51 protein-coding genes (2 of these 51 running past the window's edge) are annotated in these 56790 nt (G+C 63.6%); 32 read left to right on the forward strand and 19 right to left on the reverse strand.

Annotated elements, in window-relative coordinates:
* Positions 1 to 485 carry the 5' portion of an oxygen-dependent coproporphyrinogen oxidase gene (gene hemF, locus B9N93_RS01970; RefSeq protein ID WP_085210408.1) on the reverse strand. The gene continues 427 nt to the left of window position 1, outside the view, so 485 of the gene's 912 nt are visible here — the first part of the coding sequence; it begins with the start codon at positions 483 to 485; its stop codon lies beyond the left edge, outside the window.
* A 123-nt stretch (positions 486 to 608) separates the two neighbouring features.
* Between hemF and cmoB the strand changes: the two genes are divergently transcribed.
* The 7 genes from cmoB (at position 609) to B9N93_RS02005 (ending at position 5903) form a co-directional block, all read left to right on the forward strand.
* Positions 609 to 1598 carry a tRNA 5-methoxyuridine(34)/uridine 5-oxyacetic acid(34) synthase CmoB gene (cmoB, locus tag B9N93_RS01975; protein ID WP_085210410.1) on the forward strand — a complete coding sequence of 330 codons (990 nt, stop codon included), beginning with the start codon at positions 609 to 611 and terminating at the stop codon, positions 1596 to 1598.
* A gap of 85 nt (positions 1599 to 1683) precedes the next feature.
* The gene (locus B9N93_RS01980; RefSeq protein WP_085210412.1) at positions 1684 to 2316 is read left to right on the forward strand and encodes a DUF47 domain-containing protein; all 633 of its coding nucleotides are present in this window, start codon (positions 1684 to 1686) and stop codon (positions 2314 to 2316) included.
* A 69-nt stretch (positions 2317 to 2385) separates the two neighbouring features.
* Positions 2386 to 3111, forward strand: a complete 726-nt coding sequence (cmoA, locus tag B9N93_RS01985) for a carboxy-S-adenosyl-L-methionine synthase CmoA (protein ID WP_085210413.1) — start codon at positions 2386 to 2388, stop codon at positions 3109 to 3111.
* A gap of 88 nt (positions 3112 to 3199) precedes the next feature.
* Entirely contained in the window at positions 3200 to 3859 is a 660-nt protein-coding gene (locus B9N93_RS01990; protein ID WP_176225094.1) for a DUF1294 domain-containing protein, read from the forward strand.
* 541 nt (positions 3860 to 4400) lie between these two features.
* Positions 4401 to 4799, forward strand: coding sequence for a hypothetical protein (locus B9N93_RS01995; protein WP_085210415.1), 399 nt, complete (start codon positions 4401 to 4403; stop codon positions 4797 to 4799).
* A 36-nt stretch (positions 4800 to 4835) separates the two neighbouring features.
* Positions 4836 to 5600: a sulfite exporter TauE/SafE family protein gene (locus B9N93_RS02000; RefSeq protein WP_085210417.1), complete on the forward strand. Its 765-nt coding sequence runs from the start codon at positions 4836 to 4838 to the stop codon at positions 5598 to 5600.
* A 27-nt stretch (positions 5601 to 5627) separates the two neighbouring features.
* Positions 5628 to 5903: a cupin domain-containing protein gene (locus B9N93_RS02005; RefSeq protein ID WP_085210419.1), complete on the forward strand. Its 276-nt coding sequence runs from the start codon at positions 5628 to 5630 to the stop codon at positions 5901 to 5903.
* Between the two features lie 100 nt (positions 5904 to 6003).
* Here B9N93_RS02005 and B9N93_RS02010 read toward each other — a convergent pair whose 3' ends face one another.
* Complete coding sequence (locus B9N93_RS02010) at positions 6004 to 7419, reverse strand: L-serine ammonia-lyase (RefSeq protein WP_085210420.1); 1416 nt, start codon at positions 7417 to 7419, stop codon at positions 6004 to 6006.
* A 165-nt stretch (positions 7420 to 7584) separates the two neighbouring features.
* Positions 7585 to 9348, reverse strand: coding sequence for a putative bifunctional diguanylate cyclase/phosphodiesterase (locus tag B9N93_RS02015; RefSeq protein WP_085210421.1), 1764 nt, complete (start codon positions 9346 to 9348; stop codon positions 7585 to 7587).
* 249 nt (positions 9349 to 9597) lie between these two features.
* Here B9N93_RS02015 and B9N93_RS02020 point away from each other — a divergent pair, with 249 nt between their 5' ends.
* From B9N93_RS02020 to mazG, 3 genes are read left to right on the forward strand one after another with little or no spacing between them, the layout of a single operon-like run.
* Positions 9598 to 10950: an HDOD domain-containing protein gene (locus B9N93_RS02020; protein WP_176225095.1), complete on the forward strand. Its 1353-nt coding sequence runs from the start codon at positions 9598 to 9600 to the stop codon at positions 10948 to 10950.
* Positions 10951 to 11007: 57 nt separating this feature from the next.
* The gene (prlC, locus tag B9N93_RS02025) at positions 11008 to 13053 is read left to right on the forward strand and encodes an oligopeptidase A (protein WP_085210424.1); all 2046 of its coding nucleotides are present in this window, start codon (positions 11008 to 11010) and stop codon (positions 13051 to 13053) included.
* 55 nt (positions 13054 to 13108) lie between these two features.
* Positions 13109 to 13906 carry a nucleoside triphosphate pyrophosphohydrolase gene (gene mazG / locus B9N93_RS02030; protein ID WP_085210426.1) on the forward strand — a complete coding sequence of 266 codons (798 nt, stop codon included), beginning with the start codon at positions 13109 to 13111 and terminating at the stop codon, positions 13904 to 13906.
* A gap of 123 nt (positions 13907 to 14029) precedes the next feature.
* Here mazG and B9N93_RS02035 read toward each other — a convergent pair whose 3' ends face one another.
* Positions 14030 to 14626, reverse strand: a complete 597-nt coding sequence (locus tag B9N93_RS02035) for a PEP-CTERM sorting domain-containing protein (protein ID WP_085210428.1) — start codon at positions 14624 to 14626, stop codon at positions 14030 to 14032.
* 324 nt (positions 14627 to 14950) lie between these two features.
* Between B9N93_RS02035 and nfi the strand changes: the two genes are divergently transcribed.
* Positions 14951 to 15646 (forward strand): deoxyribonuclease V, encoded by a 696-nt coding sequence (nfi, locus tag B9N93_RS02040; protein ID WP_085210430.1) that lies wholly within the window; start codon positions 14951 to 14953, stop codon positions 15644 to 15646.
* Positions 15647 to 15649: 3 nt separating this feature from the next.
* Here nfi and B9N93_RS02045 read toward each other — a convergent pair whose 3' ends face one another.
* Positions 15650 to 15871 carry an acetyltransferase gene (locus B9N93_RS02045; protein WP_085210432.1) on the reverse strand — a complete coding sequence of 74 codons (222 nt, stop codon included), beginning with the start codon at positions 15869 to 15871 and terminating at the stop codon, positions 15650 to 15652.
* 289 nt (positions 15872 to 16160) lie between these two features.
* Between B9N93_RS02045 and B9N93_RS02050 the strand changes: the two genes are divergently transcribed.
* The 8 genes from B9N93_RS02050 to B9N93_RS02085 all read left to right on the forward strand — a co-directional run bounded on the left by B9N93_RS02050 (position 16161) and on the right by B9N93_RS02085 (position 28056).
* Positions 16161 to 17627, forward strand: a complete 1467-nt coding sequence (locus B9N93_RS02050) for a Ni/Fe hydrogenase subunit alpha (protein ID WP_085210434.1) — start codon at positions 16161 to 16163, stop codon at positions 17625 to 17627.
* A 134-nt stretch (positions 17628 to 17761) separates the two neighbouring features.
* On the forward strand, positions 17762 to 19045 hold the full coding sequence (locus tag B9N93_RS02055; RefSeq protein WP_085210436.1) for a PilT/PilU family type 4a pilus ATPase: 1284 nt from the start codon (positions 17762 to 17764) through the stop codon (positions 19043 to 19045).
* Between the two features lie 78 nt (positions 19046 to 19123).
* The gene (locus B9N93_RS02060) at positions 19124 to 19621 is read left to right on the forward strand and encodes a hydrogenase maturation protease (protein ID WP_085210438.1); all 498 of its coding nucleotides are present in this window, start codon (positions 19124 to 19126) and stop codon (positions 19619 to 19621) included.
* A 128-nt stretch (positions 19622 to 19749) separates the two neighbouring features.
* Positions 19750 to 21876 (forward strand): PP2C family protein-serine/threonine phosphatase, encoded by a 2127-nt coding sequence (locus B9N93_RS02065; RefSeq protein WP_085210439.1) that lies wholly within the window; start codon positions 19750 to 19752, stop codon positions 21874 to 21876.
* Complete coding sequence (locus tag B9N93_RS02070) at positions 21833 to 23353, forward strand: PhnD/SsuA/transferrin family substrate-binding protein (protein WP_085210441.1); 1521 nt, start codon at positions 21833 to 21835, stop codon at positions 23351 to 23353. The genes B9N93_RS02065 and B9N93_RS02070 overlap by 44 nt, the downstream gene beginning before the upstream one ends.
* A gap of 169 nt (positions 23354 to 23522) precedes the next feature.
* Entirely contained in the window at positions 23523 to 26042 is a 2520-nt protein-coding gene (locus B9N93_RS02075; RefSeq protein ID WP_085210443.1) for a DUF3604 domain-containing protein, read from the forward strand.
* Between the two features lie 12 nt (positions 26043 to 26054).
* Positions 26055 to 27053 carry a peptidyl-prolyl cis-trans isomerase gene (locus B9N93_RS02080; protein WP_085210445.1) on the forward strand — a complete coding sequence of 333 codons (999 nt, stop codon included), beginning with the start codon at positions 26055 to 26057 and terminating at the stop codon, positions 27051 to 27053.
* Position 27054: 1 nt separating this feature from the next.
* Positions 27055 to 28056: a HupE/UreJ family protein gene (locus tag B9N93_RS02085; RefSeq protein WP_176225096.1), complete on the forward strand. Its 1002-nt coding sequence runs from the start codon at positions 27055 to 27057 to the stop codon at positions 28054 to 28056.
* 72 nt (positions 28057 to 28128) lie between these two features.
* On the opposite strand, the gene B9N93_RS02090 is transcribed toward B9N93_RS02085, so the two are convergent.
* Both B9N93_RS02090 and B9N93_RS02095 read right to left on the reverse strand, forming a co-directional pair.
* A complete protein-coding gene (locus B9N93_RS02090; protein WP_085210448.1) occupies positions 28129 to 28788 on the reverse strand; it encodes an LON peptidase substrate-binding domain-containing protein in 660 nt (219 codons plus the stop codon).
* 26 nt (positions 28789 to 28814) lie between these two features.
* A complete protein-coding gene (locus B9N93_RS02095; protein WP_125468799.1) occupies positions 28815 to 29603 on the reverse strand; it encodes a hypothetical protein in 789 nt (262 codons plus the stop codon).
* A gap of 255 nt (positions 29604 to 29858) precedes the next feature.
* On the opposite strand from B9N93_RS02095, the gene B9N93_RS02100 reads away from it, so the two are divergent.
* Positions 29859 to 30284, forward strand: coding sequence for a hypothetical protein (locus tag B9N93_RS02100; RefSeq protein ID WP_085210452.1), 426 nt, complete (start codon positions 29859 to 29861; stop codon positions 30282 to 30284).
* Between the two features lie 96 nt (positions 30285 to 30380).
* Here the strand turns inward: B9N93_RS02100 and B9N93_RS02105 are convergent, their stop codons facing one another.
* Complete coding sequence (locus B9N93_RS02105; RefSeq protein WP_085210454.1) at positions 30381 to 30764, reverse strand: GIY-YIG nuclease family protein; 384 nt, start codon at positions 30762 to 30764, stop codon at positions 30381 to 30383.
* On the reverse strand, positions 30761 to 31528 hold the full coding sequence (locus B9N93_RS02110) for a Nif3-like dinuclear metal center hexameric protein (RefSeq protein ID WP_085210456.1): 768 nt from the start codon (positions 31526 to 31528) through the stop codon (positions 30761 to 30763). The genes B9N93_RS02105 and B9N93_RS02110 overlap by 4 nt, the downstream gene beginning before the upstream one ends.
* Positions 31529 to 31643: 115 nt before the next feature.
* On the opposite strand from B9N93_RS02110, the gene B9N93_RS02115 reads away from it, so the two are divergent.
* Both B9N93_RS02115 and B9N93_RS02120 read left to right on the forward strand, forming a co-directional pair.
* Positions 31644 to 33203, forward strand: a complete 1560-nt coding sequence (locus B9N93_RS02115) for an OpgD/OpgG family glucan biosynthesis protein (protein WP_085210458.1) — start codon at positions 31644 to 31646, stop codon at positions 33201 to 33203.
* Between the two features lie 221 nt (positions 33204 to 33424).
* Positions 33425 to 34357 (forward strand): hypothetical protein, encoded by a 933-nt coding sequence (locus B9N93_RS02120; RefSeq protein WP_085210460.1) that lies wholly within the window; start codon positions 33425 to 33427, stop codon positions 34355 to 34357.
* A 23-nt stretch (positions 34358 to 34380) separates the two neighbouring features.
* Here B9N93_RS02120 and gcvT read toward each other — a convergent pair whose 3' ends face one another.
* Positions 34381 to 35469, reverse strand: coding sequence for a glycine cleavage system aminomethyltransferase GcvT (gene gcvT, locus B9N93_RS02125; RefSeq protein ID WP_085210461.1), 1089 nt, complete (start codon positions 35467 to 35469; stop codon positions 34381 to 34383).
* Between the two features lie 144 nt (positions 35470 to 35613).
* Here gcvT and B9N93_RS02130 point away from each other — a divergent pair, with 144 nt between their 5' ends.
* Positions 35614 to 37230, forward strand: a complete 1617-nt coding sequence (locus B9N93_RS02130) for an NAD+ synthase (protein WP_085210463.1) — start codon at positions 35614 to 35616, stop codon at positions 37228 to 37230.
* A 2-nt stretch (positions 37231 to 37232) separates the two neighbouring features.
* Positions 37233 to 37649 carry a gamma-glutamylcyclotransferase family protein gene (locus B9N93_RS02135; RefSeq protein WP_085210465.1) on the forward strand — a complete coding sequence of 139 codons (417 nt, stop codon included), beginning with the start codon at positions 37233 to 37235 and terminating at the stop codon, positions 37647 to 37649.
* Between the two features lie 37 nt (positions 37650 to 37686).
* Here B9N93_RS02135 and B9N93_RS02140 read toward each other — a convergent pair whose 3' ends face one another.
* The gene (locus tag B9N93_RS02140; RefSeq protein ID WP_085210467.1) at positions 37687 to 38130 is read right to left on the reverse strand and encodes a hypothetical protein; all 444 of its coding nucleotides are present in this window, start codon (positions 38128 to 38130) and stop codon (positions 37687 to 37689) included.
* A gap of 574 nt (positions 38131 to 38704) precedes the next feature.
* On the opposite strand from B9N93_RS02140, the gene B9N93_RS02145 reads away from it, so the two are divergent.
* The 3 genes from B9N93_RS02145 to B9N93_RS25275 all read left to right on the forward strand — a co-directional run bounded on the left by B9N93_RS02145 (position 38705) and on the right by B9N93_RS25275 (position 41541).
* A complete protein-coding gene (locus B9N93_RS02145) occupies positions 38705 to 39286 on the forward strand; it encodes a response regulator (RefSeq protein ID WP_085210469.1) in 582 nt (193 codons plus the stop codon).
* A 30-nt stretch (positions 39287 to 39316) separates the two neighbouring features.
* Complete coding sequence (locus B9N93_RS02150) at positions 39317 to 41275, forward strand: PAS domain S-box protein (protein WP_176225097.1); 1959 nt, start codon at positions 39317 to 39319, stop codon at positions 41273 to 41275.
* A 98-nt stretch (positions 41276 to 41373) separates the two neighbouring features.
* On the forward strand, positions 41374 to 41541 hold the full coding sequence (locus tag B9N93_RS25275; RefSeq protein ID WP_176225098.1) for a hypothetical protein: 168 nt from the start codon (positions 41374 to 41376) through the stop codon (positions 41539 to 41541).
* Positions 41542 to 41642: 101 nt separating this feature from the next.
* Here the strand turns inward: B9N93_RS25275 and B9N93_RS02155 are convergent, their stop codons facing one another.
* The gene (locus B9N93_RS02155; protein WP_085210473.1) at positions 41643 to 42011 is read right to left on the reverse strand and encodes a translation initiation factor Sui1; all 369 of its coding nucleotides are present in this window, start codon (positions 42009 to 42011) and stop codon (positions 41643 to 41645) included.
* 127 nt (positions 42012 to 42138) lie between these two features.
* Between B9N93_RS02155 and B9N93_RS02160 the strand changes: the two genes are divergently transcribed.
* Positions 42139 to 42801, forward strand: a complete 663-nt coding sequence (locus B9N93_RS02160; protein ID WP_085210475.1) for a hypothetical protein — start codon at positions 42139 to 42141, stop codon at positions 42799 to 42801.
* 74 nt (positions 42802 to 42875) lie between these two features.
* Here the strand turns inward: B9N93_RS02160 and B9N93_RS02165 are convergent, their stop codons facing one another.
* Positions 42876 to 44198, reverse strand: a complete 1323-nt coding sequence (locus tag B9N93_RS02165; protein ID WP_085210477.1) for an L-lactate MFS transporter — start codon at positions 44196 to 44198, stop codon at positions 42876 to 42878.
* Positions 44199 to 44481: 283 nt separating this feature from the next.
* Here B9N93_RS02165 and B9N93_RS02175 point away from each other — a divergent pair, with 283 nt between their 5' ends.
* The 4 genes from B9N93_RS02175 (at position 44482) to B9N93_RS02190 (ending at position 50106) form a co-directional block, all read left to right on the forward strand.
* On the forward strand, positions 44482 to 46074 hold the full coding sequence (locus B9N93_RS02175; protein ID WP_085210481.1) for an ABC-F family ATPase: 1593 nt from the start codon (positions 44482 to 44484) through the stop codon (positions 46072 to 46074).
* 166 nt (positions 46075 to 46240) lie between these two features.
* Entirely contained in the window at positions 46241 to 47257 is a 1017-nt protein-coding gene (locus B9N93_RS02180; RefSeq protein WP_085210482.1) for an NAD-dependent epimerase/dehydratase family protein, read from the forward strand.
* A 31-nt stretch (positions 47258 to 47288) separates the two neighbouring features.
* Positions 47289 to 48422 (forward strand): Rieske 2Fe-2S domain-containing protein, encoded by a 1134-nt coding sequence (locus B9N93_RS02185; protein ID WP_085210484.1) that lies wholly within the window; start codon positions 47289 to 47291, stop codon positions 48420 to 48422.
* 109 nt (positions 48423 to 48531) lie between these two features.
* Complete coding sequence (locus B9N93_RS02190) at positions 48532 to 50106, forward strand: FAD-binding protein (RefSeq protein WP_085210486.1); 1575 nt, start codon at positions 48532 to 48534, stop codon at positions 50104 to 50106.
* Between the two features lie 64 nt (positions 50107 to 50170).
* Here B9N93_RS02190 and B9N93_RS02195 read toward each other — a convergent pair whose 3' ends face one another.
* The 6 genes from B9N93_RS02195 to recF form a co-directional block, all read right to left on the reverse strand.
* Positions 50171 to 50419, reverse strand: coding sequence for a hypothetical protein (locus tag B9N93_RS02195; RefSeq protein ID WP_085210488.1), 249 nt, complete (start codon positions 50417 to 50419; stop codon positions 50171 to 50173).
* A gap of 109 nt (positions 50420 to 50528) precedes the next feature.
* Positions 50529 to 51893 (reverse strand): alkaline phosphatase family protein, encoded by a 1365-nt coding sequence (locus B9N93_RS02200; protein ID WP_085210489.1) that lies wholly within the window; start codon positions 51891 to 51893, stop codon positions 50529 to 50531.
* 2 nt (positions 51894 to 51895) lie between these two features.
* Entirely contained in the window at positions 51896 to 52456 is a 561-nt protein-coding gene (locus tag B9N93_RS02205) for a protoglobin domain-containing protein (RefSeq protein WP_085210491.1), read from the reverse strand.
* A gap of 244 nt (positions 52457 to 52700) precedes the next feature.
* Positions 52701 to 55121, reverse strand: coding sequence for a DNA topoisomerase (ATP-hydrolyzing) subunit B (gyrB, locus tag B9N93_RS02210; protein WP_085210492.1), 2421 nt, complete (start codon positions 55119 to 55121; stop codon positions 52701 to 52703).
* 19 nt (positions 55122 to 55140) lie between these two features.
* Entirely contained in the window at positions 55141 to 55983 is an 843-nt protein-coding gene (locus B9N93_RS02215) for a KilA-N domain-containing protein (RefSeq protein ID WP_085210494.1), read from the reverse strand.
* A 5-nt stretch (positions 55984 to 55988) separates the two neighbouring features.
* On the reverse strand, positions 55989 to 56790 hold the 3' portion of the coding sequence (recF, locus tag B9N93_RS02220; RefSeq protein WP_085210495.1) for a DNA replication/repair protein RecF. It continues 293 nt past the right edge of the window; the window shows 802 of its 1095 coding nt (coding positions 294-1095); the start codon falls outside the window, past its right edge; it ends in the stop codon at positions 55989 to 55991.

Raw genomic sequence — 56790 nt, forward strand, 5'->3', positions numbered from 1 at the left:
ACCTCCGGGCCGAAGGGTTCACAAGCGGTCCGCGCTGTCTTGTGCCAATGCACGGCGTCCTCCTCGAACGGGTAATACGGCGTCAGGTCGAAGCCGCCACCGAACCACCAAACCGGGGCTTCGCCCTCTTTCTCGGCGATGAAGAAACGCACATTCGCGTGCGAGGTCGGCACATAAGGATTCAGGGGATGCACCACCAGGGACACGCCCACGGCCTGGAAACCGCGCCCGGCCAGTTCCGGCCTGTGCGCGGTGGCGGAGGGCGGCAGGGTTTGGCCGGAGACATGGGAGAAATTGACCCCGGCTTGCTCGAACGTCCGGCCACCCGCCATGACGCGGGTCCGGCCTCCGCCGAGGCCGCTGGCATAGGTCCAATTATCCTCTTGGAAACGGGCTTCGGGTTCTTCCGTTGCCAGCGCGGCGCAAATCCGGTCTTGTAGATCGAGCAAATAGGCTTTGACGGCGGCGAGGTCCGGGGTATTCATGCGATAGGCTCCTGGCTGTGATGCGATAGGGTACGCGCCGCGTACCGCCCGGCGCATGGTACGCGGCGGCGGGTCGAATGGCTATGATGTTGCTTTCCGCTCTTGGATGATGCCCACGCCGCGATGATCGATATTCCCGAACTTTCCGTTTACGCCACCCTGGCCGAGACCTTCCCCGAACCCGTGTTCCGGCCCTGGCTGGAGCTTTTGCCCGCCCAACTCGCCCGCGCCTTCGCCGCCGACCGCCATGGCGATTGGCCGCGCTGGCGCGAAGTCCTGCGCCGCCTGCCGCCCATCCAGCCCGCCTGGGTCAATTTGAACGTCGACGCCGTGCAACTCAAGGGCCGGGCCGACGCGGCGGCGGAATTGGCCTTGATCGAAACCCTGCTGCGGGAGCTGCATCCCTGGCGCAAAGGGCCGTATGACGTGCTGGGCATCCCTATCGACACCGAATGGCGTTCCGACCTGAAATGGCGGCGGTTGGAATCCGCTATCCAGCCCTTGGCCGGGCGCACTGTGCTGGATGTGGGCTGCGGCAATGGTTATCACGCCTGGCGCATGATCGGGGCCGGGGCCGAGCGGGTCGTCGGTATCGACCCCACTTTGCTGAGCGTGGTGCAATTCCTGGCGATCCGCCATTTCGCGGGGGATTTCCCGGTGTATGTGCTGCCGGTGGGCATCGACGATGTGCCGCCCAACCTCGGGGCGTTCGACACGGTGTTCTCGATGGGCGTGCTTTATCACCGCCGCTCGCCCTTGGATCATTTGCTGGAACTCAAGGGCTGTTTGCGCGAGGGCGGGGAACTGGTGCTGGAAACCCTGGTGATCGAAGGTGGGGCGGGACAGGTGTTGGTGCCGGAGGACCGCTATGCCCGGATGCGCAATGTCTGGTTCATCCCGTCCTGCCCGACGCTGGAAAGCTGGTTGAAGCGCTGTGGTTACCGCAATATCCGCTTGATCGACGTGACCCCGACCACGGCGGAGGAACAGCGCTCCACCGATTGGATGCGGTTCCAGTCCTTGCCGGATTGCCTCGATCCCGCGAATCCGGGTTTGACGGTCGAGGGCTTGCCCGCGCCAAGGCGGGCGGTGTTTTTGGCGGAGGGGTCGTAGCGGCGGGGTTTGGGGGGGATTCACACGCCAGCAACATAAGCCGGTTAGCGTGCCCCTCCCACCGGCTTGGCCCGCACAGGTTCCCATGTCCCCCGATCCCCGCTTCCGCCCGCTCGAAAGCCTGCTCCGGCAACATCTCGACAATTCCATCGCCTGCGGCCAGGAACTCAAGCGCTTGTTCGGCCACCTCGACACGCCCCAAGCCCACATCGCCGAAATCAAGCGTATGGAGGAATTCGGCGACCGGCTGACCGCCGAGGCCCACCGCGCCCTGGAAGACCCCCCCTATTCGGAACTCATCCACCTGACCCAGCTTTGGGTCAAGCACCTCGACGATATCATCGACGGACTCAATAACACGGCGCGGGTCATCGATATCTTCACGCCGGAACGGGCCGAGCCGGACGCCCAGCGCATCCTCGCGATCATCCTGGAGATGGCGGCGCGGCTCGCGGTCGAGGTGCGGCGCTATCCCGGCAACGCCTTGGACGAAGTGCGGGACTGCCGGGAAGCGCTCAAGCGCTGGGAGGAGGAAGCCGACACCATCTATCACGAATGGCGCAAATCGCACCGGCGGCATAGTTCGCTGTCGCTGATTTCGGAGCTGGATTGGACCGAAATCCTGGGACTCCTGGAAGCCACCACCGACGCCTGCTATCACTCGGCGGTGCTGTTGGAGCGGATCACCCGCCACCACTTGCGGCAAGCCGCGTTCTGAGTCCGGCGAGCGCCCACCCGGCGGCGGCTGGTATGCTTGCGGGTATCGAGTCGCCACCCGCCGCCCGCCATGAGTAAAGACCAACTGTTCCGCGCGCCCCAGCCCATCGCCGGGGATTTCAATTTCGGCCAGGAAACCGCCCTGGTGTTCGACGATATGCTGGACCGCTCCGTGCCCTTCTACGCCGAGCTACAGCGCATGATCGGCGAAATCGCCGCCGACTTCGCCGCCGAGGGCAGCCGTTTGTACGATCTCGGCTGTTCCACCGGCACCACCTTGTTGTGCCTGGACCGGGTGGTGCCGCCGGGCGTGGCCTTCGTCGGGGTGGATGCTTCGCCCGAGATGCTGGAACAGGCCCGCCAAAAATTGGCCCGCCATGGTCTGGCCCGGTCTTGCGAACTGGTCCGGCAGAACCTCGATCAAGGCGTCGCCCTGGTCGATGCCTCCGTGGTCGTCATGAACCTGACCCTGCAATTCGTCCGGCCCCTGCACCGCGACCGCCTGATCGCCGCCATCGCCCAGGGTACCCGCGCCAACGGTTGCTTGATCCTGGTGGAAAAGGTGCTGGGCCAGGATTCGACCGTGAACCGGCTGTTCATCAAGTACCACTACGATTTCAAAAAGCGCAACGGCTATTCCGAATTGGAAATCGCCCAGAAGCGGGAGGCGCTGGAAAACGTGCTGATCCCCTACCATTTCGAGGAAAACCGCGAACTCCTGCTCCGCAACGGCTTCAGGACTTGCGATGTGTTTTTCCGCTGGTATAACTTCTGCGGGATGCTGGCGATCAAATAGGCCAACCCCGGCCCCGGTTGATAAAAACAACACCATGGATGGCCCGCCACGCGGTCCCGAACCCTCCACCCCACCCACGCGAACGCCTATGTCCACCGCCGAGAAATCCGCCTCGCGCAAAACCCCCTTGCTCAAGGGTACCCTGGTCATGTGGAACGACCTGAAAGGTTTCGGGTTCGTGCGCCCGGAACCCGCGGACGGCGACCAAGACGACCATTTCATCCATATCACCGCCTTCAAGAAGGGCATGGGCCGCCGCCCGGAAATCGGCGACGGGGTACGCTTCCGGCCCGACGATAGCGCCGAGGCCGGGGACAAGAAGCGGGTGGTCTTCGCCCTCATCGAAGGCATGGACTACGAACACCAGGAACCCAAGCCGTTCTCCCTGGTGCCCAAGCCCCGCTCCTGGCTGACCAACCTGTTGATCCTGACGCCCTTGGTGTTGTCGTCCTATGCGCTGTGGGTGGTCCGGAACCCGCTGCCGTTCTTTTCCTACTGTATCTTCAGCTTGATCACCATCATGATCTACGGGGCCGACAAAACCCATGCCGCCACCCGTCGCTGGCGTGTCCCGGAAAACTACCTCCTGATCCTGGAACTCATGGGCGGCTGGCCGGGCGCTTTGGTGGCCCAGAACCAATTGCGCCATAAAACCCGGAAATCGACCTATAAGATTCTGCTGCATATCATCATCGCCGCGCATTTGCTGGGCTGGGCGGTCTATCTATATTGGAAGCTCCGCCTCTAAACCGCTTGATTCGGCCCGCGGTCTCGCCGTTTTATTGTTCGGTTATTCCCAAGCGGCGCTTGGGAACCAGTGAAATATCCCTTTATGGAAAACGCCCCGCCGAAGGTTCCCTCTGGCCTGTGGATATTCGTGGGGTGGATTATCCCGGCGAACGGTGCCACAAGCGCTAAACTCCGGGGGCAACGGGTTTTTTGCTTTATAAATCAGTTGGCTATAAAGGGTAGGGGTTATGGGGAAACCCAGGCCGGACCTGCCCAAACCTGTGGATAACTCGGTGGATGGATTCCGCCCCGGACTATCGGACCGCTTGACGCCACCTTCCCCGGCAGAACCTTCCGTCCTCCCTGCCTGTCGCTGTCGGCCCCTGGAATTCGACTTGCGTTGACAGATTGCTCCGTGGCGATAAGCGATTCCCTTATGCCGGGTCGGCCCAGGGGCCGCTATTATTGTTTCACTCCATACACCCGTTATTGCTTCCATGCGCCGTCCGCCCAACAGACCCCAAAAATCCGTAAAACCCAGCGCCCCGTCGCCGCGTCCGGTGGCCGAAATCTTCGCGGGGTTGTTGTTCGCCGAGGTGCCGCCCCCGGTGGTGCAACGGCTACAAACCATGAACGCGGTGCTGGCCGATAATATGCGCGGCCTGGACGACGTGGGCCGGAACAATATGCGCGAGGCGCTGGCCCGGTGGTCCTGCCGTTTGCCGGAAGGACTGGAAAGCTGGAACCACGCTTTCGTGGCGGCCATGGCCCATGTCCACGAGGCCAAGTTCGCCAAATTGCTGCGGCAATTGCCCGATCCGCCGCCGGAGCCGCCCGGCCTTTGGGAAACCTTGGCGACCCAGGCCACCGTACCGGACGAGACCGGGCTGGCCGCTTGCCTGATCCTATACGACCTAGGCTGTGCCCGCGCCTTCTTGGCGTTCAAGCGCTCGGCCTGAGCGGCGCCTTTTTCTCCCTAGATCGGAAATCCAAGCATGAGCGACATCGAATGGGCGCTGGTCGCCCTGGCCGCACTGGCGGCGGGCGCGGTGAACGCCCTGGCCGGCGGCGGCACCTTGATCACCTTCCCCTTGTTGACGGCGGTGGGCCTGCCCGCCATCGAGGCCAATATCACCAATACCGTGGCGCTGTGTCCCGGTTATTTGGCCGCCACCCTGGCCCAGGCCGGGGATTTGCGTACGCAACGCCGCCGCTTGTGGTGGTACCTGCCCACCGCCATCTTGGGCGGGATCGTCGGCGGGGTGTTGCTGCTGCATACCGGGGAACGGACCTTCCGCGCCCTGGTGCCTTATCTGATCCTGTTCGCCGCCTTGTTGCTGGCCTGCCAGGACTGGGTGCGCGGCTGGCTGCTGCGCCGCGCCCGCCATCCGGATTCGGCCCGCTGGTTGGAAACCCTGGGGGTGGTGCCCGCGTTCCTGGCGGCGGTCTATGGTGGTTATTTCGGCGCGGGGGTGAGCGTGATCGTGCTGGCGATGCTGGGCTTGGTGCTGGACGATACCCTGACCCGGCTCAACGCCTTGAAGCAAGGCATCGCCTTCGCCGTCAACACGGCGGCGGCGCTGTTCCTGGCGCTGTCGGGGCGGGTGGATTGGCCGGTGGCGCTGGCGATGGCGGCGGGGGCTTTGGTCGGTGGAGCCTTGGGGGGCAAGCTGGCCGGGCGGATCCAACCGGCCCTGCTACGCGGCATCGTGGTGGGGGTGGGGGTGGTCGTGGCCGGGATTTATTGGGTCCGGGGTTGAGGTTCCAACAACTGGGGAGGTAGCACCATGGTCGATAGGGCGGCGGTAGCGGAAGATTGGCGTCGGCGCGGTTTCGGTTGCGATCTCTGGGTGGACCCGCCCGGCCAGCGCTGGGAGGATTTCGTCCACGGCGTCGATGAACTGGTGATGGTGGTGGAGGGCCGGGTCGAGTTCGAGATCGACGGGGTGGCCCACCACCCGGAAGCCGGGGAGGCATTATTAATCCCGGCGGGCGCGGTGCATTCGGTGCGGAACCTGGGCGGCGGCCAGGCGCGTTGGTTGTATGGCTATCACGCGGGTTGAATCGTGGGAATGTACCCATCCACCCTTTGCGGATCATCCCGGTGGGCACGGAATACGTGCCCACCCTACAGTCCGTCCGGCTTGAACCTGCGGCCCGGCCTCAGCACTCGGGCACGCTGACCGGGATGTGCATGGCGAGGCCGGCCTCGGCGGTTTCCTTGTAGCGGCTGTTCATATCCTGGGCGGTTTCCCACATGGTCTTGATGACGGCGTCGAGGCTGACACGGGCATCCTTGGGGTCGGTTTCCAGCGCGATATTGGCGGCGGTGATGGCTTTCATCGCGCCCATGCTGTTGCGCTCGATGCAGGGAATCTGCACCAGCCCGCCCACCGGGTCGCAGGTCAGGCCCAGGTGGTGTTCCATGGCGATTTCGGCGGCGATCAAAACCTGTGCCGGGCAAGCGCCCAGGGCTTCGGCCAGCCCCGCCGCCGCCATGGCCGAGGACACGCCGATTTCGGCCTGGCAACCGCCCATGGCGGCGGAGATGGTGGCGTTCTTCTTGAACAAGGTGCCGATTTCCCCGGCGATGAGCAGGAAGCGGATGACTTTATCCGCGTCGAAACCGTCCAGGAAGCACCAGGCATACATCAAGACCGCCGGGATCACCCCCGCCGCGCCATTGGTCGGGGCGGTGACGATGCGTCCGAACGAGGCGTTTTCCTCGTTCACCGCCAGGGCGAAGCAGGAAATCCATTTGTTGACGCGGGTGAAGTCGCGCGGCTGGCTTTGGATGAGGTCCAGCCACTGGTTGAGGCTGGCGTAGACCGCATCGCCCAAAAGCCGCCGGTTCATCTCGGCGGCGCGGCGGCGCACCCGCAAGCCGCCCGGCAGATAGCCCTCGCTGTTCACGCCGCGGAAAATACATTCGCGGATTTCCTTCCACAGCCCCAGGGCCAGGGCGTCGATCTCGGCCCGGCTGCGCCAGGCCTGCTCGTTGACATAGGTCAGTTCGGACACCGACAGCCCCAGATTGCGGCAATTGTCCTCCAGGGTCGCGCCGGTATGGCAAGGGTAGGGGGTGACGATTTTTTTCACGCTGGCGGGATCGGGCTCGTGTTCGGTGGCGATGAAACCGCCGCCCAGCGAGTAATAGGTCTGCTCCACCATGGAGCCGTCCTTGAGGATCGCGCCGAAGCGCATCGCGTTGGCGTGGCGGGGCAGGGTGGTGTCGTATTCGAATACGAGGTCGCTGGCGTAGACGAAGGGGAGTTCCCGGACCCCGCCCAGGTGGATACGGCCCTCGCGCTTGATCTTTTCGACCTTGGCCGGGATCGCGCCGGTGTCGATCCGGGTGTAGTCCTCACCGGAAAGGCCCATCAGTACGGCGATATCGGTGCCGTGCCCGGCCCCGGTCTTGGCCAGGGAGCCGTAGAGCCGGGCGCTGATTTGAGCCACGGCGTCCAGGTCGCCCAACTCCTTCACGAACTGGGCCGCCGCCCGCCAGGGTCCCATGGTGTGGGAACTGGACGGGCCGATGCCGATTTTGATGATTTCGAACGCGCTGATGGATTCCATGGGGATCGTCTCCGGGAGTCGGGAAGGCGGGGTCGCCAGTGTCGCCGATTTCGCGGGCGGGGGGGCGGCGTTGCGGGGAAATAGAGTGGCGCGTGATCGTGGGCGGGGTGTTCGCGGCATGGCGGCGCGCGCCCGTTCCAGGCGGGGTTGGGAAACCGGCGATCCTTAAGCGCCGCCCGTCCGCCGCGCGCCGGGCCGCGCCAGGAGCGCGGCGATCTGTTCGGCGGGCAGGGGGCGGCTCAACAGGAAACCCTGTACCTCGTGGCAACCCCGGTTCCTCAGGAATTCCAATTGGCCGGGGGTTTCCACGCCCTCGGCCACCACTTCCAGCCTCATGCTCGAAGCCATGGCGATGATGGCGACCGCGATGGCGGCATCGTCGGCGTCGGTTTCGATATCGCGGACGAAGCTGCGGTCGATCTTGAGCCGGTCGATGGGGAATTGCTTGAGGCGGCTCAGGCTGGAATAGCCGGTTCCGAAATCGTCGATGGCGAGTTGCACGCCGATGTCCTTGAGGGTACGCAAGGCCAGGGCCGCGCTATCGGCGTCCCGCATCAGGGCGCTTTCGGTGAGTTCCAGTTCCAAGGTCCGGGGTTCCAGGCCGGTTTCCTCCAGGATGCGGGTCACCAGGTCGGGGAAGCCCTTGTGCAGGAATTGCACGGCCGAGACGTTCACCGCCACCCTGGGCAGGGTCAAGCCCTGGTCGCGCCAAGCCCGGGCCTGGGCGCAGGCGTTGCGCAGCACCCATTCGCCGATGGGCGCGATCAAGCCGGTGTCTTCCGCCAGTGGGATGAACTCGGCGGGAGACACCATGCCCAGTTCCGGGTTGGTCCAGCGTAGCAAGGTTTCCGCGCCCGCCACCGTCCCGTTGCCGATGTTGAACTGCGGCTGGTAGTGCAGGCGTAGTTCGCCGCGTTCGATGGCCTTGCGGAGCAGGTTTTCCAGGGTCATGCGCTTCAGCACCGCCGCCGCCATCTGCCCGGAGAAGCGGCGGTGGGTGTTGCCGCCGTCGCGCTTGGCGTAGTACATGGCGAGGTCGGCATTACGCAGCAGTTCGTCGGCGTTGCCGCCGTCTTCCGGGAACACCGCGATGCCGATGCTGGTGGTGGTGTAAAGTTCCTGCCCGCCGATCTTGAGCGCTTGGCCCAACGCGGTGCGGATGCGCTCCGCGGCCAGGGAGGCGTCCTCCGCCCGCTCGATCCGGGATAGCAGCACGGTGAATTCGTCGCCGCCCAGCCGGGCCAGGGCGTCGCCTTCCCGGAAGCGATCCGACCAGCCCACCGCCGTGCCGGCCCTGAGGCTCTGGCGCAGGCGTTCGGCGGCGGCCCTGAGCACCTTGTCGCCCAGGGGATGGCCCAGGGTGTCGTTGATGCGTTTGAAGCCGTCGAGGTCCAGGAACAACACCGCCAGCGGGCTGCCTTTCGCCGCTGCCAGCGACACCATGTAGTGCAGGTGTTCTTTGAAGAACTCGCGGTTGGGCAACTCGGTGAGGCTGTCGAAATAGGCGAGGCGGTGCAGGCGGCGTTCGCTGTCGGCGAAGCGGCGGGTGGTGTCGCTGGCCTTCAGCGCATAGCGCACGCGGTGGCCGAGCAGGGGGAAGTTGATGGGTTTGGTGATGAAATCGGTGGCCCCGGCCTCGAAGGCGTGGGTGATGGATTCCAGGTCGTCCAGCCCGGTCATGATGAGTATCGGGGTATGTCGGCCTTGGGGGAGTTTCCGCAGTTCGGCGCAGGCGGTGAAGCCGTCCATGCCGGGCATCATCACATCCAGCAGCACCGCGTCCACCGGCTCGGACCCGAACAAGGCGAGGCATTCCAGGCCATCGCCGGCCTCGGCGATATCGAATCCCATGGTTTTGAGCGTGCCGCCGATGAGGGTCCGGGTAAGCGGATCGTCATCGACGATCAGGAGGCGGGTGGCTTGTGGCATCGGGCGCGGTCGTGTCGGTGGGGCTGGGCCGGGTGTCGGTGCGATGGACGGGCACGCTCCACGCGGTGTGTTTGGCGCAAATCAAGACCATTCATTATAGACGGGGCAAAAACCGGGCTTGGCCATGGGCCGGGCCGGAAGCGGCCTTGGGGTCCGCCTTTGCCGAATAACGGCCCGCTGGTTATGATGGGGACGCGCCATAGCGTGTATTTCCACCCTTTCCGACCATCGTCCACAGGGCTGAAACCCATGGGATTCCTCCGCCGCCTGTTCGGGGTGAAACATCGAGAACCCGATTCCGAAATCTCCGAACTGGTGGAAGCCAGCCCGGAGCGCCGGGTGATCCTGCCTTCCGCGCGGCTCCCCCTGCCCATCACCCTGGACATCCTCAAGCAGCTGTTCCCCATCCGCAACCTGGACGACGACGAGTTGGGCGCCTACGCCCTGGAGCGCAAGGCCGAGGTTTGCGGCCCCGGTTCCATCCTGTTCCGGGCGGGCTATCCCATCAAATATGTGCATTACCTGCTGGAGGGCACCGTCGTCATGGACGTGGGGCCGGGCACCCGTTACGAAATCGGCGCGGACACCGCCAAGGCCCGCTTCCCGCTGTGCTATGGCAAGCATTACACCGCCACCGCCGAAGCCAAGACCGATGTGCAAATCCTGCGGGTCTCGGCCAAGATCATGAGCCTGGGTTCGACCTTGACCCAGGAGGTTCCCCATAGCCTGGACGCCGACAATCTGGACATCCCCGAAGCGGTGCGGGAAAGCTCCTTGTTCCAGGCGTTCAGCCAGCATTACCGCGACGACGAATTGCGCGTGCCCTCCCTGCCCGAGGTCGCCGCCAGGGTCGGCCAGGCGGTGCGGGAAGATATCGGCCTGGCCGAGATCGCCCGTATCGTGCAACTCGATCCGGTGATCGCGGCGCGGCTGGTGCATATCGCCAATAGCCCCTTGTACCTGCCGTCCCGGCCCGCGGTGACCTGCTTGGACGCGGTCAGCCGCTTGGGGTTGCTCGCGACCCGCAACCTCGTCATGGCGTTCTCGCTCAAGCAGGTGTTCCGCTGCAAGGACGAGGACCTCGCCCGGATCGCGCAAAACCATTGGCGGCGCAGCATCCATCTGTCGGCCCTGTGCTATGTGTTGGCGGCGGATAATCCGGGGATGAGCCAGGAAGAAGCCTTGCTGGCCGGTTTGCTGGCCGATATCGGGGCGGTGCCCTGTCTTTATTTCACCGAGAACCTGCCCAGGACGCTGTGGACCCCGGCGGAGGTCGAAGCCATCCTGCCCCTGGTGCGCGGGCCGGTGGGGGCTTATCTCCTCAAACGCTGGGATTTCCCCCCGGAACTCGGCATCATTCCGCAGGTGGCGGAGGATTGGTATTACGACGGCGGCGAGCGGCTGACCCTGAACGATATCGTCATCCTGTCCAAGCTGCATGCCTATATCGGCACGCCCCAGATGGCCGCGCTGCCCGCCATCAACGCCATCCCGGCCTGCGCCAAACTCAAGAACCACCAACTTTCGCCCGCGTATTCGCTGCGCGTGCTGCACGAGGCCAAGGACGCCATCGCCCAGGCCATGAAATTTTTCGAGGGCTGACGGGTCGGAACCCCTGCCCTTGTTGCCTTAAACACCCCATCCCGGATCGACAACCCCATGAGCAATCCCTTACTCGAATCCCACGACCTTCCGCCGTTTTCCCGCATCCAGCCCGAGCAGGTGGTGCCCGCCATCACCCAACTCCTGGCCGCTAACCGCGCCGCCATCGCCGCCCTGTTGGAGCCGGGCAAGACCTACACCTGGGACAATCTGGTCGAGCCTTTGGAAGACCTGGACGATCAGCTGAACCGGGCCTGGTCGCCGGTCGGCCATATGAATTCGGTGGTCAATAGCGACGCGCTGCGCGAGGCTTATAACGCCTGCCTGCCCTTGCTCAGCGAATACGCCACCGAGGTCGGCCAGAACGAAGCCCTGTACCGGGCCTACCGCGCCATCGCCGACGGTCCCGAGTTCGCCCGTTTGGACCCGGCCCAACGCAAGATCATCGACAACGCCCTCCGCGATTTCCGTCTGTCCGGCGTCGATCTGCCGCCCGAGCAAAAGGACCGCTACAAGGACATCGCCCAGGAATTATCCAAGCTGACCAGCCAGTTCCAAGACCACCTGATGGACGCCACCCAGGCTTGGACCAAGCATATCGAGGACGAGAGCCTCTTGGCCGGGCTACCCGATTCGGCCAAGGCCATGGCCCGCCAGGCCGCCGCCGCCAAGGATTTGCCGGGCTGGTGGTTCACCCTGGAATTCCCGTCTTATATCGCCATCCTGACTTATGCCGACCATCGCGAACTCAGGCAGGAGTTCTACACCGCCTATGCCACGCGGGCGTCCGAACTCGGGCCGAACGCGGGCCAGTTCGACAACACCGAGCTGATGGAACGCATCCTGGCCTTGCGCCACGAGGAAGCCGGGTTGCTGGGTTTCGCCAATTTCGCCGAATTGTCGCTGGCGACCAAGATGGCCCCTTCGACCGATGAGGTGGTGGCGTTCCTGACCGATCTGGCCGAACGCTCGCTGCCCCATGCCCGCCGCGATTTGGCCGAACTCAAAGCTTTCGCCGCCGGGCATCTGGGACTGGCCGAGGCCCAATCCTGGGACTTGACCTACGCCAGCGAAAAGCTGCGCCAGCACAAGTTCGATCTGTCCGAAGAAGAAGTGCGGGCTTATTTCCCCGCGTCCAAGGCGGTGAGCGGGATGTTCGCCGTGGTGGAAAAGCTGTACGGACTGCGCATACAGGCCGTCGAGGGCGTGGAGGTCTGGCATCCCGACGTGAGCTTCTACGAAATCCACGACCGCGACGGCCACAAGCGCGGCGCGTTCTACCTGGATTTATACGCCCGCCCCAAGAAACGCGGCGGTGCCTGGATGGATGAATGCCTGACCCGCCGCCGCAAAGGCGACGCGATACAGACCCCGGTGGCCTTCCTGACCTGCAATTTCACTCCGCCGACCGGCGACACTCCGGCCCTGTTGCGCCACGACGAGGTGCTAACCCTGTTCCACGAATTCGGCCATGGTTTGCAGCATATGCTGACCCAGGTGGACCATCTGGGCGTGTCGGGTATCCATGGCGTGGAGTGGGACGCGGTGGAACTGCCGAGCCAGTTCATGGAGAACTTCTGTTGGGAACCGGAAGCCCTGGCCCTGATTTCCGGCCATTACCAGACCGGCGAACCCTTGCCGCAAGCCTTGCTCGACAAGATGACCGCCGCCCGCAATTTCCAATCCGGGATGCAAATGGTGCGGCAGTTGGAATTCTCCTTGTTCGATTTCCGTATGCACCGCGAATACGATCCGGCCCAGGGCGGGCGGGTTTACGCCATCCTCGACGAGGTGCGTAAGCAAGTGGCGGTGGTGGTGCCGCCCGCATTCAACCGCTTCCCGCATAGCTTCTCGCACATCTTCGCGGGCGGTTATGCGGCGGGCTATTACAGCTACAAATGGGCGGAAGTCCTGTCGAGCGACGCCTATTCCCTGTTCGAGGAGAAGGGCGTGTTCGATGCCGACACGGGCCGTGCCTTCATGGAAAACATCTTGGAAACCGGCGGTAGCCGCAAAGCGATGGATGTATTTGTGGCCTTCCGGGGGCGCGAGCCGAATATCGATGCCTTGTTGCGGCATAACGGGATCGCCGAGGCCGCTTAACCCATCCTGGTGGGCGCGGAAGACGTGCCCACCCTACCATCGCATCCATACCACCATGCAAAACACCCTCCGCCTACTCGACATCATGGCCCGTTTACGCGACCCGGAAACCGGTTGCCCTTGGGATGTACAACAAGATTTCGCCAGCCTCGTCCCCTACACCCTGGAAGAAGCCTACGAAGTGGCCGATGCCGCCGAGCGCGGCGATGCCGAGGATTTACGTGAGGAACTGGGCGATTTGCTGCTGCAAGTGGTTTTCCATGCCCGCATCGCCGAGGAACGCGGCCTGTTCGGCTTCGACGACGTGGCCGGGGCCATCGCCGATAAGCTGGTGCGCCGCCATCCCCATGTGTTCGGCGGCGTGGTGTTCGACAGCGACGAGGCACGGCAGCGGTCTTGGGAGGAGTCCAAGCAAGCCGAGCGCCAGGAAAAAGGCAAGACCGAACCCGTCCCCAGCGTGCTGGACGGTTTGACCGACAAACTCCCGGCCCTGATGGTGGCGCAGAAACTGCAAAAACGCGCCGCCCGCCATGGTTTCGATTGGCCGGAGATCGGGCCGGTGTTCGACAAGGTGCGCGAGGAATTGCTGGAACTGGAAGCAGCCCAGGTTGACGGCGATGCCGAACATATCCGCGAGGAAATCGGCGATTTGTTGTTCGTGGTGGTGAATCTGGCCCGGCATTTCGATATCGACGCCGAATCGGCCCTGCGCGACGGCAATCGTAAATTCAGCCAGAGGTTCCGCTATATCGAGGAGCGCGTCGCCGCCTTGGGCAAGACCCTGGACCAAAGCAGTCTTGCCGAAATGGACGCGCTGTGGGATGAGGCCAAGCGCCGGGGCACCCGGTCCTGAGCGGTTTGCGGCTGTAAAATTTTTCGACGAGGATTGGAGCGGAGCGGGCGGTCTCCGAAGAGCCGCCCGGTGGGATAGATGCGTGGCCCGCTGGCCGTGGTGGGCCCGCGTGGGGCGGAGGCTTTAAGCGGGTTTGCGGCGGCTTTTGCGGACGGCGGCCGCGGCGAGGCCGACGCTGAAGAGCGCGAGGGAGGTGGGTTCTGGAACCGCCGCCGCCGAGAGCGTGACGTCCACGTAGACCAGATCACCCGTGGTGGTGTCGTCGGTCGGAGAGTTTAGCGGCACCGGGGAGGTGTCTACTTGCCAATTGCTGGCGGCGAAATCCGAATGCACATTGGAACCGATGACAAACGGTGTGCCAGGGCCGAATGGGAAACCGATGCCGGTGGGTATCATGATCGAGCTACCCGATGCTGTTCCAGTCAGCCCGTAAACCTCCGCCCGCGTGGTGGGAGTGGCAAGAAGCACGCTTGCGATGGCGGAAGCTATGGCATCGGCCAAACTGTCGTTGCCTTGGGTCAGCCCGAAATGGGTGGAAACAAGCGAACTATAAGTGCCTTCTATGAAGGTTACGTCGTAGCTGGTGCCCGAGATGTCGATATCGGATATTCCAGTATATGGCCCGGATCCGACCAGCATGGGGGCCGCGTCCACGCTGGGCGCGAGGGCGGAGAATGCAAGGAGAAGGGCGGTGAAGCGGAGGGTTCTGAGTTTTTTCATTCCGTACCTGCTGAATCAATAAAGTTATGCTGGGTGGGTGGTAGGCCAAATTTTTAGGCCGATTTCGTTGGTTAGGCCGCTAAAGCACAAACCAAGCCAAAATATAAAAGTGTCAGATAAAACAAAAAGATGAAAATATGGCTGGCAGGCATATTTGGGGAACGGCGGGCAACTGTAAAATTTTACGATGATACTTGCGCGGAACGGACCGGACCTGGATCAGCCTTACAATCAACTCCGCCCCGGCCCGCAGGGAGCCAGCGAACCCCCGCGCTACCACCAGCCGTTTGACAAACCAACCCAGCCAGAAGCAAGGGTCAGGCCATGCGAATCCACCACGAACATCCCTGGAACCTCGATTCCAAAGCCGCGATAGCCCTGCAAAACCAACTGCGTAGGCTGGTGAAGATCGAGGACGAACTGCCCGCCGATATCCGGCGCGTGGCAGGGGTGGATGTGGGGTTTGAGGACGAGGGCAAAGTGACGCGGGCGGCGGTGGCGGTGCTGGATTATCCCGGACTCGGCTTGATCGAAAGCAGCATCGCCCGCCTGCCGACCGTGTTCCCCTATGTGCCGGGCCTCCTGTCCTTCCGCGAGGTGCCCGCGATCCTCAAGGCGCTGGCGGGCTTGGCGGTGTTGCCGGATTTATTGCTGGTGGACGGTCAGGGCTACGCCCATCCGCGCCGTTTGGGGATCGCCTGCCATCTCGGGTTGTTGACCGACCTGCCCAGCATCGGGGTCGGCAAGACCCGGCTCTGTGGCAGGCATGAGGAAGTCCCGGACGAGAAAGGGCGATGGGTGCCGCTGGTGGATAAACAAGAAATCATCGGCGCGGTGTTGCGTACCCGGCGGGGTGTGCAACCGATCTATGTCTCGGCGGGGCACAGGATAGGCTTGGAAACGGCGGTGGAATGGGTGCTGCGCTGTACCGGGCGGTTCCGCTTGCCCGAGACGACGCGGCAGGCGCACCGCCTCGCCTCGGGCTGGGTGTCGGGGGCCGGGCCAGCGCCCGGCCCGTAGTGGCTAGCGGTGCAACTCCTGGTCGCGGTAATGCACATCCATCCAGCATCGGGGCAGCGCCTCGCCGGACGGGAATATCAGCTCGGTTTTGGGGAATTTATCGGGTTCCTGCATTTCTTCGCCGTAATGCAGGCGGCCGATGACCTGGGTGTGGATCGGGTTGACGAGGTCGTTGAGGCCCAGCACTTCAACCAGATGTCCGTCTTTCTTCTGTTTGAGGTACATAACGCGCTCCTGGGTGGGGTCCACCCCTGTTGGAAGCGAACTCCGCCGCGCTTGGCGCGGGCGGAGACCGGCGGGACCGTGTTCCCCGCTGGGGGAAACCGGCGCCGGACGGCGGAACCACCGCCGGCGGGAGTTCCTAGCTGCAAACATACGCCAATATCGGCGATTTGCAACGGGTTTCGTCGGATCGGCGGCGGGTGATTTCCCTGGACCTAAACAGTCGTTTCCAGCGCCTGTGTTATGCTTCGGGAAGCCGCCGGCTGGGCGGCCCACCCGTGGGGAATAGGTTATGTACGAACATTTGGAAACCGCCGCCAACCCGGAAAACCTCAAGCGGATCGTGATCGATCCCGTCACCCGGGTCGAGGGACACGGCAAAGTCACCCTGCTCTTGGACGAGGACAACCGCGTCAAACAGGCCCGCCTCCATATCGTCGAATTCCGTGGCTTCGAGCGCTTCATCCAGGGCCGTCCCTATTGGGAACTGCCGATCATGGTGCAGCGCCTGTGCGGAATCTGCCCGGTCAGCCACCACCTCGCCGCCGCCAAGGCCGTGGACCAACTGGTCGGCGTCGATCAACTGACCCCGACCGCCGACAAGCTGCGCCGTTTGCTGCATTTCGGCCAGATGCTGCAATCCCACGCCCTGCATTTCTTCCACCTCGCCTCGCCCGATTTGTTGTTCGGCTTCGGCAGCGACCTCGCCAAGCGCAATATCGTCGGCGTGATCCAGGATTATCCCGATGTGGGGCTCAAGGGCGTGAAGCTCAGGAAATACGGCCAGGAAGTCATCCGTATGATTTGCGGCAAGCGCGTCCATGGCACCGGGGCCATCGCCGGCGGCATGAACAAGGCGCTCTCGGCGGAAGAACGCGATTATTTGCTGGAAGGCATCGCCGAGGCCGTCCAATGGAGCCAGGAAGCGGTGGAACTGGCCAAGCGCCTGCATCTCGCCGATTTGGAACATAACGGCCAGTTCGCCTATATCCGCTCCAACTTCCTCAGCCTGATCCGCGCGGATGGCGCGATGGACCTCTACCATGGTGGCCTGCGCGCCCGCGACGACCTGGGACAGGACATCTTCGACCACGTCGATTACCGCCAATACACCGATTACCTGCGCGAGGAGGTGCGGCCCTGGTCCTATATGAAGTTCCCTTACATCGTGTCCAAGGGCAAGGAAAACGGCTGGTACCGGGTCGGTCCCCTGGCCCGCGTCAATAACTGCGATTTCATCGATACCCCGCTGGCGGAAGCCGCCCGCCAGGACTTCATGGCCTATGGCGCGGGCGGGCCGATGCAGGGTTCCCTGGCGTTCCATTGGGCGCGGATGATCGAGGCTTTGCATTCCGCCGAGGGCATCCAGCGCTATCTGCTCGACCCGGAAATCCTGGGCACCGACTTGGTGGTGAAAGGCCAGAAGCGCTACACGGGCGTGGGCGTGATCGAAGCCCCGCGCGGCACCTTGTTCCACCATTACCAGATCGACGACCAGGATTTGGTGGTGAAGGCCAATTTGATCGTCTCGACCACCAGCAACAACCAGGCGATGAACGAATCCATCCGCCAGGTGGCCGCGACCTATCTCGACGGGGTGGAACCGACCGAAGGCTTGCTCAACCATCTGGAAGTCGCCATCCGCGCCTACGATCCCTGCTTGTCCTGCGCCACCCACGCCTTGGGCAAGATGCCCCTGGAACTGGAAATCCTCGATGCCGAGGAGAAACTCGTCTCCCGCCTGCAACGCCACGCCTGAACCCGCGTCCTCCGGTCGGACCCGTGTCCGACCGGAGTGTACCCCTGTATCATCATATAATGGACAATGAACCGGGGCGCGGCCCTGCGTTCTTCCTCTTCTTCGCCCATGAATCCAGCCCTGGAGAGCGCTCCATGAAATTCCAAGCCTATCTCAAACTCCTGGTCTACAAGGATGGTTCCGATCTTTACCTGACCGCCAACGCCCCGCCCGCCGCTAAGTTCCAGGGCAAGCTCACGCCCATCGACAACTTGATGATGACCGACGAGAGCATCCGCGAAATCGCCCATTCGATCATGGACGCCGAGCAGCGCCGCGAATTCGAGCATCGGCCCGAGATGAACCTCGCCATCACCGAGCCGGGCGTGGGGCGGTTCCGGGTCAATATCTTCAAGCAGCGCAACGCCTATGCCATGGTGGTGCGCAACATCAAGGTCAAGATTCCCAGCCTGGAAGAATTGGGCCTCCCCGAGACCCTCAAGAGCGTCATCATGGAGAAGCGCGGGCTGGTGCTGTTCGTCGGCGGCACGGGGTCGGGCAAATCGACCTCGCTGGCGGCCTTGATCGATTACCGCAACACCCATAGCGCCGGCCATATCATCACCATCGAAGACCCCATCGAGTTCATCCATCCGCACAAGAAGAGTCTGGTGAACCAGCGCGAGGTGGGGGTCGATACCCAGTCCTACGAGGACGCGCTCAAGAACACCCTCCGGCAAGCCCCCGACGTGATCCTGATCGGCGAAATCCGCTCCCAGGACACCATGGAATACGCCCTGGCCTTCGCCGAGACCGGCCATCTCTGCCTTTCGACCCTGCATGCCAATAACGCCAACCAAGCCCTGGACCGCATCATCAATTTCTTCCCGGAAGAGCGGCGCAACCAGTTGTTGATGGATTTGTCGCTCAACCTCAGGGCCTTCATCTCCCAGCGCCTGGTGCCGACGGTGGACGGCAAGCGCGCCGCCGCCATCGAAATCCTGATCGGCACGCCCTTGGTGTCCGATTTGATCCGCAAGGGCGAGGTCCATACCATCCGCGAGGTGATGGAAAAATCCGAGGGCGTGGGGATGCAGACCTTCGACAACCATCTGGTCCGCATGTACCGGCAGGGCTTGATCGGCGAGGAAACCGCCATCAAGAACGCCGATTCGGCCAACAATGTGCGGCTCAAGATCAACCTGGGCCAACCGCGGATGGTCGAGCCGGAGGAGGAAGCCCCCCCGCCCGAGGCCGCGCCCGCGCCGGGCAATAAAGCCGAAACCCCGCCGCCCGAAAGACCCAAGCCCGCGCCGGGCCGTTCGGGCCTGAGTTTGGAACCCATCGCCAGCGAGGAGGAAACGCCCGCCGCCGCCGCCCTCGACGAGCCCAGTTTTGAATGGAAGCCCGCCAAGCCCCTCAACCGGCCCGGCGGTTAGCGCGTTTTCCGGCGGATTTCAGGGTTCCCAAACGGGGCATGGGAACCCGCCCCAACCCCATCTCCTATAGGCGACCTCATGGCTGACCTCCTGATTTTCGGTTACGGCAATCCCAGCCGCGGCGACGACGCCCTGGGTCCGGCCTTGCTGGACCTTTTGGAATCCCATCTCGACCCGGATACCCGCCACGCGGCGGGCGGCATCGAGTGCTTGACCGATTTCCAATTGCAGGTCGAACACGCCCTGGACCTCGCGGGCCGGAAACTGGTGTTGTTCGCAGACGCCCATACCCGTTGCGACCCGCCCTATCGTTTCGAACGGTTGGTTCCCGCCGAAGCCATGGCCTACACCACCCACGCCCTCAGCCCCGCCGCCGTGCTGGGTGTCTACCAAAGGATCAATGGTGTCGCGCCGCCACCTTGTTTCTTGCTGGGTATCCGGGGCGATGATTTCGAGCTGGGCGCGGCCCTCTCCCAAGCCGCCCAGGATCATCTCCAGGCCGCGCTATGCTTGGTCTTGGGCTTATGCGCCTGTCCCCATCCAGACGCTTGGCAAGCCTATGCGTCAAATGGCTGAGATTTGAAGCTCGGACGGGGCTTGTTTCTTTTTGGTGATAAAGCTGTCACCTTTTGGAAGAGCGATTTAATCGAAATGTAATACAGCTTTCCTATACTCGGGCCGGTCGCTTTTCGAGTCCCTCCGGTATGTCCGATACGCCTTCCGCTTTGTACCTCGCCACCGATGGGTTCTCCACGCCCCAAATGGGCGATCTGGCTCGTGCCGTCGAATCGATTTCCCCCGAGGCCCAGGTGCCGCAGCTCCTGGCCTTGTTCCATAAGCGCGAAGACCTCCTCGCCGTCCCTTTGCTGGACGAACAGCGGCGCTATCACGGCATCGTGTCGCGGCGGGCGTTCATGAGCTTTATGAGCCGCTCCTATGCCCGCGATATCTATGCCCGCCGCTCGGTGGCCGACCTCATCCAGGCCATGCCGGAACTCGCCGCCGCCCCCGCCAACCCCGGCCCCGAGGAGCGCATCGACCGGGTGTTGATCGATTATCTGGCCCGCGATCCTGGGATGCTCTACGACGCCCTGCCGGTGGTGGCGGACGACGGCATCGTCGGCGTGGTCGCCATCGCCGATATGATGCTCAGCCTGTCGGAGTCGCAGGGCAAGCTGCTGAGCGCGGTGCGCTCGCTCAGCGACCGGCTCAAGCAGGAAGTGGCCCTGGCCGCCCAGGTGCAGCGCCAATTGTTGCCGCCCGCCGAGATCGACCTGCCCGGCGTCAAGGGACTCGCCACCTTGCTGACCTCCAGCGAGGTGGGCGGCGATTATTACGATTGCTACGCGGTGGAAGGGCGCTACATCCTGTTGATGATCGGCGATGTCAGCGGCCACGGGGTGGCGGCGGGCACCCTGGTCAGCGCGGTCAAGGCCGGCGTCAATATGCTGGCCACCACGGGCGAGCGTTCCCCCGCCCAAATCCTGCACCGCCTCAACATCACCCTGCTGGAGACCGCCCGGCAGACGCTGTACATGACCTTTTTCGTGGCCTGCCTCGACACCCTCACCGGCCAGTTGACCTATGCCAACGCCGGGCACCAGTTCCCCTATCTCCACCGCGCCATGCTCGGCACCCTGGAAATGCTGGAAGCGGCGGGCTTGCCGCTGGGCAAGTCGGAACAGGCCGAATACCCGGAAGTCCAGGTCGAACTGGACCTTGGCGACCGCTTGTTCCTCTATACCGACGGCTTGTTGGAAGAACCCGACGCGACGGACGAACCCTTCGGCTACGAGCGCCTGGAAAGCCTGCTGAACGACCATGGCGGCGATGCCTTGGAGTTTTTACGCGATACCTTGCTGGAAGCCGTGGCGCGGCACGCGGGCCATCCCTACTTCGAGGACGATGTCACTTTCCTTTCCGCCGAATATCACGAGCGGCCCCTGCGGGTGGCCGCGACGCCTACGCAGGAGACCCCCGATTTGAACGAACCCGGCTTGGTGCGCTTGTTGGAGGCTTGGTATCGGGCCAACGCGGTACCGTTGTCGCCCTATATCTCGCGGCAGAACCTGGTGTTTTTGGCGGAGGGCGGATTCGCCGACCTGCTGCCGCGTTTCGCCCAGGAAGGCATCCGCCGGGTGTTGCCGCGCCACCAGCCCATCGTGCAGCGCCTGGGTTGGGACGCCCTCATCAACCAGCATCTAGGCCATGCCGCCGCCGACCTGGCCGGTTTCATCCCCGGCGCGGGCGGCGAATGGCGCGATTTCAGCGTGACCCATAGCGACGACAAGCCGTTCTTGATCGAGGAATGCGGCGCGTTCCTGGAAGAAGCCGGGGTCAAGAGCGAACACCTGGAACCGGCCCTGCTTGCCATCGACGAGTTGCTGGAAAACGGCCTGTATGCCGCGCCCAAGGATGGTAAGGGCGTCCCGCTCTATGCCAAGGGCGGACGCCGCGCCCTGGCCGGCGACGAACGCCTGGGCCTGTCCTTGGCGCTCAAGGACAATCTCCTGGGATTGGCCGTGGCCGATAGCTGGGGCACTTTGACCCCGGCGGTGTTCCTGGAGCGGCTGGCCCGCCATGTCGAGGGCGATGGCTTGATTTCCGGGCAGGGCGGGGCGGGCTTCTATCTCTTGTGGCGTTTGTCCAGCTATCTGCAATTGCGGGTGCTGCCGTACCGGCGGACCCAGATCACCGTCTTGTTCGACCTTGCCCGCCCGGTGGATACCGAAGCGGACAAGGGCTTCCAATTCCTCTTCCATAGCGAAGTCCACGAGACCACCCACCATGTCTCCAACCCTCCTGCATATCCAGCCGGTCGATTCGGCTGATCCCAATCTGCGCCGTTACGTCCTCAGCGGCATTATCGACGTGGACGCCATTCCCGCCCTGGAACCGCTCTACGGATTCCCGGACGGCATCCGGGTCGAACTGGATTTCGCGGCGGTACAGCGGGTCAATTCCATGGGGCTGGCGCAATTGCTCAAGTTGTTCGAGCATTGGCAGGCCAAGCGCATCGATATCCGGGTCGAGAACGCCAACCGCATGACCGCCATGCTGTTCAAGATGACCGGGTTGGACCGTTTCCTGGGCGCTAGCGGCGCGAAGTCGGCCCCCGCCGCCACGCCCCCGGCCCCCGCCGAGCGCATCCGGGTCCGCCTGCGCGGTATCCTCGATATCGACGCCATCGCCACCCTGGAACCCTTGTATAAACTGCCCGACGGGGCCGAGGTGGAACTGGATTTCGCCGAGGTGCAGCGGATCAACTCCATGGGGTTGGCGCAATTGCTCAAGCTGTTCGAGCATTGGCAAGCCAGGGGCATTGGCATCCGCGCCAGCCATGTCGGGCGTATGACCGCGATGCTATTCAAGATGACCGGACTGGAGCGTTTCCTGGTGCCCGAGGCGGCGGCACAACCCGCGCTGGCGGTCAATTCCGGGTTGAGCCTGGACGGCCCCGCCGCTCCGGCCAAGCCCTCGGCCTACGCCAAGCCGGTCGTGTCCACCGGACCCAGGGCCATGGTGCCGCCCGCCACCGCGCCGGTGGCCGCCACCGGGGGCCAAGCCTTGAACTGGCAGGTCCATATGCAGAGTAACCAGCAACTCAACGGCTGGTATTTCCTCAATACCCATTTGCAGCGGCGCCTGGGGTTGGCGGCGCATCTCGATATTGCCGACGACCTGTTGGCCGACCGCGGCAAGGCCCCGGCCCCGGCGGAATTGGTTTTCATCAAGCCTTTCGACGCGGTGCGCTTGATTACCCGGCAAGGCTACCGGCCCTTGGCCCGGCCTTCGGACCAGAGCGACGAAGTCACCCTCCTGGCGCGGGCCGACGATGGCCGCGCTACCCTGGCCGAATTCGCCGGATGCAAGGTCGCCGCCGCCACGCCGGATACCTTCGTCTATCTGCTGGGCCGGTATCTGCTGGACGAACACGGGCTGGACTCCGGGGCGATGCGCTATCAATTCCCCGGCCATGAGATCAAGGCGGTGCAAATGCTGCTCAAGGGCGAGGCCGATTTGTTGTTCATGCACGGGGAGAACTACCGCCGCCTGTCCGGCATGACCCGGCGCATGGTGCGGGCCTTGGACCATAGCGAGGCCGGTTTCGCCTTTCATCTGTGGTGCTTGTCGCCGCGGCGTGCGGAATTGGCCGAACCCTTGCGCGATTTCCTTATCGGTATGAACCACGACGAAGAAGGCCGGAAGCTCCTGGCCGAACTCGGTTATGCCGAATGGGTGGAACCGATCCCGGAGGATATCGACATGTTGGAGCGGATTTATACCCTGTACGGCGGCGGGGATTGATTCGATCCACGGCATGATGCCCTTTGGCCACATCCTGCGGCGACCTCTTTTTTATGCGAACATAGCCTAATCTTTAGGGCGGTGCTTGCATTTCCTGGGTGGAGTGGCTCTTCCGCGCTTTTCTCCTCCAGGCGTTTGGATAATTTTTATTCCAACTGAGGAGACGGGTATGGGCGAGTCATTCAAAACGATCATCCTGGGGATGCTGATAACGATGGTATCCCTGGCCGGAGCGGCCTGGGGCGACCCGGTGGCCGGGGGGCTGCCTTTCACAAGGACCGAGGCGCGCGAACCCTGCGCCAATTACACGCCCACCAAGCAGCCCTTTTTCGGCGAGACCCACCTGCATACCGCGTACTCGTTCGACGCGGTGGTGCTGGAGACCCGCAACACCCCGGAGCAAGCCTATATCTATGCCAAGGGTGGGCGGGTGGGTTTGCCGCCTTGGGCCGATACCCGCATCCAGGACACCACCCCACCCGACCAGAAGACGCTGGTGACCGAGCATCCCTATTGCATGCCCGGCGAACATTGCCAATTCATGGCGACGCGGACCGTCCAATTCCCCGAGGGGCGCGCGCTCGATTTCGCCGCGATCACCGACCATGCCGAGCAGTTCGGCGAATCCAACATCTGTACCTTCGAGGCGACCCAATCTTGCGCCGCCGACAGCGATTGCGATGCCCGGAACGGGCAGAAATGCCTTAACGGCATGTGTCGGCCCAAGGGTTATAACGACACGGTTTGCGTGGCCGCCCGCGACGAATTCTCGCGCCTGCGCCAAGGCGCTGTGCCCGGCATCATCGCGGGTTTCGAGAACGTGGCGGAAAACCCGGCCCGTCCTCCTGTCTGCGGCCCCGACGGACAACGCTGTGCCCAACAAGCCAAGCTGGTCTGGGACAAGGTTCGGACCATGGCCAACGCGGCCTATGACCGCTCTTCCACCTGCGCCTTTACTTCCTTCATCGCCTACGAGTACACCGCGATGGCCGCCAACGGGCGTTGCGCGGACGCCACCGCCTTGCCCTGCTGGGATCAGCGCCAAGACAACAAAGTGCCCAACCAGCCCGATAGCAACACGCCCTCCGCCGATTGTCCGAGCGGTGCCGCCTGCCTCATGAATTTCACCGGCGATTCCGGGGCCGACAACCTGCACCGCAACGTGATTTTCCGTAACGACCAGGTGGTCGATCAACCGCTCAGCAATGTCGAGGCACCCTTGGGCTGCGGCGCGGGGGCCGATTGCACCGCGGCTCCCGGCTGGCCGGTGGCATCCCCGGTGCCGATGCTGCAAAAGCTGAAGGAAGCCTGTACCGACAATCCAAGCAAGCCGGATTGCGATGTGCTGACCATTCCCCACAATCCCAATATGAGCCGGGGCAGCATGTTCATTCCCCCGGCTAATACCCCCAACGGCTTGATCGAAGCGGCGCTGCGCCAAGAGTTCGAGCCGCTGGTGGAAATCACCCAGATCAAAGGGCAGTCGGAATGCCGCTATAACGCCAAAACGGGCATGGCTTGGACCAATCCCCCGGACGAACTGTGCGGTTTCGAGAACGAAGGCTGGGCGCGTCTCGGCGGGGTGGCCGACGGCTATCTCACCGACGAACTGCAAACCACCGACACCATCCCGGCCCGCAGCTATGTCCGCAACACCCTCGAAAACGGCATCGCTTATGCCGCCAAGCACGGTGTCAATCCGTTCCAGCTCGGTTTCGCTGGGGCCTTGGACAGCCACAATGGCACGCCGGGGCAGTCCGACGCCGCCCAGTACGCGAAGATCGGTGCCCACGGCATCCAGAGCTTCGCCACGTCTTCCGGGGCTTTGGATGAGCGCTTTTTCCTGGGCATCGAAACCAACGCCGGCGGCTTGACCGTGGCTTGGGCGGAGGAGAACTCCCGCGACGCGATCTTCACCGCGCTCAAAAACCGCGAAACCTACGCCACCAGCGGCACCCGGCCCATCGTGCGCGTCTTCGGTGGTTTCGACCTGCCCAAGAACCTGTGCGATAAGAGCGATTTCGCGGCCCGCGGTTATGCTGGCGGCGTGCCCATGGGCGGAACGTTGACGGGCGCGTCCGGCGGGCAGGCACCGAGCTTCGCCGTCAGCGCGCTCATGGATGCGGGTTGGCCGGGCCATGCCGGCACGCCCTTGGAACGGGCGCAGATCGTGAAGGGCTGGGTGGATGCGGGCGGCGCGACGCACGAACGGGTCTACGACGTGGCCGGCCAGGCTTCTGGCAAGGCACCGGAAGACATGGTCAACCTGCGTACCTGCAAGCCGGCGCGGTGGGAAGGAGCGAAGCAACTTTGCACGGTCTGGACCGACCCGGCGTTCAATCCGGCCCAGCACGCTTTCTATTATGTGCGCGTACTTGAAAACCCCAGCTGCCGCTGGACCCAGTATTACTGCAACGCCCGCAACGTCGATTGCAGCAAACCGATGGGCACCTGCCGCGCCGAGAGCCGCTCCTTCAACGGGAAAGGTTGCAATAGCAATGCCGAGTGCGGCGGCGGGGTTTGCACCCCGCCGCAAAGCTACGAGGAATACGAGTACACCCAATGTTGTAGTGGCGTCGTGCCCCAGACCGTGCAACAGCGGGCTTGGACCTCGCCGATTTGGTATAAGCCAGCGGCGTCGCCCCTCGCCGACCTTTTGAAGGACACTCCCGCTTTGGCGGGCCGCTAAAAGAGGCATGCCATGATTCGGCGCTGGCTTCGGCATCCGCTCCTGCATTTCATGGTGATCGGGGCGGCCTTGTTCGCGCTGCGGGCGTTCTGGCCGGGGGCCGAACCCGGCGGCCGGCCCCCGGCGCAACGGGAGTCGCTGGTCGTCACCGCAGCCCGCGTCGAGACGCTGCGGGCCGATTTCACCCGGCGCTGGGGCAAGCCGCCCACCGCGCAGGAGCTATCGGCCCTCATCGTCCAGACCCTCGATGAGGAACTGCTATACCGGGAGGCGCGGTTGCTCGCGCTCGACTATGAAGACCCCAGCGTGCGCCGTCGCTTGATCGAAAAAATGCGGGCGGTGGGTAGCCACCCCGGACGGGACCCGGATGAATTGGTTCGCGAGGCGCGGGCGCTCGGGCTCGACGACGACGCGGTCATCCGCCGCCTGCTGGTGGAGAAAATGCGTATCCTCCTCGCGCAAGACCCGCAAGCACCGGCGTTCACTGAAGAGCAACTGCGGGATTATCTCCAGCGGCACCGCGAGCGCTTCGAGTTGCCGCCCGCCGTCACTTTCACCCAGGTCTTTTTAAGCGAGGACCGGCATGGAACCCATCTGAAGCGGGATGCCCAGACTTTGCTCCGCCGGGTCCGCGCCTTGTCGCCGCTGGAAGCGGCCAAGCTGTCGGACCCGTTCCTGCTGGGCTTGCGGATACAAGCCTGGACTGGGAACCGCGTCACGGCGCGTTTCGGCAAGCCGTTCGCCGAACAGGTATTCGCCCTGAAGCCGGGCGCTTGGTCCGGTCCCATCGAATCGCCGTATGGTCTGCACTTGGTTTGGGTGGAGGACATCTCCGCCCCGCGCCTGCCGGAGCCCGCGTCGATCCAGCAGCAACTCGTCGAGGGCGTGCAGGCGGAGCAGGCCGAGGCGCAATTGGCACGGGGCATGGAACGGCTGCGCGGGCTGTACGATATCCAGGTCGAAGGGCACGGCGAATTGTCCCGCCCCCGCACCCTGGCGGCACAGCCCTGACATGGTGGGTCCATGGCGTGGGAGCCTGTTGGCGCTGGCCTTGTGGATGGTGGGGGCGCTGTCGGTCGGGATGGCGCATCCGCTCGACCCGGCGTTGCTGGAAATCCGCCAATCGACGGCGGGCATCCTGGATATTTTATGGCGTTTGCCCGCCCAGGACGCCGAACCGCCGCTGCGGGCGGTCCTGCCGGACACTTGCAAGCCAGTGTCCACGCCCAGCATCGACCGTTCCGGCCCGCAAGTGACCCAGCGCTGGCGGGCCGTGTGCGATCCCGCCGACTTGGTCGGCCGGCCCATCGCCGTCACCGGCCTGCGCGAACGGCAGACCGACGCCTTGCTGCGGGTCCATTTGGCGGATGGGCGCTTGATCCAACACGTCCTGCGCGGCGACGCCCCCTTGCTGCTCATTCCCGAACGGGCGGGTCGGTTCGATGTATTACGGGATTATCTGCGCCTCGGCTTCGAGCATATCCTGGGCGGGCCGGACCATCTGCTCTTCGTTCTCGGGCTGGTGTTGCTGATTCTGGGCTGGAGGCGGCTGTTATGGACCGTCACGGCCTTCACGGCCGGCCATAGCATCACCCTTGCCCTCGCCGTGCTGGGCGTGGTCCAGGTGCCGCCGCAGCCGGTCGAGGTCTTGATCGCGCTGACCCTCGTCGTCGTCGCCGTGGAACTGGCCCGGCGGGGTCCGGGGCGGGAAACCTGGGCGCGGCGGTTTCCGTGGGCCGTGGCGTTCGCGTTCGGCTTGCTGCATGGGCTGGGTTTCGCGGGGGCGCTGGCCCAGGTCGGGCTACCGGCGGAGGAGATACCGCTGGCCTTGTTCGCGTTTAATGTAGGGATCGAGGCCGGGCAGGTGCTATGGGTCGCGGCGATCCTGGCGGGCCGCGCCGGACTGGAGGCCATGCCGTTGCGCTGGCCGTGGCCGGTCGGCTGGGTTCCCGCCTATGCGATTGGGTCGCTGGGGACTTACTGGGTGATCGAGCGGGCGGCGTCTTGGCTCTAGGCGGCTTGCGGCCCCGTGCGCCATCCCAACGCTTGAGCTTGCCTTTCTCGATGGCGGAAGCCATCCGCCCGCCTAATGCTGCCTGCCGTCGCCGACCATCGCCCCCACCACGTCGAATTCCAACAGGTTGATGAGCTTGGCGACGATATCTTCGGGCGCGGCGGTTTCGACCAGCGCCTGCCGCTCCGGCGGATTGAAGGGTAGTTGCCCGGCCAGCACGTTGGCCAGCAAGGGCACCGGCACCTGCTCCAGGTTGGTCCAATTGGTCTCGAAACCCTTGCGCTGGAAATATTCCCTGAGCAAGGCCATCAGCCGCAGCCGGTCGTAGCCCACGCTTTCGCTGGGGGTTTCATAATCCCGTCGGAACCGCGTCCAATCCGCCAGCACCCGGCGGTAGGCCCGCTCGGTGGGGATTTCCTCCACGATATCGAAACGGCACACCCCGGTCAGCACGATCAGGAGCCGTCCATCGGAGGTTTCGTTGAAGGACACGATGCGCCCTGCCGTGCCGGTCCTGTAGACCGCGTCCTCGTCCACGGCGGAGGCATCGGGCTGTACCATGCCGATCAGGCGTTCTGAACCCAGGGCGTCCAGCACCATGTCGAGATAGCGCTGCTCGAAGATGTTGAGCGGCAATTGACAACGCGGCATGACAATCGCGTCGGGCAGGGGGAAGATCGGCAGGCTGGAGGGTAGCCGCTCGAAGGGCAGGGTGAAGGGATTGGACGCCATGGGATGACTCCGTAGCTCGATGGCCTTCAGCGGCGGGACCGGTGTCCGCCGCGCTTGAAGGTCCGGGCGGGTTTGTGGGCCGCTGGGCGGTGTTTGGCTTGGGGGGCCGGGTGGGTCCGGCGCTTGGCGGTGAAGCCCGCCTGGATCGCGTGTGGCCGGGCTTGGTGTGCCGCTTTGGAAGTTCCGCGTTTCGGCAAGGCGTGGGTCCGGTGCGTAGGTCCGTGGTTGGCGTGGCCGCGGTGGCCGTGTCCTTGATAGCCCAGATGGCGGTGGCTCGCGTGGCTGGCGAGGTAGTGGCCGTGCCTTGGATAGCCCATCTGGCGGTGGCTGGCATGGGTGGCGTAGTGGTGGTGGCCGTGTCCGCGCCCATGATGGGCGGCGACCTGCCGATACCCATGCCGCGCCGTGTGATGGCGGTGCCCATGATAGCTGTGATGGCTGTGGCGATGCACGCGCCGGTAGTGCCGGTGGCCCCGGCCATGGTGGCGGTGCGGGCGATAATGGGCGCGGGTATAGCGGGGTCGTTCCCAATCGCTGCCGTTGTAATAGCTATGGGCCGGGGCCGGATAATTCCCGGCGGGGGCGTCGGACTCCGTGCCTTGCCGCTCCTGGTTGCGTTGCCGGAGCCAGCCGCGCAATTGGTCCAAGCGCTGCTGCGGGTTCGCGCCGGAATCGTCCTCGTCCTCGTCTTCGCTATCGGCCTCGTCGACCGCGGCGATGACCAACCCGAAGGATTGCGCCTGGGCGTAGGCTTCCCCGGACAGCGCCAGCCAAGCGCCCAAAGCGTAAAAAAATCCCGCCCGCCTGAATTTCACGATCAATACCTCGAGAGTCTACCCAACAAGATACGGGTTTCCCCGCAGGGAAGCGCCGACCCGCCATTCTTGCAGATTGCGGCGGGAGCGGGAACGGGAAAATCATGCGGGCTCCTGGGGCGCTGTGTTTTTCCCCGGCGCGGCGGGATTTGGATATCGCTCAAATCGTTGCGTGGTGATTCTGCTAAGCTGGCCGTACCGCCCGGATCGAGGCGGAGCGATAACAACCTTTTTCAACCAAGCGAGGACAACGCCATGAAATTCGCAACCGGATTCGCCGCCACCCTGTTGGCGGCCGCGCTCAGCCTGCCGGTCCTGGCCGAACCCCAACCCGCCGCGCCCGCCGCTGCCCCTGCGGCAGCCAAGCCGCCCATGGGCGGCGGCATGATGGGCGGCATGGGCGACGAGGCCCACCTCAAGCAGAAGCAGGAGTTCTTCCTGAAGATGTACGAAACCACCGGCAAAATCCTGGCGGCCAAGGACGACAAGGAACGCGACCGCCTCAAGGCCGAGCAGCTCGAAATGATGCGCGAGAACGAGAAAGCCATGCACCAGATGATGCAGCAGCATATGCAGATGATGCGGCAGGGTGGAGGGATGGGCGGGATGCAGCACGGTGGTGGCCAGGGCGGCATGGGCGGGATGCAGCATGGCGACCCGGCGGCGGCACCGGCGCATTGATCCCAGGCCCGAACCGGTGTCCATGGCGGCTCCGCTCCCGGCCCACGCCCAGCGGAGCTTGCCAAAGGTGGGCTCCCAGGCGGACCGGCCTGAAGCCTATGGCCTGGACACAAGCCCCGCCTCGCCATCCAGCCACTTGAGATGGCTCGAACAACCCGCCCGGCAGTCGCTTGATCCGAACCGGGGAACCAGGATGCGGCCAGCGGTCATCTGGTTGACCACGCACTCGGGTTCGCCGAAGCGCAGGGTGCCGGTAACGGCGACGCCGGGCGCATCCAGCAGGTAATCGATATGCCAGTGCAGCCGTTTGGACGCCGCGAGGTGCCGTGCGATACGGGCCTCGGGATTGCGCTGGGCGCTGCCGGTATAGATATAGCGTCCCGCCGGGAAATCGAACTGGCCCAGCCGTCCGACCCGGACCCGCACCGGCTCCGCGACCCGGATCAGCAATTGATAGGTGGTCGTTGCCGCCTCGTTCATGCCGGGTTCCCGCTGGGAATGAAAAAGCATTCCACCGCGAAGGTGGCCTCCACCTTCGCCATCAAGGCCAGGATGCCGAAGCGCTCGGTGGCGTTGTGGCCCCCGGCATACATATGCAGTCCCGCCTCCTGGCTTTCGTGCCAATCATGCTCGCTCATCTCGCCGGTGACATAGGCGTCCAGCCGTTCCCGCACGGCCCTGGGCCAATCGCGGTTGGCCCCGCCGGTGATGATACCCGCCGAACGCACCGGGGCTTCCGGGTCCGGACTGGCCATCATCACCGGATGCTCCAACACCGCGTTCAAGCGCCCGCGCCAGGTTTCCGCCGCCATGGGTTCGGCCAAGCGACCCTTGATCCCGGTGGGACGTCCTTCGTGGTCGCCGAAGGGTTCGAGTTCCACCATCCCCAAGGCCCGCGCCAAGCTGGCGGCGTTGCCGATTTCCGGGTGGGCGTCCAAGGGCAGATGGTAGGCGAACAGGTTCACACCGTGCCGCACCAGCGGGAATACCCGCCGGGCGAACGGGCCGGTTAGGGTCTTGGGGCCGTGGAATTTCCAGAACAGGCCATGGTGGACGATCAGCGCCTGCGCCCCGCCCGCGACGGCGAGCCGGGCCGAATCGGCGGTGGCCGAGACCGCGAAGGCGATGCGTTCGAGGGTCTCGGCGCCTTCGATTTGCAGGCCGTTGGGACCATAATCGGCATAGTCCGAGGGTTTGAGCAGTTCGGTCAGGAAGCGTTGCAGGTCGGCACGGGCGATGGGCATGGCGGATTCCTCTGGGGCGGACAACGCGCCATCATACCCCGCCGCGTGGGTGGACGGATGCCCCGGACCGGGCTAGATTTCAGGAGAGATCACCTTACAACGCGGGGGGTTCGATATGATCCGCAGGGAAGTTTTACTGAGGTTGATGGCCGTGGCGGCCTGGGGGGTGTGGACGCCCGGACGCTTGCTGGCGGCGCGGGGCGAATCCCACCGGCCCGCGCCGGAAGGTAGGCCTTTCAGCCAGGACTGGTTGCGCCTGGAGGCTCAGCGCTTGGCGCAACAGCCTTTCGTGCCGGTGCCGGACGAGGCGTTGCCGGATTGGGTCGCCGAGCTTGATTGGGATGCCTACCAGGCCATCCGTTTCCGGCCCGAGCAGGCGCTCTGGGCTGGGCTGGGCCTGCCGTTCCAAGCCAGCATGTTCCATCTGGGGTTGTTCTTCAAACATCCGGTGGCGCTCTACGAGGTCGTGCATGGCGTGGCCGAGCCGGTGCATTATTGCCCGGAGTTGTTCGATTTCGGCAAAACCGCCGCGCCGGACGCCACCGACAATATGGGATTCGCTGGTTTCCGGGTCTACGCCCCGCCCGATCTCGACCACGACCTGTTTTCCTTCCTCGGGGCGAGCTATTTCCGCGCCGTGGGCGCGACCCGGCAATATGGACTCTCGGCGCGTGGCCTCGCGCTGGATACCGGCCTGCCCCGGCCCGAGGAATTCCCCGAATTCCGTGCCTTCTGGCTGGAACGGCCTTCGGCGCGGGCCGACCATCTCAGGCTCCATGCCTTGCTCGACAGCCCCAGCGTGGCCGGTGCCTATACCTTCGAGGTCCGCACCGGCACCCACACGGTGATGGAGATCGAGGCCCATCTCTTCCCGCGTCGGCCCATCGAGCGGGTCGGCATCGCGCCCTTGACCTCCGTGTACCAGTTCGGCGAGAACGACCGCCGGGTCGCCGACGATTTCCGCCCGGAAATCCACGATTCCGACGGGCTGTGCCTCCACACCGGCGCGGACGAATGGATTTGGCGGCCCCTGGTCAATTCGCCGGTGGTGCGGGTCAATTCCTTCCTCGACCACAACCCCAAGGGCTTCGGCCTGCTGCAACGCGACCGCGATTTCGATCATTATCTCGACGATGGCGCCCGCTACCATCTGCGGCCATCGGCCTGGGTCGAACCCCTGGGCGATTGGGGCCGGGGCGCGGTGCAATTGGTGGAAATCCCCACGGCGGACGAGACCTTCGACAATATCGTGGCGTTTTGGAACCCCGCCGAACCTTGGGCGGCGGGCCAGGAACGGACATTCCGCTACCGGCTGTCCTGGGGTGAAGTCCCGGTGGACCGTCCGGGCATCGCGGCGACGGTGGCGACCCGCATCGGGGCGGGCGGGGTGCCGGGCCAGCGCGGGCGGGTGCCTTCGCGCAAGTTCGTGATCGATTTCGCGGGCGGTAGGCTGGCCGGTTTGGCGGGCAACGCCCGTGTCGAGCCGGTGGTGTGGTCCTCGCGGGGCATCGTCAAGGAACCCGCCGCCCGTCCGCTCCAGGGCACGCCGCTGTGGCGCTGTAACTTCGATCTGATGAGCGAAGGCGGGGAGCCGGTGGATTTGCGCTGCTATCTGCGCGACGACAAGGGTGCGTTGACCGAGACCTGGCTCTATCAATGGACCCCGCCGGGCTAAGGCCGGAAGCAGCCATGTCTCCGGCTGTCTTTTCTAAAAAGCCTGGCGTGGCGACACGTATCCTGTCATAGGCATATGGCAATCCAGATAAGGCATAGGTAGCATAGGTATGGGCATGGCGGCGTCTCTTTCATGAGGCGTCATTTCCCGTGTGCCGCGAGTTCCGCACTCGCGGCAGGGCCAGGCCCGTTTACCAACCACCCGCTTCGAGGAGTGTTCCCATGCCTGGACTTGATTTGCTCGATGTGGCGATAAGCCTGGTGTTCCTGTACCTGTTGATTAGCTTGATCGCCACCACCTTGATCGAATTCGTGGAAAACGTCCTGAACAAACGCAGCGCCTTCCTGTTGGAGGGCATGAAGGAAATGCTGGGGTCCGATGGCCGGGGCGTGGTCGCCCAGGTGTATAACCATCCCATGGTCTTTTCGTTGTTCCGGGGCGAATTCAAGGACGGCGGGAGCAACCTGCCGTCCTATATCCCTTCCCGCAAATTCGCCACGGCCTTGCTGGATATCGTGGTCCAGCAAACCGACGGCGTGGGCACGGCCCCGCTGGGCATCCAGCAAGTCCGGGAATCCGTGGATAAACTGCCCGAGGGCCAACTCAAGTCCGCCTTGACCGCCATCCTCAATAAGGTTGGGGACGACGTGGAACAGGTGCGGGCGGAATTGGCGGTCTGGTACGATGACAGTATGCAACGGGTGTCGGGCTGGTATCAGCGCCATACCAAGCGGGTGGCCTTGGTGGTGGGTTTCTTGGTGGCGGCGTCCTTGAACGCCGATACCATCGGCATCAGCGCCAACCTGTCCCGCGACCGGGCGATGCGGGAGGCGTTCGTGGCGGTGGCCCAGGGCTATGCCCAGCGGCCCGCGCCGGTCACGGCCAACGCGGGCCAGGATTTCAGCGCCTTCCTGGACGAGGTCCAGAAGAAGACCCCCAGCGCCGGGGTGCCGATGGGCTGGAACGAAGGGAATCCCCTCCCGACCGGCTTCTGGGGTATCCTGTCCAAGTTGGTGGGGTTGTTCCTGACCGCCACCGCCACCACGCTGGGCGCGAGCTTTTGGTTCGATCTGTTGAAGAAGCTGATGAATATGCGCTCGACGGTGAAGCCGGAACCGGCTCCGGCGACGACACCCGCGGCGAGCGGGCAGTAATCGCGCGTAGCCCGGATTCCATTTCACCCCATCCGGGCTACCTGGGAAAGAAACCGGGTCGGCCCGACCCGCGCCGCCTTGCGCTGGCCGCGTATTTCCACCCAAGCCCGCTCGTATCCGCCCGGCGGCAGGCGGGCGAAAGCCACCGACCGTCCCAGCGTCGGCGCATAAATCCCGCTGGTCACCACGCCCTCGCCGATGCCCGGCACGACGACCCGCTGCCCGCCGCGCATCACCCCCGGTGCTTCCAACACCAGGCCCGCGCAGCGCCGCAATCCACCCCGTCGGCGCTGGGCTTCCAGCGCGGCCCGCCCGATGAAATCCCGCTCTTCCGGCGCGAACGCCACGGTCCAGGCCAAACCGCTTTCCAAAGGCGTCACGCTCTCGTCCATATCCGCGCCGTAGAGCCGGAGGCCCGCTTCCAGCCGCAAGGTATCGCGGGCACCCAGCCCGCAAACCGCGACGCCCGCCGCCGCCAGCGCCCGCCACAGATCGGGCGCGGCCTCCAGCGGCAACTGGATTTCATAGCCGTCCTCGCCGGTGTAGCCGGTGCGGGATACCAGCCACTCTCCCATTTCGGCGCAGCCGAAGGGCGGCAGCGCGGCGGCTTCTGTGCGTAGCGGTGCGGGCAAACAGGTTTCGACCCGTGCGCGGGCTGTTGGCCCTTGCGCGGCGATCATGGCGAGGTCGGGCCGGACCGCGATGCGCAGGGCCGGATGGGCCGCGGCTTGCCGTTCCAGCCAAGCCGCGATCTTGTCCCGCGTGGCGGCGTTGCTGACCAAGCGGAACCGCGTGTCCCCGGTGCGGTAGACGATGGCGTCGTCGAGGATACCGCCCGCCTCGTCCAGCAAGCAGGTATAAAGCCCCAGTCCGGGCCGGACCAGCCGTCCGGTGTCGTTGGCGCACAGCCTCCGCAGAAAGGCCGGGGCGTCCGCGCCATCGAGGTCGGTCAGGCTCATATGCGACACATCGAACATCCCGGCCTCCCGTCGCACCCGGTGATGTTCCTCGACCTGCGAGCCGAAATGCAGGGGCAATTCCCAGCCCGCGAATTCCACCATGCGCCCGCCGTATTCCCGGTGCAGGCTGTTCAAGACCGTTTTCCGCGCCATGGCCTGTTCCTCCCGTTGTGAAATTGGATAAAGCCGGGCCGCCAGTCTAGCCCATCGGCGATATTGGGGAATCCTGGCCTATCACCAACCCGGCGATCCGGGGAAAATACCGCCGTCTCCCTCAGCCTCCACAGGTGCCTAGCCGTGAAACTCCGTATCGCCATCGCCCAACTCGACTTCCTGGTCGGCGACGTGCAGGGCAACGCCCGCCGCGTCCTCGCCACCGCGCTCGACGCCCGCGACCGCCTCAAGGCCCACGCCGTCGTGTTCCCGGAACTGACCCTGTCCGGCTATCCGCCCGAGGATTTGATCCTCCGGCCCGATTTCCTCGCCGCCGCCGAGCGCGAATTGCAAGCCCTGGCCGCACAAATCCACGGCATCACCGCCCTGGTCGGCTTTCCCGAACAAAGGATCGGGATGCCCTACAACAGCGCCGCCGTGCTGCGGGATGGCGCGGTCCAGGCCATCTACCGCAAGCAGGCTTTGCCCAATTACGGGGTGTTCGACGAGAAACGCTATTTCCTGGCCGGGCACGAGCCTTGTGTGTTCGATCTGGAGGGCGTGCCGGTCGGTGTCACCATCTGCGAGGACGTGTGGGTGCCCGGCGCGGTGGAACGCGCGGCGGCGGCGGGGGCCAAGCTGGTGCTGAACATCAACGCCTCGCCTTATCAAGCGGGCAAGGCCCATCAGCGCGAGGCCGTGGTGCGCGAGCGTTTGGCCGTGGCGCAAGTGCCGCTGGTCTACGCCAACCTGGTGGGCGGGCAGGACGAATTGGTGTTCGATGGGGCTTCCTTCGTGATGGACGCGGCGGGAACCGTGGTGTACCGGGCGGCGGAGTTCGAGGAGGTTTTGGCGGCGGTGGATTTCGTCTGTCGCGACACGGTGGAGCCTTTGCCCGGTCCCATCGCCGAGCCTTTGCCGGAGGAGGCCAGCGTGTACCAAGCCCTGGTGCTGGGCATCCGCGATTACGTGGACAAAAACCGCTTCAAGGGCGCGGTGCTGGGTTTGTCGGGCGGGATCGATTCGGCCCTGACCTTGGCCCTGGCCGCCGATGCCCTGGGCGCGGAACGGGTGGAAGCGGTCGCCATGCCCTCCCGCTATACCGCCGACATGAGCAACCAGGATGCCCGCTTGGAAGCCGAGGCGCTGGGCTGCCGTTTCCACACCCTTCCCATCGAACCGGCTTTCAACACCTTCTTGGAGATGTTGGCTCCGAGCTTCGCCGGTCTGCCGCCCGACACCACCGAGGAAAACATCCAGGCCCGTTGCCGCGGCATTTTGCTCATGGCCTTTTCCAACAAGACCGGCAAAATCCTCCTGACCACCGGCAACAAAAGCGAAATGAGCGTGGGCTACGCCACTTTGTACGGCGATATGGCGGGGGGCTTCGCGCCCTTGAAGGATGTGCCGAAGATGCTGGTCTACCGCCTGTGCGAATACCGCAACACCCTGTCGCCGGTGATTCCGCAACGGGTGATCGACCGCCCGCCCTCGGCGGAACTCCGGCCCGACCAGAAGGACGAGGATTCCCTGCCGCCCTATCCGGTGCTGGACGCCATCCTGGAGCTTTATGTCGAGCAGGATAAATCGGTGGCCGAGATCGTGGCTTTGGGTTTCCCGGAACACGAGGCGCGGCGGGTGGCGGCGATGGTGGACCGCAACGAATACAAGCGCCGCCAAGCCCCACCCGGCGTCAAGATCAGCAAGCGGGCGTTCGGGCGGGACCGGCGTTATCCGATGACCTGTGGGTTTGGGCGGTAATCATGGGCGGTATTGGCAACGTCTTCACCTACGGCACCCTGCAACTCCCCGAAGTCATGCACGCCGTGACCCGCGCCGTGTTGCCGGCCCAGCCCGCCACCCTGCCGGGTTATGCCCGCTACGCCCTGCGCGGGCTGGCCTATCCCGGCCTGCGCGCCCAGGCCGGGACTGCCACCGACGGCATCCTCTATAGCGATATCGACGCCGCTGCGCTCCGGCGGCTGGATGATTTCGAGGACGGTTTCTACCGGCGCGAAAGTTTGAGGGTCCGGCTGGCTTCCGGGGCTTGGACCCGCGCCGAAGTTTATGTGGTGCCGCCCGAGCATTACGGTTTGCTGCTGCCCGAGGCTTGGGATGTGGAAGCGTTCCGGGCCACCGCGCTGGACGGTTTCATGGCCCGCTGCCGCGCGGGTACTTGAGCGGTTGCCCCGGCCCCAGGCAGGGGCAACGCCGCCATTATTTGCAACGGATTTTCAGCGAATTGATATTGCGGTGGAAATCCAGTTCGCCGAGATGATGCTCCTGCTTGCCCGGCCCGAACGAGATTTCCAATTCCTGGTAGGCCGGGATTTCCTGCTTGCCCCAGCGGGCGAAGGCTTCGGGATGGTTGACCGGCCCTTTCGGCTCCTCGCGGAAACCCTCCTGGCGGAACGCGGTGACTTCGGCGGCCTTGCCCACCTTCAGGCTCTCGATCCGGTGGCCCCAATCCTCCCCGTCCAAGTCCTTGAGGCTAGGTAGTTCCGCCGGTCCCTCGATGCGCCGGTGCGCCCCCCGGTAGTCGCCCTGGTCGTAGATATCCAGCCAGCATTCCCCGCCCACTGCCGCACCAGAAAAAACCCATAACATACCAGCCATCAGCGGGGCGAAATGGCCGGATTCGTAGAGATAATACTGAGACATGGCTAACTCCTTTTACGTGGCCGCCGCCGGTGAATCCAGTCAAGGGTTTGCGGTGTCCATTATGGCGGATATGGATTCCGGGTATCCCAGGATAAAAAATATGGAATCGACACGACGGCGAGGCTATTTTGAAACATCCGCCCGCCAGGGAAGGCCGGACTCGATAGCTTGGAGAGGCGTGGCGGGGGTCGGGTTCCGGTATCCGCAGGCTTGGCCGCCTACTTCCGGGCGGTGGTGCTGGACAGGCGGAGGGAGGGTTGCGAGCTGTTTTGGGTAAAATTAAAAAAGTATGAACATATTTTGAACGGAACCCCAAGATGCAGAGCCCCGTTTGTACGGATGCGAGAGAGGTGTAGACTGCACCTATGGAACGCTTATAGCGCTATGGATACTTCAGGTATTTCCACCGTCGTGAGGTGTGTGCCGATGCTGCGGAAGGATAGGGTGAAAATCCATCCATGACTGATCGCCGTGGTGTCGGGTATATCTGTAGTGGAACATGTCCCAATTTTGTGGGAATTCCAGTGTTTATGTATTGCCTGGGAGGCATAAAAGATTTAAGAAGGAGGGGGCAATGAGCGCTGATAACGAAAGAAATTATTTGACGCCCTACGAAGTGGCCGAATTGCTGATGGTTGCTCCGGTGACGGTGCGGGCCTGGGCGCAGAAGGGGTTGTTGCATTCCATGACCACGCCCGGTGGGCACCGGCGCTTCCTCCGCGATGAGGTGGAGCGCTTCGCCCGCGAGAACGGCGTGAACCTGGAGTCCCGGCAGGCCCGCGGCTTGCGTGTGCTGGTGGTGGACGACGACCGCCAGTTCGCGGGCTATCTCAATGAATTCCTTGAGGGTTTGCCGGAACCGGTGGCGGTGGCGGTGGCGAACGACGGCTTCGAGGCCGGCTGTAAGGTCCACACCTTCAGGCCGGACGTGATCCTGTTGGATTTGATGATGCCCGATCTCGATGGTTTCAAAGTCTGCCGCCAGATCAAGCAAGACCCGGCCACCGCCGCGATCCGGGTGGTCGCCATCACCGGCTATCCCACGCCGGAAAACTTCCGCCGCAGCTTGGACGAGGGCGCGGTGCATTGCCTGGGCAAGCCCGTGGACACGGTCGAGTTGCTGTCCGCGTTGGGACTCCCGGTGGTTTCCGGCTAGTCCGGGGCGCGTCCCGCCGGGGTGGGTGGCTTGAAGCAGAAGGGGGCGCTCTGGCGTTGGCGGGCGCATCGTTATATCCAGGCGACCTGGGTGACGCTGGGATTGGCGGCGGTCCTGGGCCTGGTCGAGCCTTTTTTCGGCGATATCCCGCCGGTCAGCCCTTTCTTGCTCGGGGTGATGTTCGCCACCTGGCAAGGCGGATTCCGTGTCGGCTTGTTCGCCACCTTGCTGAGCGTCCTGGCGCATTGGCTGTTCTTCCACCCATCCGTCCGGTTTCCCGCAATCCTCGACGCCTACGAAGGACCGCGCATCCTGATGCTCTTGGTCATGGGCGGCGCGTTGAGCCGGGCCATCGCGCACTTGCGGACGGCGGAACGGCGGGCCTTGGCCCTGAGTTTGCGGCAGGCGCGGCGGCTGGAGCGGGAATTGGCCGAGCGTGGGCGGGTGGCGGAAGCCCTGCGCCAGAGCGAGGAACGCTATCGGGCGGTGGTCGAGGACCAGACCGAGGTCATCGCCCGCTTCACCCCCGATGGCACGCTGACCTTCGTCAACGAGGTCTATTGCCGCTTCTTCGGCAAATCCTATGGCGAATTGGTCGGCCACAAATGGCATCCCAGGGTGGTGGCGGAGGATGTGGCGTTGATCGAGGCCGAACTGGCCACTCTTTCGATTGTCCAGCCGGTGGTGGCCATCGAAAACCGGGTCTATTCGGGCGCGGGGCGGATCCATTGGATGCAGTTCATCAACCGGGGCTTGTTCGACGCGGAGGGGGGGTTGTTGGGGGTGCAATGTGTGGGGCGGGATATCACCGGGCTTAAACAGGCCGAGGCCGAACTGCGCGAAAGCCAGGAGCGGCTCACCCTGGCCCTGGAGGCGGCGGAGATGGGGGTGTGGTCCTGGGATGTGGTGACCGATGCCGTGTACTGGTCGCCGGAGTGCTTCAGGATTTACGGGTATCCCGAATTCGACGGCACGGCCGCCGCCTTCGGCCGCCTGTTGCACCCGGACGATGCCGGGGCGGTGTGGCGGGCGGTCGAGCGGGCCTTGGCCGGCATCGACGGCTATGCGGTGGAGTTCCGCGCCATCCGCCCCGATGGGCGGGTGGTGTGGCTGTCCAAGCGTGCCCAGATCGGCCGCGACCCGGAAGGGCGGCCCCTGCGCATGGTCGGTACCGTCCAGGATATCACCCGGCGCAAGGAGGTCGAGGCCGAGCGGGAAAGCTTGCAGCGCCAGTTGCAGCAGGCCCAGCATATGGAGGCCATCGGCCGGCTCACCGGCGGCATCGCCCACGATTTCAACAACATCCTCGCCAGCATCCTGGGCTATACCGGGTTGGCGCTGGACCGCCACGTCCCCGACCCCCACGGCAAACTGGCCGAATACCTGCGGCAGATCAAGACCGCCGGCGAACGCGCCCGCGACCTCGTCGCCAAGATGCTGGCGTATTCCCGCGATGGCGAGGCGCGGGCCTTGCCGCCGCTCGCGCCCGGACCTTTGGTGGCCGAGGTGATCGGGATGTTGGAATCGGTCATGCCGCCGGGGGTCGAGGTCCGCGCCGACCTGGACCCGGCGGTGCCGGATATCCTGATCGAGCCGGTGGATTTCCATCAGGTGCTGACCAATTTGGCGCTCAACGCCCGCGACGCCATCGGGGAGGCCGGGCGGATCGACATCGTCCTGCGGCGGGTCGCGGTGGACGCCGGTTGCGCCGCCTGCCATCGGCGGGTGCGGGGCGGCTTCGTGGAACTAAGCGTGGCCGACAGCGGCACGGGGATCGAGGATGGGGTGTTGCCGCGCATCTTCGAGCCGTTCTTCACCACCAAGCCGCTGGGTAAGGGCACGGGGATGGGCCTGCCGGTGGTGCTGGGCATCGTCCACCACGCGGGGGGGCATATCCTGGTGGAATCGCCGCCCGGTACCGGGGCCGTGTTCCGCTTGTTATTCCCGCCCGTCTCTGGGGAGGATCGCGGTTTAAGCGACACTACGTAGTTACTTCGGGGCGGGGCTGGACGTTAATAGGCACCGCTAGCGGTCATCCCGCTCCAGCAGACGGTACGTTTGGCGCAACATCTTAAGGAGTAGCCCGCATGGACCAGGAAAAGGATAACTTTTGGCTATATGTCGGCGCGATCATCGTGGCGGCGATCATCGGTGTCCTGCTGTTGAAGGGCAGGGAAATGGAGAGCATCCCCACCAAGGCCTACGAGGAAACCAAGTCCCAGGTGGAACGGCAAATGCAGAACGCCAGACCTTGAACCTTTCCGACCGGGCGGAACCCATGGCCAGCCCGGACGCGGCGCGGCGGAATCCGGGAACGCCGGCGTGCCGGATTCCGCCTTCCCTCCAGGCAGGGGCGCTAGCCGCCCGCTTTCTTCACCGTCTTCCCCCGCTTCTGGAATTCTTCCATCACCACGGCGACATGGTCGCCCTGGATTTCGATCACGCCCTCCTTCACCGTGCCGCCCGAGCCGCAGCGCTGTTTGAGCTGCTTGGCGAGGCTGTCGAGTTCCGAGGGATCGGTCGAGGCACCCGTGACGACCGTCACGCCCTTGCCCTTGCGGCCCTTGGTTTCGAGCCGCACCCGGACGATGCCGTCCGTTTTGGGAAGGGCCGGGCTTTTTTGGCAGGCGCAGCGGGCCACGGGTTGGCGGCAGGCCGGGCACATGCGGCCTTGTCCGGTCGAATAGACTAGGCCGCCGCCGCTAGAGGATTTCTTGGGGTTCATCGGGGAGTTCTTCATGCGGATGGGGGCGGGATTATCGCCGCGATGGGCGCGGGGCGGAACCCAGGCTGACGCGGCGGGCGATTCGTGGTATGACCTTGCGCCTTCGATCCGATACAGGCCGTACAAGATGAACCACGTTCCCTGGGCCGCGCTGGCCCTTTCGCTCCTCCTGCTTCCGGGCTGCGGCACCCTGCGCGATGCCTTCCTGGATACGGCAAGCCCGCTCGCGCCCCCGCGCGGCGCCACGCTGGGCCAGACTTCCCGCGAGGACATCGTCCGCCAATTCGGCGAGCCGGACGAGATCGATGCCCGCCGCCTGGATGCACGGGCCTTGGAGGTCGCCTATTACTTCGCCGACGATCTCGACGACGACCACGAGCCGCGCTACAAGCTGTTGGTCTGCGAATTCGCCAAGGGCGTTTTGACCGGCTACGCCTTCCACGACACCGGCATCCCGGCCAAATTGGGTTTCGAGGAGTCGGGCCGGGCCAAGCTGTCCAAGGGCCAATCGACCCGGCACGCGGTCGAGACCGCACTGGGCGTGCCCGATGGCAAGGCATTTTTGCCGACCACGATCACCTTGCCCGCCTTGGATATCCGGCTGGGGGCCGCGCCGTTCCCGCTGGCGGCGATTCCCGCGGGCAGCAAGGAGGCTTGGCAGTATTACACCGAGGGTTTCGACGAAACCCGCCACAGCGCTTCCCGGCAGACCTTGACCGTGTTTTTCGACGAACGCGGGATTTTCCTCGGCGATGCGCTCTTGCATGAACTGGTCGCCAAAGCGCCCTGAATCTGCGGGGTAATCGCTGCTTGGCGGGCTGGGGCGCGGGTTTGGGTTCCCGGCGCAACCGGGCGGCGGGCCGATCAGCCGTCCCCGGTTTCGCCTTCGGACACCGCGACTTCCAAGGCGTCGCCTTCCACCTCGGCGTATCCCAGGTGTTTCCGGGCCAATTCGCGCCGGACGAAGCCGCGCATGACGATGGCCACGCCCAAGGCCAGCAGGAATACCAAGGCGAATATCCGCATCATGTCCCCGTAGCTGCCGGTTTCCTCCCGCAAGTAGGCGGCCAGCGACGAGCCGGTGATGCCGGCCAAGGCCCAAGCGGTCAGGACATAGCCGTGGATCGCGCCGACTTGGCGCATGCCGAACAAGTCCCCGATATAGGCGGGCAGGGTGGAAAACCCGCCGCCATAGCAGGTCATGATCAGGTATAACAGCGCTTGGAACGCCAGGATATCCCGCAACGCGGGCAGGCAGCCGAAGGCCAATATTTCAAGGACGAAGAATGCGATATAGGTGTTGGGCCGCCCGATCCGATCCGACAGCGAGGCCCAGCCCAGGCGGCCCAGGCCGTTGAACAAGCCGTTCATGCCGACGATGGCGGCCGCAGCTACGGCGTCGATGCCGGTCAATTCCTGGGTCATGGGGGAGGCGACCGAAATCACGGCGATTCCGCAACCGATATTGATGAACATCATCAGCCACAAGCCGTAGAATGGCGGGGTTTTCACCGCTTCGTTGGCGGTCATCGGCATCAGATCGATGGGCTTGCGCCGGACCGGCGGACCGTCCTCCCGCCCGGAATAGCCCGCCGGTTGCCAGCCTTCCGGGGGCGGGGCCAAGTACAAGGCCGAAGCCAGCATGACGACCAGGTAGACCACGCCCAGGATCGCGAAGGTCGTGCTGAGTCCCTGCGCCTCGATCAAGCGGCCGATCAGCGGCGCCCCGAGGAAAGAGGCGAAGCCGAAGCCCATGATCGCCAACCCGGTAGCCAAGCCGCGGTGGTCCGGGAACCATTTCATCAAGGTGGACACCGGGGTGATATAGCCGGTGCCGAGGCCGAAGCCGCCGATCAGGCCATAGCACAGGTACAGCAGCCAAAGGCGCAATTCTTCGCAGGCGATATGGCTCGAAGTGGCGAAGGCCGAGCCCAGGAGTCCCGTGGCCCATAGCAAGGCCGACAGGCTGCCCGAGAAGCGCGGCCCCCGGCGTTCCACCACATGCCCCATCAGGGCGGCGGAAATGCCCAAGGTGAAGATGGCCAAACCGAAGGTGAAATTCGCCTGCTTGAGGTTCCAACCGAACGCTTGTTGCAGCGGTTTGGAAAAGACGCTCCAGGCGTAAACCGAGCCGATGGAAATATGGATGCCGATACCGGCAAGCGCGATCAAACCGCGATTCTTCATGCGATGGCTCCGAAAAAAGCCGACCGTTACAGGCAGATTCGGAGGCAGCTCGAAATCCTTGTGTCGGGGCCGGACTGGGGAATGTATAAATCTTGCGGGGCGGGAAAGACCCGGCTTCGCGATTTTAACCCGGCCGCTGCCGTGGCGCGGCGGGTGTTCCCTAGCCTCCCTTGGCAGCGCCGGGACGCCGGGCGCATGGTCCAGGCTGGTTTAGCGGGCGACCCAGGTTAAGATAGGCGCTTTTCGCGGTTTCCCTTTCACCCTCCCCAATCCCGGAACTCCCTTGTTAACCACAGCGAACCTCACCATCCAATTCGGGGCCAAGCCCCTGTTCGAGAACGTCTCCGTCAAATTCGGCGACGGCAACCGCTACGGCCTGATCGGGGCCAACGGCTGCGGTAAATCGACCCTGATGAAAATCCTGGGCGGCGATTTGGAACCCACCGCCGGCAATGTCTCGCTCGATGCGCACGAGCGCCTGGGCAAACTGCGCCAGGATCAATTCGGTTTCGAGGAATACACCGTCATCGATACCGTACTGATGGGCCATGCCGAACTCTGGCGGGTCAAGGCCGAGCGCGAACGGCTGTACTCGCTGCCCGAGATGAGCGAAGACGAGGGCATGCGGGTCGCCGACCTGGAAATCCTGTTCGCCGAACTCGACGGCTACACCGCCGAATCCCGCGCCGGGGAATTGCTCCTGGGCGTCGGCATCCCGCTGGAACAGCACTACGGCTTGATGGGCGCGGTCGCTCCCGGCTGGAAATTGCGGGTGTTGCTGGCCCAAGCCTTGTTTTCCGATCCCGATATCCTGTTGCTGGACGAACCTACCAACAACCTCGACATCAACACCATCCGCTGGCTGGAAAACGTGCTGAACGACCGCAATAGCACCATGGTCATCATTTCCCACGACCGCCATTTCCTCAACAGCGTCTGCACCCATATCGCCGACCTGGATTACGGCGAACTGCGGGTCTATCCCGGCAACTACGACGATTACATGATCGCCTCGACCCAGGCGCGGGAACGGCTCCTGGCCGACAACGCCAAGAAGAAGGCCCAGATCGCCGAATTGCAGACCTTCGTCAGCCGGTTTTCGGCCAATGCCTCCAAAGCCAAGCAAGCCACTTCCCGCGCCCGCCAGATCGACAAGATCAAGCTGGACGAAGTGAAACCGTCCAGCCGGGTCAATCCCTTCATCCGCTTCAACCAGAAGAAGAAGCTGTATCGCTTGGCGCTGGAAGTGAAGGATTTGGCCCAGGGCTATGGCGCGGAACCTTTGTTCCAGGGCTTGGATTTGATGGTGGAAGTGGGCGAGCGGGTGGCGGTGATCGGTCCCAACGGCATCGGCAAAACCACCTTGCTGCGGAGCCTGGTCGGCGAACTGCCGCCGGACCGGGGTACGGTGAAATGGTCGGAAAATGTGAACCTGGCCTATTTCGCCCAGGACCACGCGGCGGATTTTTCCACCGACATGAGCCTGTTCGACTGGATGGACCAATGGAAACAGGAAGGCGACGACGAACAATCGGTGCGGGCGACCTTGGGCCGCTTGCTGTTCTCGCAGGATGAAATCAAGAAGCCGGTGCGGGTGCTATCGGGCGGCGAGCAAGGCCGGATGCTGTTCGGCAAACTGATGCTGCAACAGGCCAATGTCATGGTGATGGACGAACCCACCAACCATCTCGACATGGAATCCATCGAATCGCTGAACACCGCCTTGGAACAATATCCCGGCACTTTGATCTTCGTCAGCCACGACCGCGAATTCGTGTCCTCGCTGGCGACCCGCATCATCGAATTGACCCCGCAAGGCGTCGTCAACTACAGCGGGAATTATGAGGATTATTTGACCAGCCAGGGTGTGCAATAGCCGGGAAGGGCTAGAATGGCCCGGACTTAGCCCGGATTCCATCCGGGGTTGCGCGGAAATAGCGGCTTGAAGCCGTTGCGATACCATGTAGACCCTCATCCGCCTGTTTTAGACCCACTATGCAAGCCAAACCTGCCTGTTTCCTCCTGAATCCCGGAGTGAACCCATGAGCGCCGGTATCAATCTCGTCACCGGAGCCACCGGCCATCTCGGGGCCAATCTGGTCCGCCGCCTGCTCGAAGAGGGCGAAAGCGTCCGGGTGATGCTGCGGGCCGGGCGCGACAACGGCGCCCTGGATGGGCTGGATGTGGAGCGCGTCCAAGCCGATTTGCGCGATGCTTCCGCCGTCTCGCAGGCCGTGCGGGGCTGTACCCGCGTCTACCATTGCGCCGCCCTGGTCTCGACCATCGAGGGCGACGCCGCCCATAAGCGCGAGATTTACGACACCAATGTCGGCGGCACCCGCCATATCCTGGCGGCGGCGCGGGAGCATGGCGTCGAAAAAGTGGTGGTGTCGGGTTCTTTAAGCGCCACCGGCTACGAACCCGACCGCGCCAGCCACGAGGACATGCCGTTCTATCCGTTCGAGCGCCATCTGCCCTACGGTTTCACCAAGCATCTGACCGAACACGAATGCCTCAAGGCCCATGCCGATGGGCTGAACGTGGTGGTCGCCACTTCCTGCGCCATCATCGGCCCGCACGATTATGTGCCCTCGCGCATGGGCCGGGTGTTGGTCGATTTCGCCCATGGCAAGCTCAGGGCGTATATCCCCGGTGGGTTCGAGTTCGTCTCGGCCTGGGATGTCGCCGAAGGCCATCTCCTCGCCATGCGCCAGGGCCGTTCCGGGCAGAAATACATCTTCAGCACCGCCTATGCCTCGGTGGATGATTTGCTCGGCCTGTTCCGCGAGGTCACGGGCCGTCCCCTGCCCAGGTTAAAGCTGCCGCCACAGGTGATGGCCGCTGTGGCCGAGGTGGCGGATAAAACCTGGTTCCGCCTCTTTCCCAACCAGCCCCGCCGCTTCACCCCGGCGGCGGTGCGTCTCCTGACCCTGCGCCGCCAGGCCGGCCACGACAAGGCCCGGCGCGAACTGGGCTACCAGCCCACCGGATTACGCCCGGCGGTCGAGTCCGCCTATCAAGATTTCGTGCGCCGCGGCGTGATTGTCCCGGCCCAGTAACCCCGAAAACCCCCAAGCCCCGGAGCCTGACATGAGTTCTGCCCAGACCCAAAGCCCACCGCCCATTTTCACCGACGCCAAAACCACCCGCCAAAAAGCCCGCTCCGCCGGTTTGGACCCCGACCGCTGGTACGTGGTGGAATACGACAAGGCGGTCAAGAAGGGCCAAGTCAAGGAAGTGGTGTTCTGGAACAATTCCATCGCCCTCTACCGCGACGAGGAAGGCCAACTCAACGCCGTGCAGAACCGCTGCCCGCACCGCCATCTCAAGCTCACCCATGGCGTGGTGGACAAATGCCATCTGCGCTGCGTCTATCATGGCTGGGCCTTCGACCGCGAGGGCAAGCTGGTGGATTATTCCCACGATAGTTTCGGCAAGCCCTTAATCAAAACCCAATTGCGGACCTATCCGGTGCGGGTGCGCTATGGCCTGATTTGGCTATTCCCCGGCGATCCGGCCTTGGCCGAGGTGCATAAAATTCCCGAGATTCCCGAATTGAGCGGCGATAATCCTTGGGCGTCGTTCGCGGCGGATTTCACCTGGAAAACCCATCATTCCATGGTGATCGATAATATCTGCGATTTCGCCCATGCCTTCTTGCACCGCAAATACCGTCCGTTCATCGATGCCAAACTGACCCATCACGAGGCCGACGATGACCGGGTCTATTTGACCTACGATGCCTATATGGCGGGCGGCAGGGTTTCCGGTATCTTCGTGGACCGCAACCGGGTTAATACCCAGTCCATCGAGTTGTGTTATCAATATCCCTATCAATGGACCAATACCGGCGATAGCATCAAGAACTGGTCGTTCATGCTACCGATCAACGACCGCACCACGCGGGCGTTTTTCCTGTTCTATTTCGACGCGGTGACGATTCCATTCCTCTCGGTGAAAACCCCGAAATGGTTGACCCAGACGGTGTTGAATATCGCCAAGCCCCTGGTATTCAAACCCATCCTGCTGGAAGACGGCGTGGCTCTGGAAGCCGAGCAACTGGGTTATGAGGAACATTGGGATGCCCCGCCCATCGAGTTGAATCCGGTGGTGCCGCTGTTCCAGAAACTGACCGCCCGCAAGTGGGAGGAATATCTGGCCCGCAAAACCGATGGTCAAAACCCGGCCCAACCGACCGAAGACGGAGCGCAAGCCGCCGCCTAAAACCCGTGGCTTCCTAAGCGCCGCTTGCCGTAAATCGATTTCTAAAACCATACCGCTGATTCCCAGGTTTCTGGGGTCGGCGGTATCTTTTTATGCGAGTCAAATAACAATGATAAAACCCGGCGATTTGTTCGAGCATATCCTGACCCGTTATCGTGGTCTGTTCGCCACGCTATTCCTCTTGCCGATTTCGGTGGTTTACGGGGCTTATTCTACCCTCCGCGCCCAAATCGCCTTCCGCCGCAACAGCGCCCCGGCCCGGCACGATGCCCGTGTCCAGGCCGTCATCGCCCAAGTCGAAGCTTGGAAACAAGACGGCTGCAAGGAAAAACTCACCACCGGGCGTTCCGGCTGGAAAACCATGAGCGAATTGGTGCCGAAATATAAGCTGACCCATCGCAAGATCGATGTCGGACTGTACGATATTTTAGGCATAGACGAGGCGCGAGCCGTGGTCCGGGTCGAGCCTTTGGCGAGTATGGGCCAGATTTCCCGCAGTCTCATCGCCAAGGGTTGGACCTTGGCCGTGGTGCCGGAATTGGACGATTTGACGGTGGGCGGCTTGATTATGGGTTTCGGGGTGGAAACCAGCAGCCATAAATATGGCTTATTCCAGCATATTTGCGAATCCTTCGAGATCGTCACGGCGGAAGGCAAGCTATTGAAATGCAGCCCGGTCGAAAATAGCGAACTGTATTATCAAATCCCGTGGAGCCATGGCACTCTGGGATTCCTGGTTGCTGTCGAACTCAAGATTGTCCGGGCCAAGCCCTATATCCGCTTGCATTATCAGCCGGTCTATAGTTTGGACGAAATGGTCGAGGTGTTCGAGCAAGCCTCCCGCGATACCGCGAATAACGATTTCGTCGAAGGGTTGGTTTATAGCGGCGGGACGGCGGTGATTATGCGCGGGCAATTCGCCGACGAACTGGGCTCCGACGGGGCTTTCAATTCCATGGGCTGTTATATGCGGCCCTGGTTTTATAAACATGTCCAAACCTATCTCGAAGCCCGTAAATCTGGCGTCGAATATTTACCACTGCGTGATTATTTCCACCGCCATACCCGCAGTTATTTCTGGGCCATGGAGGACATCATCCCATTCGCCCATCATCCGGTGTTCCGGTATCTCCTGGGCTGGGCCTTGCCGCCCCGGATCGAATTGCTGAAATATACCGAAACCCGCACTACCCAGCGTTTGCGTGAGCGCTATCATGTGATCCAGGATATGTTGGTGCCGATCCGCTATCTCAAGGAATCCATCCGCTATTTCGATGAACATTTCCAGGTTTATCCCTTATGGCTGTCGCCGATGGCGATCAAGGATAATGGTGGGAAGCCTGGGTTTATCCAGCCGTTGAAAATGGCGGATGGCACAGTGGACGAAATGTATGTGGATATCGGCGCTTATGGCACGCCGGGGATTGGCAAGGCATTCGATAATGCCGTGGCCTTGCCCGCGTTGGAGCAATTCGTCATCGCGCATCAAGGGTATCAAGCCTTGTATGCACGCACTTGCATGAGCCGGGAGGATTTCCGCGCCATGTTTGACCACACCGGCTACGATGCCCTGCGGGATCGCCTGCCGCACTGCCGGGAGGCGTTCGACGAGGTCTATGACAAGGTGTCGGCCAAAGGCCGGGTGTCGCCGGTCGAGATGCGCGAGTTGGAAAGGCAGGCGTAGCGGCCCGTTCCGGGTATCCCGCAGCAAAACCCCGCGCCGCTCTGAGGCGCGGGGCTATCCGGGTTCAATGCCAATGCCCACCCCGCCAGCCGCCGCCGTGCCAGCCGTAGCCGCCACGCCAACCATAACGCGGGCCGTAATAAGGCCGGTAATAGCCCCGGTAGCCGTAATAAGGTGCCGCATAGCCATAGGAAAGGCCGTAGCCATAGCGCGGGTAGACCGGATAGGTGCGGTAATAGCCGGGAGAGGAGTAGGCGCATCCCTGCATCGCCAAGGCCATCCCTAGCAGGAGTGCGAGTAATAGACGTTTCATGCCGGACCTCGCTGGCCCCCGTCGGGGAGCCGGTGTGCCGCGAACCGCCGCGGCGTTTAGCTGAGCATAGGCCGGATAGGATGAATACGGGCTTAACCGGGCATCCGGGCTACCAGCCTAAAGCCTTGGACAAGCTCTGGGCCTTCGCGTCGCGTTCCCCGAGCGGGGCCAGCCCGAAGCGGGTTTCGATCAGCTTGAGGATGGAAGTGGTGTTGTAGACCGTGGAGTCCACATGGCCGCGCTTGGCGAAGGGCGACACGATCAGGGCCGGGATGCGGCTGCCCGGTCCCCAGCGGTCGAGCATGGGCGGCGGCACATGGTCCCAGAAGCCGCCGTATTCGTCGTAGGTGACGATGACCAGGGTCCGGGGCCAGAACTTGCCGCGTTCGATCTTGCCCAGGATATCGGCGATATGCCGCTCGCCGGACAGGAGGTCGGCGTAACCCGGATGTTCGTTCAGGCTGCCGATGGGTTTGTAGAATGCCACGGCGGGGAGTCGGTCGTGTTCGAGGGCGGCGAGGAAATCGGCCCCGTCCTTGAGGTGTTCGGCCCGGTCCCGCGTGCCCCCGGCATAGCGCTGGAAATAGGCGTAGGGCTGGTGGTGGAACTGGAAGCCGGGATCGGCCCGGCCCGCCACGGCATCGTTCCAACCGCCCGCGTACCAGGCCCAGGAAATCCGCTTGTCGGACAGGCGGTCGCCCAGGGTGGGCTGGACCAGGGGCGGTAGCAGCTTGCGCGGGTCGATGGCGGCGGGATGCGGGCCTTGCGCCGGGAATACCGTGTTGACCGCGTAGCCATCGGGGCTGAACGTCCCGTCTTTGACCAAACCGCCTTGATCGTCCAGGCGGGCCAGCATGTCGGGCGGCGGGTCGGGGTGGCGCGGGGTGCAGGCGCAGGCCAGCCACATGTGGTTGAGGAACGAACCCCCGAACGCGGCCTGGAAGAAATGATCCGCCAGGGTATAGCGCCGGGCGTATTGCCAGAGCGGAAGCTTGGTGCCGTCGTAATAGCCCATGGCCAGCCCGCCCGCGTCGGAGACGGCGGCGAAGCGGTCCATGCGTCCGCCGTCGATTTGTTGCTGGTGCTGGTAGAAGCGGTGGGTCAGATCGCCGGTCTTCTGGTCCGGTGGCACATAGCGCCCGATATCGAAGGGCTGGTTGGGCAAATCGGCGGGAAAGCGTCCGTCGTGGACGGGCGGCTTGTGTTCGGTGTTGACGACCGGCGGCAGGGTGTCGTAAATGCGGCCCTGGAGATCGGTTTGCCGGGTGGCCTGGGGTGGGGCTTGCGCGATGCCCGCCGCGCCGGGGAACAGGCCGTAGAGGTTGTCGAAGCTGTGGTTTTCCAGGTAGATCACCACGATATGGTCGATCCGGGCCAGGCCTCGGGCCGGGCCGGGTTGGCCCGCCGCCGTCCAGGATGGGAGCGACAGGAGCGCGGCCAGGAGGGCGCAAGCGGGGCGGGGCGGCTTGGGCATGGTCAGCGATAGGCGTTGGCGAGGTTGTCGAACAGCTTGCGGCTCATCCCGGTGATTTTCAGGAACTTCTCCAATTCTTCCGCCAGCGAGGAAGATTGATAGGACTCCTGCATGATGAACAGGCAGAAGCCCAGGATCGAGTTCAAGGCGCTCATGGCTTGCTTATAGCGGTCGATGTTGTCGCGGTAGATTTCCCCGACCAGTTCGATCAATTGCTCGGTGATCAGCACGATGCCCCCGGCCATGAATTCCACCGGCAGCTTCACCCGCACATGGACATCGCCCACCCGGTACATGGCCGCGGTGAAACTGTCGTCGTAAGGGCCGTCGAACAGGCTCCGCAACCAACGGACGTGGGTGCGCTTGAGGTCGTCGATGCGGCCTTCCAGCACGGGGCGGGCTTGCGGGATTGTTTGCAACTTGGTGTAGAAGTGGTCCGTCACTTCGCCCAGGCGGGGCGCCACCGCCAAGCCCAGCTCCCGGAGGACGGCTTCCTTGTCCGGGGTGAGGGCCGAGAAGGCTTTGGCGTATTCGGTGAGCGCCGTTAGATCGCGTTTCGACATCGGGATTTTCTCTGGGGTTGTCGGGGCCGTGCGGGGTTTGGGGTGGGGCGTTCCATCCGGGCTTGGAATATCCCGGTATGGATGCCGCGCCGCGCAGGGCTTTTTAGGGTGGTCTTGCCGAGGATGGCCGGGTTGTCCAGGCCGGGGAGAGAAAATACCAAATCGATGCCTGTAACAAAACGGTAAAAGCGGGCGATATGCCGATGATGTCGCGCCGCGGCCCGGTCCAAGCGGATTCCGCCGCTTAGATATCCAGGTTCGCCACTTCCAGGGCGTTCTTCTCGATGAAATCGCGCCGGGGTTCGACTTGGTCGCCCATCAGGGTGGTGAAGATTTGGTCGGCGGCGATGCCGTCCTCGATCTTGACCTGCAACAAGCGGCGGCTGTTGGCGTCGAGGGTGGTCTCGAACAATTGCTCGGGGTTCATCTCGCCCAAACCTTTGTAGCGCTGGATATGCTGGCCGCGCTTGGCCTCGGCCATCATCCAGTCGAAAACGGCTTTGAAATTGGCGACATGGGCTTTCTTCTCGTCCGCCGCCACCAAGCTGTCCGGGCCGAACAGGTCCGCCGTGGCCTGGCCGAAGGCGGCGAGCCGCTTGTAATCGGCGGAATTGAAAAAGCCCGCGCCGAGTTCGATGGCCTTGTAGACGCCGTGCAGGCGCTTTTTGATCAGGGCGTGGAATTCGCCGCCGCTGGATTGTAGGTCGATCTCGAAGCTGGCCCCCGGTTCGGCCCGGTTGAGCCGGGTGTTCAAGCGATCGAACCACGCCGCGCGGCGGGCCTCGTCGGCCATCGTGGCGGCGTCCAGGGCGGGCAGTTCGGCCAGCAGGTCGAGCAGGGTGGCGTCGTAGCGGTGGGCCAGCCGTTGCACCACGCCACGCACCGCCAGATAGTCGCGGGCCAGTTGTTCCAGGCCGTGGCCCTGGATCGGCGGGGTCTGGGGGTTGGGGTGGAGGCGGGTTTTTTCCAGCGCGAGTTGCAGCAGGTAGTTGTTCAACTCGGTGTCGTCCTTGACGTATTGCTCCTGCTTGCCCTTCTTGACCTTGTACAGCGGCGGCTGGGCGATGTAGATATGGCCGCGCTCGATCAATTCGGGCATCTGCCGGTAGAAGAAGGTCAAGAGCAAGGTGCGGATATGCGAGCCGTCCACGTCGGCGTCGGTCATGATGATGATGCGGTGGTAGCGCAGCTTGTTGGGATCGTATTCCTCGCGTCCGATGCCGCAGCCCAGGGCGGTGATGAGCGTCCCGACCTCTTCCGAGGAAATCATCCGGTCGAAGCGTGCCCGCTCCACGTTGAGGATTTTGCCCTTGAGCGGCAGGATGGCCTGGGTGCGGCGGTCGCGGCCTTGTTTGGCGCTACCGCCGGCCGAATCGCCCTCGACTAGGAACAGTTCCGACAGTGCCGGGTCTTTTTCCTGGCAATCGGCCAGCTTGCCAGGGAGGCCCGCGATATCGAGGGCGGTCTTGCGCCGGGTCATTTCGCGGGCTTTGCGGGCGGCTTCGCGGGCGCGGGCGGCCTCGATCATCTTATGGGCGATGAGCTTGCCGGTGGCGGGCTGTTCCAGCAGGAATTCCTGGAATTTCTCGCCCATGGCGGCTTCCACCACCGGCTTCACCTCGGACGACACCAGCTTGTCCTTGGTCTGCGAGGAGAACTTGGGGTCGGGCACCTTCACCGACAGCACGGCGGTCAAGCCTTCGCGGGCGTCGTCGCCGGTGGTGTCCACCTTCTGCTTTTTCAAGAACCCTTGGTCTTCGATGTACTGGTTCAGGGTACGGGTCAGGGCGCCGCGGAAACCGGCCAGATGGGTGCCGCCGTCGCGCTGGGGGATGTTGTTGGTGAAGCAGAAGATGTTTTCCTGGTAGGAATCGTTCCATTGCAGGGCGGCTTCCACGGTGATGCCGTCCTTCTCGGCCAGGAAATGGAACACCTTCTCGAACAGCGGGGTTTTGTTCTTGTTGAGATGCTCGACGAAGGCGCGGATGCCGCCCTCGAACTCGAAAACATCGCTCTTGCCGCTGCGCTCGTCCTCCAGGCTGATGCGCACCCCGGAATTCAGGAACGACAGTTCCCTGAGGCGCTTAGCCAGGATGTCGTAATGGAACTCGATATGGGTGAAGGTTTGGTCGCTGGGCTTGAAGCGCAGCATCGTGCCGGTGTCGCCGGCCTCGCCGAATTCGGCCAGGGGCGCTTGCGGTTCGCCGTGGCGGTATTCCTGGCGGTATTTCTTGCCGCCACGGTGGATTTCCAAGGTCAGGAGTTCCGATAGCGCGTTCACCACCGACACGCCCACGCCATGCAGGCCGCCCGAGACCTTGTAGGAATTTTGGTTGAACTTCCCGCCCGCGTGCAGCACGGTCATGATGACTTCCGCCGCCGAACGGCCTTCCTCCTCGTGGATATCCACCGGGATGCCGCGGCCATCGTCGGTCACGGTGACGGACTCGTCGGCGTGGATAATGACGCGGATGTTCTTGCAATAGCCCGCCAGGGCTTCGTCGATGGCGTTATCGACCACCTCGAACACCATGTGGTGGAGTCCGGTGCCGTCGTCGGTGTCGCCGATGTACATGCCGGGACGCTTGCGGACGGCGTCCAGTCCTTTCAAGACCTGGATGGAGGTACTGTCGTAATCGTGGGCGGGTTGGGTGGCTGTGTTCATGCGTTAGAGGTCGCTGTGGTCACTTGGTGTCGAACAAGGGCGGGGTTTCCAGGGCTTGGATGGCCGGGCTGTTGAGCAAGGATTGCATTTGAATCCGCGCCAGTTGGTTGAGTATCACCAAGCGGGCCGCTTGGCTATGGCCTTGTTGGATGAGTAAGGCGTTCTGGCTTTCCAGGCTCGCCAAGACCACAAGCTGGGTCACGGAGGCGTGGTCGCGGAGGTTGCCGTCTTTGTCGGGGTTTTGCGTGCGCCATTCCTTGGCGGTCAGGCCGAAGAGCGCCTTGTTGAGTACATCCGCTTCGGAAGCGTAGATGAAGCCTTCTTCCCGTTTGCTGATTTCGGGCGGGATCAGATGGGTTTTGATGGCGTCGGTGTGGATACGGTAGTTGGTTTTGGTCAGGGAGCGCCGGATGTTCCATTCGAGTTGGCCCGACTGTGCTTCTTGCTCTTTAAGTCTTTGAAACTCCTTGATGAGGTAGAGCTTGAATTCGGGGCTGAGCCAGGTGCCGAACTCGAAGGCGATGTCTTTGTGGGCGAAGGTGCCGCCGTAACGTCCGGCCTTAGCGACAACGCCGATGCCGTTGGTTTTTTCGGTCCAGCGCTTGGCGGACATTGTGAAGCGGTTTAAGCCTGCCATCGATTTAATTCCCTCGAATTCGAGGGAATTAAAATTCGGATTGTTCAAGCGCTCCCATACGCCCAAGAACTCAATCGTGTCTTTGTTGCGTAGCCACGCCTCAATCAGCGCCGAACCACCCTCGAAGCCGCCGACCATGTCGGTCAAGCTGATGTAGTCCTCTTCATCCTTGTTGAATACATGGATTTCAATCCCTTGAACGACAATACTTTTGTTGCTGGCCATGGTGTTTACGGGACCGGAAAGTGGGTGGGAGGGGACGCCTGCCCGTGGGCAATCTCGAATAGAGCCGCTTCTTCGCCCAAACCGTTTTGGATCATCTTGCTATCGGTGGCGGAGATGAAGTACTGGGTCCGTCCCTCGCGCAGGAAGCCGAGCAGGTTTTTTTTGTTGTCCTCGTCCAGTTCGGAGGCCACGTCGTCGATCAGGACGCAGCCCGCGGCACCCGCCCGCGCTTCCAGCAGCCGGGCTTGGGCCAGCAGCAGGGCGTAGACCAATAGCTTCATCTGGCCACGGGAGAGGTAGGCCTTGACCGGGCGGCCCTGGAGCGCGATGGAAAAATCCCCCTTGTGGGGGCCGGACTGGGTATGCCCATGGCGGAGGTCGTGGGGGATATCCTGTTCCAGTAGTTTTTCCAGGGGATTTGCGGTGTCCCAACCCGCTTGAGTGTGCAATTGGAAAACCAGCCCCTTGAAAAAGCGTTGTGCCGTGTCTTGGAAGAAGGGTTCGAGCCGTTCGGCGTAAAGGCGGCGCGTTTCGCCCACTATTGTACCGTACCGCGCCGCTTCATGGGTCCATGGGGCCAGTTCCCTGGGCCGTTTTTCCCGCAAAAGCGCGTTGCGCTGGCCCAAAGCCTGGGTATAGCGCCGCCAGTGGTCGAGATAGGCCGGGTTTTCATGGAACGCGCCGAAATCCAGGAATTGGCGGCGGGTTTTGGGCGGGCCTTCCAGCAGCGCCACGCTGCCGGGCTGGATCGCCAGTACCGGGAAGGCGCGGAGCAACTCGGCGCTGGAGTGTAGGCCGCGCCCGTCC

Source organism: Methylomagnum ishizawai (assembly GCF_900155475.1).
Taxonomy (GTDB): domain Bacteria; phylum Pseudomonadota; class Gammaproteobacteria; order Methylococcales; family Methylococcaceae; genus Methylomagnum; species Methylomagnum ishizawai_A.

What these genes read in the sequence shown, in the direction of transcription:
- B9N93_RS02060 (WP_085210438.1), top strand. Translation starts at nt 19,124, where the DNA reads ATGGCTGACCTCCTGATTTTCGGTTACGGCAATCCCAGCCGCGGCGAC.
- B9N93_RS02180 (WP_085210482.1), top strand. Translation starts at nt 46,241, where the DNA reads ATGAGCGCCGGTATCAATCTCGTCACCGGAGCCACCGGCCATCTCGGG.
- B9N93_RS02155 (WP_085210473.1), bottom strand. Translation starts at nt 42,011, where the DNA reads ATGAACCCCAAGAAATCCTCTAGCGGCGGCGGCCTAGTCTATTCGACC.
- B9N93_RS02005 (WP_085210419.1), top strand. Translation starts at nt 5,628, where the DNA reads ATGGTCGATAGGGCGGCGGTAGCGGAAGATTGGCGTCGGCGCGGTTTC.
- B9N93_RS02115 (WP_085210458.1), top strand. Translation starts at nt 31,644, where the DNA reads ATGATCCGCAGGGAAGTTTTACTGAGGTTGATGGCCGTGGCGGCCTGG.
- B9N93_RS02070 (WP_085210441.1), top strand. Translation starts at nt 21,833, where the DNA reads ATGTCTCCAACCCTCCTGCATATCCAGCCGGTCGATTCGGCTGATCCC.
- B9N93_RS02050 (WP_085210434.1), top strand. Translation starts at nt 16,161, where the DNA reads ATGTACGAACATTTGGAAACCGCCGCCAACCCGGAAAACCTCAAGCGG.
- B9N93_RS02080 (WP_085210445.1), top strand. Translation starts at nt 26,055, where the DNA reads ATGATTCGGCGCTGGCTTCGGCATCCGCTCCTGCATTTCATGGTGATC.
- B9N93_RS02190 (WP_085210486.1), top strand. Translation starts at nt 48,532, where the DNA reads ATGATAAAACCCGGCGATTTGTTCGAGCATATCCTGACCCGTTATCGT.
- B9N93_RS02100 (WP_085210452.1), top strand. Translation starts at nt 29,859, where the DNA reads ATGAAATTCGCAACCGGATTCGCCGCCACCCTGTTGGCGGCCGCGCTC.
- gcvT (WP_085210461.1), bottom strand. Translation starts at nt 35,469, where the DNA reads ATGGCGCGGAAAACGGTCTTGAACAGCCTGCACCGGGAATACGGCGGG.
- B9N93_RS02135 (WP_085210465.1), top strand. Translation starts at nt 37,233, where the DNA reads ATGGGCGGTATTGGCAACGTCTTCACCTACGGCACCCTGCAACTCCCC.
- cmoA (WP_085210413.1), top strand. Translation starts at nt 2,386, where the DNA reads ATGAGTAAAGACCAACTGTTCCGCGCGCCCCAGCCCATCGCCGGGGAT.
- B9N93_RS25275 (WP_176225098.1), top strand. Translation starts at nt 41,374, where the DNA reads ATGGACCAGGAAAAGGATAACTTTTGGCTATATGTCGGCGCGATCATC.
- cmoB (WP_085210410.1), top strand. Translation starts at nt 609, where the DNA reads ATGATCGATATTCCCGAACTTTCCGTTTACGCCACCCTGGCCGAGACC.
- B9N93_RS02010 (WP_085210420.1), bottom strand. Translation starts at nt 7,419, where the DNA reads ATGGAATCCATCAGCGCGTTCGAAATCATCAAAATCGGCATCGGCCCG.
- B9N93_RS02000 (WP_085210417.1), top strand. Translation starts at nt 4,836, where the DNA reads ATGAGCGACATCGAATGGGCGCTGGTCGCCCTGGCCGCACTGGCGGCG.
- B9N93_RS01990 (WP_176225094.1), top strand. Translation starts at nt 3,200, where the DNA reads ATGTCCACCGCCGAGAAATCCGCCTCGCGCAAAACCCCCTTGCTCAAG.
- B9N93_RS02140 (WP_085210467.1), bottom strand. Translation starts at nt 38,130, where the DNA reads ATGTCTCAGTATTATCTCTACGAATCCGGCCATTTCGCCCCGCTGATG.
- nfi (WP_085210430.1), top strand. Translation starts at nt 14,951, where the DNA reads ATGCGAATCCACCACGAACATCCCTGGAACCTCGATTCCAAAGCCGCG.
- B9N93_RS02020 (WP_176225095.1), top strand. Translation starts at nt 9,598, where the DNA reads ATGGGATTCCTCCGCCGCCTGTTCGGGGTGAAACATCGAGAACCCGAT.
- B9N93_RS02205 (WP_085210491.1), bottom strand. Translation starts at nt 52,456, where the DNA reads ATGTCGAAACGCGATCTAACGGCGCTCACCGAATACGCCAAAGCCTTC.
- B9N93_RS02075 (WP_085210443.1), top strand. Translation starts at nt 23,523, where the DNA reads ATGGGCGAGTCATTCAAAACGATCATCCTGGGGATGCTGATAACGATG.
- B9N93_RS02045 (WP_085210432.1), bottom strand. Translation starts at nt 15,871, where the DNA reads ATGTACCTCAAACAGAAGAAAGACGGACATCTGGTTGAAGTGCTGGGC.
- B9N93_RS02165 (WP_085210477.1), bottom strand. Translation starts at nt 44,198, where the DNA reads ATGAAGAATCGCGGTTTGATCGCGCTTGCCGGTATCGGCATCCATATT.
- B9N93_RS02110 (WP_085210456.1), bottom strand. Translation starts at nt 31,528, where the DNA reads ATGCCCATCGCCCGTGCCGACCTGCAACGCTTCCTGACCGAACTGCTC.
- B9N93_RS02160 (WP_085210475.1), top strand. Translation starts at nt 42,139, where the DNA reads ATGAACCACGTTCCCTGGGCCGCGCTGGCCCTTTCGCTCCTCCTGCTT.
- B9N93_RS02055 (WP_085210436.1), top strand. Translation starts at nt 17,762, where the DNA reads ATGAAATTCCAAGCCTATCTCAAACTCCTGGTCTACAAGGATGGTTCC.
- B9N93_RS02085 (WP_176225096.1), top strand. Translation starts at nt 27,055, where the DNA reads ATGGTGGGTCCATGGCGTGGGAGCCTGTTGGCGCTGGCCTTGTGGATG.
- B9N93_RS02195 (WP_085210488.1), bottom strand. Translation starts at nt 50,419, where the DNA reads ATGAAACGTCTATTACTCGCACTCCTGCTAGGGATGGCCTTGGCGATG.
- B9N93_RS02015 (WP_085210421.1), bottom strand. Translation starts at nt 9,348, where the DNA reads ATGCCACAAGCCACCCGCCTCCTGATCGTCGATGACGATCCGCTTACC.
- B9N93_RS02090 (WP_085210448.1), bottom strand. Translation starts at nt 28,788, where the DNA reads ATGGCGTCCAATCCCTTCACCCTGCCCTTCGAGCGGCTACCCTCCAGC.
- B9N93_RS01980 (WP_085210412.1), top strand. Translation starts at nt 1,684, where the DNA reads ATGTCCCCCGATCCCCGCTTCCGCCCGCTCGAAAGCCTGCTCCGGCAA.
- B9N93_RS02105 (WP_085210454.1), bottom strand. Translation starts at nt 30,764, where the DNA reads ATGAACGAGGCGGCAACGACCACCTATCAATTGCTGATCCGGGTCGCG.
- gyrB (WP_085210492.1), bottom strand. Translation starts at nt 55,121, where the DNA reads ATGAACACAGCCACCCAACCCGCCCACGATTACGACAGTACCTCCATC.
- B9N93_RS02200 (WP_085210489.1), bottom strand. Translation starts at nt 51,893, where the DNA reads ATGCCCAAGCCGCCCCGCCCCGCTTGCGCCCTCCTGGCCGCGCTCCTG.
- prlC (WP_085210424.1), top strand. Translation starts at nt 11,008, where the DNA reads ATGAGCAATCCCTTACTCGAATCCCACGACCTTCCGCCGTTTTCCCGC.
- B9N93_RS02215 (WP_085210494.1), bottom strand. Translation starts at nt 55,983, where the DNA reads ATGGCCAGCAACAAAAGTATTGTCGTTCAAGGGATTGAAATCCATGTA.
- B9N93_RS02065 (WP_085210439.1), top strand. Translation starts at nt 19,750, where the DNA reads ATGTCCGATACGCCTTCCGCTTTGTACCTCGCCACCGATGGGTTCTCC.
- B9N93_RS02120 (WP_085210460.1), top strand. Translation starts at nt 33,425, where the DNA reads ATGCCTGGACTTGATTTGCTCGATGTGGCGATAAGCCTGGTGTTCCTG.
- B9N93_RS02035 (WP_085210428.1), bottom strand. Translation starts at nt 14,626, where the DNA reads ATGAAAAAACTCAGAACCCTCCGCTTCACCGCCCTTCTCCTTGCATTC.
- B9N93_RS02145 (WP_085210469.1), top strand. Translation starts at nt 38,705, where the DNA reads ATGAGCGCTGATAACGAAAGAAATTATTTGACGCCCTACGAAGTGGCC.
- B9N93_RS02185 (WP_085210484.1), top strand. Translation starts at nt 47,289, where the DNA reads ATGAGTTCTGCCCAGACCCAAAGCCCACCGCCCATTTTCACCGACGCC.
- mazG (WP_085210426.1), top strand. Translation starts at nt 13,109, where the DNA reads ATGCAAAACACCCTCCGCCTACTCGACATCATGGCCCGTTTACGCGAC.